Below are 57,671 nucleotides of genomic sequence, written 5' to 3' on the forward strand. Positions count from 1 at the left end.
ACATTATCTAGTTTTGAGGGAATAAAACCTCAAATCAAATAGTCTGGTAGCGATGGCGAGAAGGTCACACCCGTTCCCATACCGAACACGGAAGTTAAGCTTCTCAGCGCCGATGGTAGTTGGGGGTTTCCCCCTGTGAGAGTAGGACGCCGCCGGGCACACGAAAGAACAGCTGTAATGGCTGTTCTTTTTTTGCGTCTAGAAAAGGAGATTTTTTTCCGTCATCCTGAGCAACATAAATTGTTCTATTTTATCAAGTTGGTCGATATCTTTGCCAAAGTGGTCGATATATCTCTGGATTTGGTCGATATATTTGAAAATTCGCCGATATAATCAAAAATGTGGTCGATAAAACCAAAAAATCGCCAATAAAACGTCAAAATGGATGCTCGTGAACCACTCGCAGCTACTCTTTTAAGATAAATCTCCGCATCTAATGGAAATTTTTCAAGAAATATCACAAAACGTTGGTCTAAATCTTCAAACTAAGTCCTCCCGCTTACATTTTGATAAAGAATAAGAGATCCTTCCCGGTTTTAGCTTGAGAACGGCTTAATCAAATAATAAACCAACCTAAATTGTTATAAGACATACAAGGAAATCGAATGTCAATCATAAAATATAAAACAATTAAACTTTCTAAAATATTATTCGGAAAATTGTATACAAAATTGGGCTCCTGGCAACAATAGGTGTACGGAGGTGGAGAATTTGGGTTCGCTTTTAGCTAAGAATCAAATCGGGAAGACGTGTGTGATTTGCGAACAGACGAAAACAGCTGGCATACACCTGTATACATCATTTATTTGCACAGACTGTGAGAGCATCATGATCAAGACAGATACGAGTGATCCTCAATATAAATATTACGTGGAGAAATTAAGGAAAGTAACTAAACCAGGTATTTACAGTTAAAAGTCCATTTTGGGCTTTTATTTTTTTTGCCGTAAAACAGTGTTAGAATAGATAGGTGTGAAAATGACGATAAAGGTGAGAATATGGATCAATCGAAGACCCCCTTGTATTCCCGATTGGTGGGGCATGCTGAAAGGAAATCTTTGTCCTTCCATGTACCGGGCCATAAAAATGGGGCTGTTTTTCATGACAAGGGACAGAGTTTTTTTAATGATATTCTAAAACTGGATGGCACTGAAATAACGGGACTGGATGATTTTCATTCTCCCGAGGGAGTTATTTTAGAGGCTGAAGAGTTGCTCACAGACTTATATAAAACGGAAAAAAGCTTTTTTTTAATAAATGGATCGACTGTCGGGAACCTGGCAATGATCCTTGCTGCGGTTAATGAAGATGATGTTGTGCTGGTCCAGCGCAACTCCCATAAATCAATCATGAATGCGCTTAGACTCGCTAAAGCGAGGCCGGTGTTCATCAGCCCGGAGTTTAACCGGGAATACGGTGTTGCCGCAGGACTAAATTACTCGTCCGTAGAATCAGCAATCCAGCAGTATCCCGGGGCAAAGGCACTCATACTGACATACCCCAATTATTACGGATTAACGTATGACCTTAAAAGCCTCATTGACATGGCTCATCGTAATCATATTCCTGTATTGGTGGATGAGGCACATGGTGTGCATTTCATCGCGGGGGACTATTTTCCGAAGTCAGCAGTTGAGCTTGGTGCTGATCTTGTTGTGCAATCGGCACATAAGACTCTGCCGGCCATGACAATGGGGGCGTTCCTTCATTATCAGACCGAGCGGGTACCGATGAGCAAGCTGAAGTTTTACTTGCAGGCGCTGCAGTCAAGCAGTCCTTCCTATCCGTTGATGGCATCACTGGATTTGGCCCGGAGCTATTTGGGCAGCTATAATCAGGCAGACCTGTCTTATTTGAAAGCAGTATTGCAAAAATTCCAGGTAAGCCTCGAGCAGCTGGAATCGATTCGGGTTTTACCGGGAGATGACCCGCTTAAGTTAACCATTCGGTCATGGTCCGGCTTCGAGCTGCAAACTAGACTTGAAGCGAAAGGGATTTTTACAGAATTGGCTGACCCTTATAATGTGCTGCTCGTTCTGCCTTTACTTAAAAAGAATATGGCACATTACCTGCAGGAAGCAGCTGCTAATATTAAAGAGGTTGTCAGCACGATTCCCAAAATAGTCAATCAACCGGAATCGAAACTAACGGATAAAGGTATTTCCACACTGGCAGCGAGCTATAAAGAGATGGAGAATCAGCCCAGTGAGTATATACCACTGGAAGAGGCGGCTGGCAGGGTTTGCGCGGAACAGATCATTCCGTACCCTCCCGGAATACCCCTTTGCCTGCCAGGGGAATTCATCACTGAAGAAGATATTCACACAATCATCTATTTAATAGGAAAAGAAGCGAAAATCCAGGGCGGAGACTATTTGCATGCTGGTAAAATAAATGTGTTTCAGAGTTGGAGGATGTAGATGGACAAGGGTATATTTATTACAGTCGAGGGGCCGGACGGTTCAGGGAAAACGACCATCATTCAGATGCTGGCGGAGAAGCTAGAAAAAGAAGGATATGAGATCGTGGCGACACGTGAACCAGGTGGAATCGAGATCGCTGAACAAATCAGGCAAGTCATCCTCGATCCGGAAAATACAGCAATGGATCCGCGCACGGAAGCCCTTTTATATGCGGCAGCCAGAAGGCAGCATCTTGCCGAGAAGGTCAAGCCGGCGTTGGAAAAAGGGAAAATTGTTTTATGTGACCGATTTGTCGACAGTTCACTGGCTTACCAGGGCCATGCCCGCGGGTTGGGCATTGACGAGGTTTATTCAATTAACCAGTTTGCGATTGAAAGCATGATGCCAAAAATGACACTGTATTTTGATGTAGCACCAGAGGTTGGGCTTGAAAGGATAAATAAAAATAAGGGTCGTGAAGTGAATCGTCTCGATTTGGAGAAGCTGGAATTCCACCAGAAGGTAAGGAAAGGCTATATGATGCTTGCCGAGCGATTCCCGGACAGGATTGTCACAATTGACGCTTCCAAGGAATTAGATGCGGTTTTCGAACAAGCCGAAACAAAAATTAAAGAACTATTGAATAGCTAAAAACGGAAAAACAAGCCTTGGTTCGATCAGGCTTGTTTTTTATCTGGTGAAAATCGAGGAAATAGCAGCTGTGAAGAGGCAATAACTAGCAGATGGTTATTTCTATAGGTAATTTTTTTACAAATAAGCAGATTTCTTAGCTAAACTGCATACAAAACCTCCTATCGATGATTCTCCATGGATTAATTTCATCTGGAAGCGAATGGAATTTTACGTTTATATCATGTGTTGTCCCAGGAATCCTGTTATAATAAGGATACAACTGTTACGGAAGCAAATTTAATGCCAATAAAAAAACTAGGGGGTACATGAATGAAGTTAATTTTAGCTGTGGTCCAGGACCAGGATAGCAACCGCCTTTCAAATGCTTTGGTCGACCATAATTTCCGTGCAACGAAGATGGCCAGTACAGGTGGATTCCTGAAATCAGGGAATACCACGTTTATCATAGGAACAGAAGACATCAGAGTGGATAAGGCGTTGGAGGTCATCAGAGATAACTGTAAGTCTCGAGACCAGCTTGTGGCACCTGTCTCACCAATGGGAGGAAATGCGGACTCGTATGTTCCATACCCTGTCGAAGTCGAGGTTGGCGGAGCAACTGTCTTCGTATTGCCTGTCGAGAAGTTTCATCAATTTTAACGGGAAATGCCCGGAGGTTTTAGCACCAAATGAAAATTAATCAAGATATGCGCCTTAACATAGATAAAGTGCGCCAGGATCAGAAACAACAGCCTGGCGGCGGCATCAAGTTCAATGAACTGGTGGAGAAACAGGAACATAAATTGCAAATCGGTCAGCTTCAGCAATTAATGAAGGAAGTGGAATCTGCCGGCGAGAGGCTTGCACGGTCCAGGACTTTCAAGGATCTTGCCAAGTTCAAGACGCTGGTGAAGCAATTCGTTAAAGAAGCAGTCAATTTTGGAATGGAGCTCAAGCACTCGCATAGCTGGAATCAATATGGTGAAGGGCGATCTTTGAAGCTTGTGGAAACAATTGATGATAAGCTGGTCGAGTTGACGGATGAGCTGATGAAGAAAAAGGATGAACAGATCGATATCCTCGGCAAGATTGGGGAAGTCAAAGGCCTGTTGATCAATTTATATACGTAAGTGAGTGATCGCCTTGGCAAAGACGTGGGACGAGCTGGAGAGACTCCAGCCGAATGTTTTGAAGATGATAAAAAACAGCATCCTGAAAAATCGGGTCGCCCATGCCTATTTATTTGAGGGAATGAGGGGCACCGGCAAAAAGGAGATTAGTATACTCCTTGCCAAGAGCATCAATTGCCAGGCTCCGGTGGATGGCTATAAACCTTGCGAAAACTGTTTGAACTGCAAAAGGATCAACCATGGGAACCACCCGGATATCCATCTTGTCGAACCAGATGGCCTTTCGATCAAGAAAGGGCAGATCCAGCTGCTGCAGGAGGAGTTTTCGAAAACAGGGGTAGAGTCGAAGAACAAGCTTTACACGATTGTCCATGCTGACCGGATGACGACCAATGCGGCGAACAGTTTGCTGAAGTTCCTTGAGGAACCTCATGCAGGGACTGTAGCTGTGTTGATCACCGAACAGGCCCAGCAAATGCTTCCGACCATCTTATCCAGATGCCAAATGATCAATTTCACTCCATTATCTCCTAAAAATATGGCAGAACAATTGATAGCAAACGGGGTTCACCCGCATTTGGCCCCGCTGCTGGCACAGCTGACGAATAATTTGGAAGAAGCTTTAGAGATAAGTAGTGATGATTGGTTTGCACAAGCACAAAAAATAGTGTTAAAATTATATGAAGTGCTGAGGAAGAATTCGCTTGAAGCTATGGTCGCGCTTCAGGAGAACTGGTTCACGCACTTTAAAGAGAAAGAACAAATCGATCGTGGTTTGGATTTATTACTTCTTATTTTTAAGGATTTACTATACATTCAACTTGGCAAGAAGGACCAGGTTGTGTATCTAAACGAAAGCTCGCGTTTAGAACAATTTGCACTACAGACATCCGGACGGCGTCTTACCGAACAAATGGCAGCCATTCTGGAGGCGAAGAGGAAGCTGCATGCCAATATGAATCCCCAGCTGCTCATGGAAGAGCTGGTGTTAAAATTGCAGGAGGGATCTACACTTGTATGATGTAGTAGGTGTCCGCTTCAAGAAAGCGGGAAAGATTTATTATTTTGATCCCGGCGATCTCTCAATTCAAAAGGACGAATTCGTCATTGTCGAAACTGTAAGGGGCGTTGAGTACGGCAGAGTGGTCATTCCCCGAAAGCAAGTCGGCGAAAACGATGTGGTCCTGCCTCTGAAAAAGGTCGTCAGAATTGCAGATCAGAAGGATCGTCTTATTGTCGAGGAGAACAAAACAGCTGCAAAGGAAGCATACGATGTTTGCAGTGATAAAGTGAACGAACATCAGCTTGATATGAAGCTTGTTGATGTTGAATATACATTTGACCGCAACAAAGTCATTTTTTACTTTACGGCTGACGGCCGCGTTGATTTCCGGGAATTGGTCAAGGATCTGGCATCCATCTTCCGGACAAGGATCGAGCTTCGCCAGATTGGTGTCAGGGATGAAGCAAAAATGCTTGGCGGAATAGGGCCATGCGGCAGGATGCTTTGCTGCTCTACGTACCTGGGAGACTTTGAACCTGTTTCAATCAAGATGGCCAAGGATCAAAACCTCTCACTCAATCCAACAAAGATTTCCGGTCTTTGCGGCAGGCTGATGTGCTGTTTGAAATATGAGAACGACGAATATGAAACAGCGAAAGAGGAGCTGCCAGACCTTGGTGAAACAATCGTGACACCAGATGGACGCGGAAAAGTCGTCGGATTGAACATCCTGGAGCGAGTCATGCAAGTCGATATCCCGGGACAGGAACGCGTTCTGGAATATACACTTGAGGAAATACAGGAAGCAGGAGCTGTATCGTTGCAATCATCCACAGATTAATGAGGTGGAACAGGTGGATAAAAAAGATATCTTTGACTCAGTAAGTAATATGGAAGCGCAGATCGGTGATTTATACCGTCAGCTTGGTGAGTTAAAACAGCATTTGGCAGAGGTTCTGGAAGAGAATAATGCACTAAAGCTGGAAAATGAGCATATAAGACGCCGTCTGGATCAAACCATTGGTAAAAAAGATCCAAACATTAAGAAAAGCGGCAAGGAGAACAGCAATCAGGCACAGGCTGATAAAAACGTAGTCGACATCGGTGAAGGCTATGACAATCTTGCCCGCCTGTACCAGGAAGGCTTCCACATCTGCAACCTGCATTTTGGCAGCCCGCGGAAAGAAGATTGCTTGTTCTGCCTGTCCTTTCTTAATAAAAAGTAATTGGCAGCCTTCCTTTATAGGGAAGGCTATTTTTACGAGATAAAAAAGTGGAATTTTACTTCGAGAAATGTCCAGCTCCAGCGCCTAGCCCCTCGAGTCGACTGGCTAGCTGCGGCTCCTAACTCCTCGAGACGTTTCGGTCCTGCCAATGAAGTCAAAAAAACGACTTCACTGTCAGGCCCTCCAACGCTTGTCGGAGTTGAGCAGTCGCCTCCGCTTTTCGATTTCAGTCCTGCCAATGAAATCAAAGAACGACTTCACTGTCAGGCCCTCCAGCGCTTGTCGGGGCTGACCAAGGCGTTTGCGCTTTTCTAATAAGTTCTGTTTTTGGAGGAACGAAAATGGTAAACATACGAGAAGATGAACGACTGGATTATTTGCTCGCGGAGGATTTGCGGATCATCCAGAGCCCGAAAGTGTTTTCTTTTTCCCTGGATGCGGTCCTGCTTGCAAGGTTTGTCTGGGTGCCAATCCAAAAGGGGAAGATTGTGGATCTTTGCAGCGGGAATGGAGTGATTCCATTGTTTTTAAGTGCGAGGACGAAAGGGACAATCACCGGGGTCGAAATCCAGGAAAGGCTGTACGATATGGCCGTCCGCAGCATTGAATACAATCAATTAAACGACCGTCTCCACATGGTTCACGGGGACTTAAAGGATGCACCGAAACAGCTTGGCTTTGAAAAATACGATGTCGTAACCTGCAATCCGCCCTATTTTCCGACTCCATCTAAGGAAGAAATCAATATAAATGAACACTTGGCGATTGCACGCCATGAGATTCTTTGCACACTTGAGGATGCTATTCGGTCGGCAAGCCAGCTTGTTAAACAAGGTGGGAAGGTGGCGTTTGTCCACCGTCCGGGAAGGCTGATTGACATCATTGAGCTAATGCGGAAATACCGGCTTGAGCCCAAACGGATTCAATTTGTCTATCCAAAGGCAGGGAAGGAAGCGAATACGCTGCTGGTGGAAGCCATAAAGGATGGCAGCCCTGACCTTAAGATCCTTGAGCCATTGACAGTTTATGATGAAAATAATGAATATACCCCAGTGATAAAAGAGATGTTATATGGAAGCAAATAAGTAAAGGCTCTTTTCTGGAACTTTGTTGCCATTTGCTGCAAAATTGCATTGAAGGACCTAGGTAACTTCGCTAAATGGACGATTTAGACGAGAAAAGAGCTTGCAAACTATTTACACACCGGCAAAACGCCTTATAATACGTTAAGATCGGCTTTAGGATTTTAACAACAATCATTACGAAACAGCCTAAGTAAAAGAGGAACGGGTGGTTTGAATGCAGCAGCAAAAAAGTTTTGACCGTGAGAATGAAAAAGGAATCCTATATCTGGTGCCTACACCAATCGGAAACCTGGAGGACATGACCTTCAGGGCGATCAGGATCATGAAGGAAGCGGATTTGATTGCCGCGGAGGATACTAGAAATACTAAAAAGCTGTGCAATTACTTTGAGATTGAAACGCCCGTTACCAGCTATCATGAACATAATAAAGAAAGCAGTGGGCATAAGCTTGTCGAAAAATTGAAGGACGGAGCTAAAATTGCGCTGGTCAGCGATGCGGGAATGCCGACGATATCCGACCCCGGTATGGAACTTGTGGCCGAGGCGATTGCCGAGGGGCTTACTGTGGTCCCGCTGCCGGGAGCAAACGCAGCACTTACCGCATTGATCGCCTCAGGGATTGAGCCGCAGCCTTTCTATTATTATGGTTTCCTTCAGAGAGGCAAAAAGGATAAAAGGAAAGAACTCGAACAGCTGGCTAAACAGGCAGCCACCATCATCTTATATGAATCACCACACAGATTGAAGGAGACACTGTCATTGATGCTGGAGGGACTGGGTGACCGCAGGATTGTCCTGTGCCGGGAATTAACCAAGAAATATGAAGAGTTCCTGAGAGGGACTGTTTCCGAAGCACTTGCCTGGTCTGAATCGGAGGAAGTGCGCGGTGAATTTGTCCTGATTATTGAGGGGGCGTCTGGAGACAGCCTGGAACAAGAAGAAAATCAATGGTGGGAAAAACTTAGCTTGACTGAACATGTGGAGCATTATATCTCTAAGGAAAAAATGAATTCCAAGGACGCCATCAAGCAAACAGCAAAGGACCGGGGCCTGCAAAAACGGGAAGTTTACCAGGCTTATCATATAGAAGAATGAAAATGTAAAAAGGCCGTGGATGCGATCCGCGGCCTTGATTATCTTTTATATTAAGCTTTTACAGGTTCGAAGCTTCCCTGGATTTCTTTAAGAAGCTGTTCAGCGCCTTCACGGCTAAGGATCAGCTTGCCGCCAGCCAATGTGATGTTGTTATCAGATACTTCACCAGTGATGTGGCAAGTCATGTTTGGCTTGTACTTCTTCAGGATGATGCGGTCATCATCAACATAGATTTCCAAAGCATCCTTTTCTGCGATGCCAAGAGTCCTTCTTAATTCGATTGGAATAACCACACGGCCAAGCTCATCAACTTTACGTACGATACCAGTAGATTTCATTTTGTATAATCTCCTCTCATTTTCCCTTATATGAAGTTCGTCATTTTTCGACAATTTTCTCTTATTGGTTTTATAATACCAGCGATTCCAATAACCGTCAATTAAATTATTTTTCTTTTGTTAGAAAAATTTTACACATGCCATGAACCTTATTATATCAAGGTTTTCGAGGGTGCGATATTGAAGGAAGTGAAGAATGGCGCGGGTTTTAGTTAATAGATTGTGAGAAATAATACTATTCACTGTATAATAATCACTACAAAATTCGACAAAATTCTACATTTTCTTCGACAAAATGTCACAGGTTTGTCATATTTGAAAGAGAAGGAACATTATTTTGTCATCAGGTATAATCTATTCCTAAAATTGGTTATGATTTTATTAGTGAAATCTCTTATGAACAGCGCCTGCCAAAAACAACTGAGGCGGGCTTTTTACTTTTATAATGAGGGAATAAGCATTTTGGATTCCCTATTTACAAAATACGTAAACTTTATAAGGAGAATGTCCGTAGCAGTAAATCTTTTTACAAATTTCGAGTTAATTTCCATCTTTATCGCTGCAACTCCCCGTTCACTCCGGGATTAGTAATCTCGAACTCTTACGTTTGAAAGCAGCAAATTTCCTTTAAGTGCTTCGGTAAAGTGTTAGGAATCCCGTTGCAATAACTGGTATAATAACTACTATTAGAAATGAACTAGCAGTTTTAGTTAAGGAGGATCTTCATGGAAGAGAAACTGAAAACCTTTTATCTTACAACCCCGATTTATTATCCAAGCGGCAATTTGCATATTGGCCACGCTTATACGACAGTAGCAGGCGATGCAATGGCACGCTATAAGAGACTGCGCGGTTATGATGTCATGTATTTGACTGGAACGGATGAGCACGGCCAAAAGATCCAGCGCAATGCCGAGGCAAAGGGTGTTACCCCGCAGCAATATGTAGATGAAATCGTTGCCGGCATCCAGGAGCTTTGGGGCAAACTGGATATTTCCTATAATGATTTTATCCGTACGACCCAGGATCGCCATAAGCAGATTGTCGAAAAGATTTTCGCCCAGCTATTGGAGCAGGGGGACATCTATCTTGATCAATATGAAGGCTGGTATTGCACACCATGCGAATCCTTCTATACAGACAGACAGCTAGAAGACGGCAATTGCCCGGACTGCGGCCGACCTGTTGAAAAGGTGAAGGAAGAATCATATTTCTTCAAAATGAGCAATTATGCAGACAGGCTGCTTCAATACTATGAAGAGAACCCTGACTTCATCCAGCCAGAATCCCGCAAGAATGAAATGATCAATAACTTCATCAAACCTGGATTGGAAGACTTGGCTGTGTCCCGTACAACATTTGACTGGGGCGTCAAGGTTCCTGGTGATCCGAAGCATGTCATCTATGTGTGGATCGATGCGTTATCGAACTATATCACGGCCCTTGGCTATGGAACAGATGATGATTCCAAGTACTTGAACTACTGGCCGGCGGATGTCCATCTTGTTGGTAAAGAAATTGTGCGCTTCCATACTATATATTGGCCAATCATGCTGATGGCGCTCGACCTTCCGCTTCCTAAAAAGGTCTTTGCTCATGGCTGGCTTTTGATGAAGGATGGAAAAATGTCGAAATCCAAGGGAAATGTAGTGGACCCTGTCACATTGATTGACCGCTACGGACTTGATGCACTTCGTTACTACTTGCTTCGTGAAGTTCCATTCGGCTCTGATGGTGTATTCACACCTGAAGGCTTTGTTGAAAGAATCAACTTCGATCTTGCCAATGACCTTGGGAACCTGTTGAACAGAACAGTGGCGATGATCAATAAGTACTTCGATGGTGAGATTCCTGCTTACAATGCTTCAGAAGGGGAATTTGAAAAGCAGCTGCTTGAAGTGAACAAAGAGACGGTCCTTAAGTATGAAGAGGCAATGGAGAAGATGGAGTTTTCTGTGGCGCTTACGACTGTATGGCAGCTGATCAGCCGCTGCAATAAATTCATCGATGAAACACAGCCATGGGTGCTGGCGAAGGATGAAGAAAAGAAAGGTGCCCTGGCGGATGTCATGGTCCACCTGGCTGAATCCTTAAGAAGAGTAGCTGTACTTCTGAAGCCATTCCTGACAAGGACTCCGGATAGAATCTTCGCCCAGCTGAATGTTGCTTCCGAAGCGCTTCAGACATGGGAAAGCCTTGAAGAGTTCGGCCAGATTCCGGCTAAAACGAAGGTTGTCCAGGGTGAACCGATCTTCCCGCGTCTTGAACTGAAGGAAGAAGTGGAATTCATCAAGGAAAAAATGCAGGCATCTGCTCCTGCCGCAGCACCAGTGGAAGAAGAGAAGCCGGAACTGCAGGATGAAATCACGATTGATGATTTCCTGAAAGTTGAACTGCGCGTAGCTCAAGTCATCCATGCCGAGCCTGTCAAAAAGGCAGATAAGCTGCTGAAGCTTCAATTGGATCTTGGCTATGAAAAGCGCCAGGTTGTATCTGGCATCGCGAAATACTTCAAACCTGAAGACCTTGTCGGCAAAAAGGTGATTTGCGTGACCAACCTTAAGCCGGTCAAACTCCGCGGTGAGCTTTCTGAGGGAATGATCCTCGCAGGTGAAAAAGATGGCGTCATGTCATTGGCATCTGTTGATGATTCACTCGCTATCGGAGCGAAAATAAAATAATTTTAAAGAACCTGAAAATGTTTCATGTGTAACATTTTCAGGTTTTTTGTGTTAAAAAGGCAATTTTTTTAATAGCGTGATTTATGATAGAGAAGATAGCAGGTTAGCAAGCATTCCCGACACTTGTCGGGTTTTTATGAAACCGAATCCAAAAATTTGACCTGGACATTGGAAAAAAGTTATGATATCGACACAACTTTATCACAATAATAAGAACATAGCAGCGGGTCTATTCTTCCTAATTGGAGGATGGATTAGTACAAAGCTGCAGGCAATGCCAGTAAAGGAGTTAAATATGCTTTTTGATACACATGTACACTTAAACGCGGAACAATACAACGAAGATCTCCAGGAGGTCATTGACCGGGCGCTTGCTGAAGGAGTAACCAATATGGTGGTTGTCGGGTTTGATGAAGTGACAATCAAAAAAGCGATTGAGCTCGCGGAAAGCTATGACTTTCTTTATGCAAGTGTAGGATGGCATCCGGTCGATGCAATCGATATGACAGAGGAGCACCTGGCTTGGCTGAAAGAACTGGCGAGCCACCCTAAAGTGGTCGCTCTCGGGGAAATGGGTCTTGATTATCACTGGGACAAGTCACCGAAGGAGGTCCAGAAAGAGGTCTTCCGCAAACAAATCAGGCTGGCAAAAGAAGTGAATCTTCCTATCATCATACATAATCGTGACGCAACAGCAGACATAGTGGAAATTTTAAAGGAAGAGAACGCCGGGGAAGTTGGCGGAATCATGCACTGTTTCAGCGGCAGCGTGGAAACAGCACTTGAATGTGTTGAAATGAACTTCTATATTTCGCTTGGCGGACCGGTAACATTTAAAAACGCGAAGAAACCGAAGGAAGTGGCAGAGGCGATCCCGATGGAACACTTGTTGGTCGAAACAGATTGCCCTTACCTGACCCCGCATCCAAATCGCGGAAAACGAAATGAACCAGCTTATGTAAAATTAGTAGCAGAGCAAATTGCAGAATTGAAAGGGCTAACTCTCGAAGAAGTTGCAGGCGAAACAGCCAAAAATGCAAAAAAATTATTCGGCATAAAGTGATAGGGAATGTTGTCGATTTATCAGCAAGGTTGTCCAAAACTTTTCTGTTTCCAAAAAGTTCTACATGTCTCACTTGCGACATAGGATAACCGTGTCGATAACTCTTGCTTTTCTTTTTATGGAGCATCTTGCATAATAGGGACTACGTTTGGGCAAGGGTGTCTGGGTTGACAAGTCGGCAACAACATCTTTATAATCACTCCGAGAAGAGGAGGCGTTTTTCATCGTGATTAATAGTATGAAAAACCTGTTTTCCAAGACTTTGAGTAAGAAGAAACTGGTGCTTTTTTCTGCTAGTTTCCTAGTTTTTGCCGCTGCTCTTGGGATCTTCATGTATGAAGGGACCAAAAAGACAGTCGCATTGACGTTGGATGGCGAAGAAAGAGTCATTAAAACACATGCTAATACTATCCAGGATATATTTAATGATCTCGATATTTCATTGCGCTCAGAGGATTATTTATCGCTGGCGGCACACACCAAGGTGAAGGATAACCTATCAATTGTGTGGAAACCGGCCAAACAGGTAGAGGTATTACAGGACCAGGAGACCAAGAAGTATTGGACAGCAGCCGATACGGTCGAAGAGTTCCTGAAAGAACAGAAGATCGTTATAAATGAACACGACAAGTTAAGCCCAAACCCAGACGCTAAGTTAAAGCAAGATGTGAAGATTGCCATTCAAAGAGCTTTCCCGCTTAAACTCGTAGTAGGCGGAAAAGAGCAAGATGTATGGTCGACTTCGACTACGGTCGCTGACTTTTTATCACAGCAAGGAATCACACTGAACGATATGGACCGTGTTGAGCCTGCGTTAAAGCAAACAGTCACAAAAGATGCCGTGATTAATGTCACTCGAGTTGAAAAAGTCACCGATGTAGTGGAAGAACCAATTAGCTATGCTGTCGTCACGCAAAAGGACAGCAAACTGGAAAAAGGGAAACAAAAAGTTGTGACAGAAGGCCAGGAAGGCTTGCTTTCCAAGGAATATGAAGTCGTTCTTGAAAACGGCAAGGAAGTATCAAGAAAACTGGTCAGTGAAAAGACATTGAAAGAGAAAAAGGATAAAGTCGTGGCAATGGGAACGAAGGTCATCGTTGCTCAAGTTTCACGTGGCTCAAGTGAACCGGCAGGGAAAGAATTCTATGTTTCCTCCACAGCTTATACGGCTAACTGTAACGGCTGCTCAGGCTACACTGCTACAGGAATCAACCTGAGGGCGAACCCAAATGTCAGAGTCATTGCAGTAGATCCAAGCGTCATTCCATTGGGAACCAAAGTATATGTTGAAGGCTATGGTTATGCCATTGCTGCCGACAAGGGCTCAGCGATCAAAGGCAACAAGATCGATGTCTTTTTCGCATCAAAATCAGATGCCTACCGCTGGGGACGTAAGACAGTCAAAATCAAAGTCCTAAATTAATTCACGGATGCAGGGGAACCTTCCTCTGCATTTTTGTTTTTTCAAACAGTCTTTAAGGTATAATAAGAAAAGCATATCACCTTAAAAAACTTTACATCTATATAGACGATTATATTTCAAAAATGTTTCATTTATTTCAAAGAAAAATTTTTTCTTTTTAAAATTAAAAAGTCCAATGCTGGCTGAATAAAGCAGCGTAAGCAATATAGTAACGGAGGAAACATGAGATTAAAAGAAATCATCGTAGTCGAGGGCAAGGATGATACAACGGCGATCAGGCGTGCCATCGATGCGGACACAATTGAAACGAATGGTTCTGCCATCAACGCAGAAACAATCGAAAAAATCCGGAATGCCCATGAAAAAAGAGGGGTCATCATTTTTACCGACCCAGATTTTCCTGGTGAAAAAATCCGCAAGACTATTTCAGAGCAGGTTCCTGGCTGCAAGCATGCGTTCATTCCAAAGGAATTGGCCAAGCCTAAGTCCGGAAGAGGCCTTGGTGTTGAGCACGCCACTCCCGAAGTGATCCGTGAAGCACTCAAGGATGCACAGATCATGGACGCAGAGGCAGTCGAGGAGATCACTCAGGAGGATCTGCTTGTTGCCGGGCTGATTGGCGGCCCTGGTTCCAAGGAGAGGCGGGAAAAGCTTGGCAGGCTGTTGAAGATCGGATATACAAACGGCAAGCAGCTGCACAAGCGCCTGATGATGTTTCAGGTGAAAAGACAGGATTTCGCAGATGCTCTGGCCGAGATCCTCAAGGAGGAACAACAAAATGCATAAAGATATTGCAACCCCTGTGAGAACGAAAGAAATATTGGATAAATACGGCTTTTCTTTTAAAAAGAGCCTGGGACAAAACTTTCTGATCGATACCAATATCCTGAACCGAATCGTAGATCATGCAGAATTAACGGATGGAAGCGGGGCAATTGAAATTGGCCCGGGAATTGGCGCATTGACCGAGCAGCTCGCGAAAAGAGCGGAAAAGGTTGTCGCTTTTGAAATTGATCAGCGCCTGCTGCCGATATTGGAGGACACCCTGTCGCCATATTCCAATGTGAAAATCATCCATAGTGATGTCCTGAAAGCCGATGTGCATGCCGTCATGGAACAGGAATTTAACCAATTTAATGATGTCATGGTTGTTGCCAACCTGCCTTATTATGTGACGACGCCCATCCTTATGAAGCTGCTCGAGGAAAGGCTGCCGATCAGGGGGATCGTCTGCATGCTTCAGAAGGAAGTGGGAGACAGGATTTCGGCAAAACCGGGAACAAAAGAATACGGTTCGCTTTCGATTGCTGTCCAGTATTACACGAAGGCTGAGACTGTGATGATTGTACCGAAAACCGTGTTCATGCCACAGCCAAACGTCGACTCGGCGGTCATCCGGCTGACATTGCATGATGAGCCGCTTGTAAAAGTGAAGGATGAAGCTTTCTTCTTTCGTGTCACCAGGTCAAGTTTTGCGCAGCGCCGAAAGACCATCCTGAATAACCTGACCAGCCAGCTTCCGGATGGAAAGCTGAAGAAAGAAAGTATACAAGCAGCGCTTCAGCAGGCAGGAGTCGAAGAATCGCGCAGAGGAGAAACTCTAACGATTGAAGAATTCGCACAATTGAGCAATGCACTGTATCCATATTTTCATTAAAGCTACTTCGTTAGATTTGTGTTCGATAAGCAGTAATAAAGCTGTCAAAAAGGCCTGGAGACTCCAGGCCTTTTTGCTGTTTCGGAATAAAATAAGCATTAATGAATATAATCAATTTTTCAGGAAAAAACGCTGCGAGTCAGGAATATATCAAGAATTTAAGGGATATATCAGCAGAACTCAGGAATATGCTTCCTGGATGATACTCCAGATTGCCAAAAAGCACATGTCTATAGGTGTTTGCATATTTTATGAAAGAAAACCACTTAGCGCAGCCTGTGTGCGGGGCAATTGGAGTGAGGATGATGAATATTAACCTCATGGATATCGTCGGCAGGGTTTCGCATCAATGCGATATTATGTTCCGGGTAATCGATATCAGAGAGAATAATGGGAAGAAAATTGCGATATTATATGGTGAGGATTTCCGATTGATTGCAGATGCGCCCTATGAAGACCTGATCAAAATCGATCCGGGTATGCGTATGAGGCTGACAGAGGAATTCCGGTCACTTGAAGAACAATCATATAAGCTATTCCGGCAGGATGTTGATTTATTGCAGCAAAAACAAGAATATGAGACCACCGAGGGTTACAGCAAATCCTATAATTACTTTCAGATGCCAGGAAAAGTTCTTCATATTGATGGAGATCCAATTTATTTAAAAAAGTGCTTGACCTTATACGAAAAGGTCGGGGTACCGGTTTACGGGTTTCACTGCAATGAAAAAGAAATGCCGGATAAGGTCGGGATGCTGATTGATTATTATCGGCCGGATATACTGGTCATCACCGGACATGATGCCTATTCAAAGTCGAAAGGCTCTATGGATGATATCAATGCATACCGCCACTCCAAGCATTTTGTCCAGACGGTGAGAGAGGCACGAAAGAGAATTCCCCATCTTGACCAGCTTGTCATCTTTGCGGGTGCATGCCAGTCTCATTTCGAGTCGCTGATCCATGCTGGAGCGAATTTTGCGAGTTCGCCATCAAGAGTCAATATCCACGCTCTTGACCCGGTCTATATCGTCGCAAAAATCAGCTTTACCCCTTTCATGGAACGGATCAATGTATGGGATGTGCTGCGGAATACCCTGACGGGGGACAAAGGATTGGGCGGCATTGAAACAAAGGGAGTATTAAGGACAGGTATGCCATATAAAAAGAATTCGTCGGACTGATTTATATACGGTCCGGCGTTTTTTATTTGCCATACATATTTTACTGCATTAAAGGATACTCTAAAATTGTTGAATTTTAGAAGAAAAAGAAGACGAAAATATATTGACTTTTAAATTTAAGTACTGTTATAATTTATGTTTTTGTTTGACTAAAGGGTGTCAGCGTGTTATACTTTACATAGTGAGGTGGACCGAATGCCAAAAACATTATCGGATATCAAAAAAGCACTTGATTCAAACTTGGGAAAAAGACTTATGCTAAAGGCCAACGGCGGACGCAGAAAAACGATCGAACGTTCAGGTGTATTAGCGGAAACTTATCCTTCAGTTTTCGTCATTGAGCTTGACCAGGATGAAAATGCTTTTGAACGTGTTTCGTACAGCTACGCAGATGTATTAACTGAAACGGTTGAAATTACCTTCTTTGAAGATACAACAGGATCAATTGCTTTGAGCTAATCTATGCTCAAATGCAGTACAGGCAGTGAACTCTCGGGTTAGCTGCTTTTTATTTTGCCCATTTTTAAGAGGCAAAGGATAAATAAGGTGCACATGAAAAACACCTTTCTCCAAAATACTAAGAATGCCGTGATGGTGAAAAGGAGATGGTAGCATTGGGCAGAAGAAGAGGGATTATGTCTGACACGCTGAAGGAAGAGCTTGCGAAGGAGCTCGGCTTTTATGATGTCGTCCAGAATGAAGGATGGGGCGGAATCAGGGCAAGGGACGCAGGTAACATGGTAAAGCGGGCAATTGAGCTGGCTGAACAGCAGCTTGCGAACCAGAACCGCTGATTATAATAGACATTCTTTTTAAACTGCCGTAAAACTGTTCCTGACAGTGGCCAATATAATTCAGATCCATCACGGTGCCGGGGCTTTTGCTCCGGCTTTTTTGCGTTGAATTCCTGGAATCCTAATTCTTTGTGAAATGACTGTATTCGCAAATGAGCAAATGATAAAATAGAGGAATGTTTCTGTAGAGGAGTCTTACTTATTTTACTTTCAGAGGGTATTGTTTAAATTTGATCATTGTCCAGCTCCAGCGCCTAACTCCTCGAGTCGCTTGTCTAGCTGCGGCTCCTAACTCCTCGAGACGTTTCGGTCCTGCCAATGAAGTCAAAGAACGACTTCACTGTCAGGCCCTCCAACGCTTGTCGGAGTTGGGCAGTCGCCTCCGCTTTTCGAATTGTCTAGTGTTGTCTCCTAGAACTCCGAAACTTCAACTCCGCCCGCAGAAGCAAAGAGCGCTTCTTTGTCGGAGTCTCCAGTTTCTGCGTTTCTGGGCAGTCGGCTATACTTTTCGATTTCGGTCCTGCCAATGAAGTCAAAGAACGACTTCACTGTCAGGCCCTCCAGCGCTTGTCGGAGTTGATCAAGGCGCTTGCGCTTTTCTATTCTTTTTGTGGTAAAATAGGACAAAATGTGGAATTCGTGTAAAAGTAGGTGGAAGTTGTGAAGATTTTAGTGAAGGCGCCAGCAAAAATCAATTTGTCACTTGATGTTTTGCATAAACGTCCGGACGGTTACCATGAGGTGGAAATGGTAATGACGACGATTGATTTGGCTGACCGCATTGAACTTAGTTTATTAGAAGAAGACAGGATCATGATCCATTCCCATAATCGATTTGTTCCGGATGACCAGCGGAACCTTGCATACCAGGCAGCCATTCTGTTAAAAGAAAGGTTTCAGGTGAAAAAAGGTGTGATGATCGGGATTGAAAAAACCATCCCGGTAGCAGCTGGTCTTGCTGGCGGCAGCAGTGATGCAGCTGCGACCTTAAGGGGCTTGAACAAGCTGTGGAATCTTGGCTTGTCATTGGACGAGCTGGCGGTGCTGGGCGCAGAAATTGGTTCGGATGTTTCTTTCTGTGTATACGGAGGAACAGCGCTTGCCACAGGGCGAGGGGAAATAATTGAAGAGCTGCCTGCGCCGCCAACATGCTGGGTCGTTTTGGCGAAGCCTTTTATTGGTGTATCGACCGCTGAAGTATATCGCCGCCTCAATGTAGAAAAAATTCAGCATCCGCCTACAAAACAAATGATCACTTGTATTGAAGAAGGTGATTTTAAAGGGGTTTGCAACAATGTCGGCAATGTACTGGAGGATGTGACGCTATCCCTTTATCCCGAGGTCGCCCAAATAAAGGATCAAATGAAGCGTTTCGGTGCAGATGCCGTGTTGATGAGCGGAAGCGGCCCGACCGTTTTTAGCCTGGTGGCCCACGATTCGCGCATGCATCGTATTTATAACGGATTACGCGGTTTTTGTGACCAAGTATTCGCGGTAAGGATGCTGGGGGAACGCCATACCCTTGATTAAATCCGTATAATGGTGTTATATTAACCTTAAATATTCGGATTTTGGAGGTTCTGGAATGAAATTTCGACGCAGCGAGCGTTTGATCGATATGACAACCTATTTACTGGAACATCCCCGTCAACTGGTGCCGTTAACCTATTTTGCGGAGAAGTATGGTTCAGCGAAGTCCTCGATCAGCGAAGATCTCGGAATCATCAAAGAAACATTTGAACAACGGGGAATTGGTGTTCTTCAGACCGTGCCGGGGGCCGCTGGAGGAGTGAAATTCCACGTTCATGTAAGCGATGAAAAGGCAAGAGCAGTCATCGATGAACTGTGCACTATCATGGCTACCCCTGACAGACTGCTTCCAGGCGGGTATTTGTTCATGAATGATATCATTGGCAATCCAGCAATAGTCCAGGAGGTCGGGCGGCTGCTGGCATCCGCTTTTGCTGAAAAAGACATTGAAGTGGTCATGACGGTGGCGACGAAGGGAATCCCAATTGCATACGCAGTCGCAAGCCAACTTAATGTCCCGGTTGTGATTGTCAGAAGGGACAGCAAGGTGACAGAAGGTTCCACAGTCAGCATCAATTATGTCTCTGGCTCATCCAAAAGGATCCAGACGATGGTCTTATCGAAGCGGAGCCTTGCAGAAGGGTCAAAGGTTCTGATTGTCGATGACTTCATGAAAGCTGGCGGTACCGTCAACGGAATGATCAACCTGCTGGAGGAGTTTAATGCAGAATTGGCGGGAATCGCCGTTTTGGTGGAATCGGAAAACATCGAAGAAAGACTTGTCGATGAATATCTTTCACTCGTCCGGCTTTCTGACGTTGATGTAAAAGAAAGAAAAATTACTGTTAGTGAAGGAAATTACTTTGCCCGTAAAGAATAGTTGTTCAAACGAAAAAAATAATGGGGTGACAATATGAATATTGTACAAACTTCCAACGCGCCGGCCGCAATCGGACCCTACTCTCAGGGAGTAGTAGTGAACAATCTTTTCTACAGCTCAGGCCAGATTCCATTGACTCCTGAGGGTGTAATGGTCGAAGGTGATATCCAGGCCCAGACACATCAGGTATTTCAAAACCTGAAGGCTGTGCTTAAAGCTGCAGGAGCATCGCTTGAAACAGTCGTAAAGGCAACCGTGTTCATCAAGAATATGGATGAATTCGCCCAATTGAATGAAGTATATGCTGAGTATTTCAATGAACATAAACCAGCACGCTCCACAGTCGAAGTAGCAAGATTGCCAAAAGACGCCCTTGTGGAAATCGAAGTAGTAGCGCTCGTTAAATAACGGGCGTTTTTTTTATGCTTTTAAAAGTGAACAACTCGGAAAGTGTGTCTTTGAAGCGAGAAAAGCGACATGATGGTCACAAGAAGAGTCAACATGTGCCCGTGAAAAGCGGCCCGGCGGTCACAAGAAGCTCAAACATGTGCCCGTGAAGTGAGGAAAAGACGTTTGACGGTCACAAAAAAGGCAAACATATGCCCGTGAAATGAGGAAAAGGCGTTTGACGGTCACAAGAAAGGCAAACATGTGCCCGTGAAGCGAGGAAAAGACGTTTGACGGTCACAAAAAAGCAAACATATGCCCGTGAAATGAGGAAAAGGCGTTTGACGGTCACAAGAAAGGCAAACATGTGCCCGTGAAGTGAGGAAAAGACGTTTGACGGTCACAAGAAAGGCAAACATGTACCCGTGAAGCGAGGAAAAGTCGTTTGACGGTCACAAGAAAGGCAAATATGTGCCCGTGAAGAGAGGAAAATCGATTTGACGGTCACAAGAAAGGCAAACATGTGCCCGTGAAGCGAGGAAAAGTCGTTTGACGGTCACAAGAAAGGCAAATATGTGCCCGTGAAGAGAGGAAAATCGATTTGACAGTCACAAGAAGCTCAAACATGTACCCGTCGAGTAGGAAACAGCGATTCTACGGTCATAAGAAGTCAAGTATCCCCCTTAAGAAGGTAAAAAGCCGACGAAAAAAATTCTAATAAAAGTTTACTGCGCTCAGGAAAAGTTCTAGAACCATTAGCCAACTGTTTTCTGGATAGAAAATCGCACGTAATCATATAGAAGTTTTTAGCGTTTTTTTAACGGCGTCAATAGCCAAAAAAGCCTATTTTATAAGGGTTTTGGTAATTGTAAAGGCTTTCCCCATGAAAAAGTTCACAAATTTGCCCTATTTTTTCAAAAAAATTTTCTTGTAAAAGAAGGAGATTTGATTTCAACGTGGAATTATTTAACTAGAATTTTATCTATTTGTAAAGGTGGTGAACAGAATGGAAGTAACTGACGTAAGATTACGCCGCGTTAATACAGATGGACGGATGAGAGCGATCGCTTCCATCACGCTTGACAACGAGTTTGTTGTCCATGATATCAGGGTGATTGATGGAAACAACGGCCTATTTGTTGCAATGCCAAGTAAACGCACTCCTGATGGCGAGTTCCGTGATATCGCGCATCCGATCAACTCGGGTACACGCGGAAAGATTCAGGACGCTGTTTTGGCAGAGTACCACCGTTTAGGTGAATTGGAAGTTGAATTCGAAGAAGCTGGCGCTTCCTAGAATATATAAGTGCATAACATCAAGAGCCTGCTGCATAAGTAAGGCTCTTTTTAATTACCCTGATTGTCCCTCCGTTAAACCTCTTCACACGAAATATTCTCCATTTTCTTCATAAAATACCTTACCCCCTAAACTGACAAATAATTGTACTTGTTCTTCTATTCTTGAAATGGCCGGCTATTTAAGATATATTCGTAATGGATAAAAAGGTAAATTGGAGGCCTGCTAATGTCTAATCGTTATGCAATCATTTTAGCAGCCGGTCAGGGAACAAGAATGAAGTCCAAGTTGTATAAGGTACTTCACCCTGTATGCGGCAAGCCAATGGTACAGCATGTAATTGACCAGGTGAAAAGTCTTGATATAAACGAAATCGTGACCATTGTCGGTCATGGCGCCGAAAAGGTGAAAGAGCAGCTTGGCGAGGATAGCCAGTATGCCCTGCAGGCAGAACAGCTGGGAACCGCCCATGCTGTACAGCAAGCGAGTGAAATGCTTGCTGATAAGGAAGGGGTCACCATCGTTGTCTGTGGTGATACTCCGCTGATCAAGGGAGAAACAATGGAAGCTCTTTTCAAGCACCATGAAGAGACAAGCGCCAAAGCGACCATCCTGACTGCAAGAGCGGAAGACCCTACTGGCTACGGCCGTATCGTCCGGAATGCAGAAGGCTTTGTCGAAAAAATTGTCGAACACAAGGATGCAAATGAGCAGGAAAGAACCATCAATGAAATCAACACAGGTACATACTGCTTCGACAACAAGATGCTATTCGAAGCGATCCAGAATGTATCGAATGAGAACGTTCAGGGGGAATACTATCTTCCGGATGTCATCGAGATCCTGAAAAACCAGGGAGAAACTGTATCAGCATATGTTACGGATAATTTCGCTGAAACGCTTGGCGTAAATGACCGTGTTGCACTTGCTGAGGCAGAGCGCACGATGAAAAAGCGAATCAATGAGTTCCATATGCGCAACGGAGTGTCCATCATTGACCCTGATAACACGTATATCGGACCAGATGTAGCAATTGGACAGGACACAGTCATTTTCCCGGGAACAACACTTTCCGGCAGTACCGTCATTGGATCTGAATGCCAGGTTGGACCAAATACTGAAATTAGCAGCTGCGAGATTGGAAACAATACAGTTATCCGTCAATCAGCGGCTTTCGACAGCAAGATTGGCTCCGAAGTCAATATTGGGCCTTTTGCGCATATCAGGCCTGATTCTGATATTCATGATGAAGTGAAGATCGGCAATTTCGTCGAAATTAAAAAAGCCGTATTTGGCAAAGGAAGCAAGGCATCCCACCTTAGCTACATCGGTGATGCAGAAGTCGGTGCAGATGTGAACATCGGCTGCGGATCCATCACAGTGAATTATGATGGCAAAAACAAGTTCCTGACCAAGATTGAGGATGGCGTATTCATTGGCTGTAATTCAAATCTTGTTGCACCAGTGACGATTGGCAAAGGCGCATATGTTGCGGCCGGTTCGACGATCACTGAAGATGTCCCAGGTGAAGCACTTGCGCTTGCACGTGCCCGCCAAGTCAACAAAGAAGATTATGTAGGGAAAATGAACGTAAAGAAATAAGAGTCTTGGAGGTCCCCAATGTCAAACCAGTATCTTGATCCAAATTTGAAGGTTTTTTCACTTAACTCAAACGTAGAACTTGCCCAGGAAATCGCGAAAGTCATCGGAGTCGAGCTCGGAAAATGTTCTGTTTCCCAGTTCAGCGATGGAGAAATCCAGATCAATATCGAAGAAAGCATCCGCGGCTGTGATGTATATGTCATCCAGTCTACCAGCTCTCCGGTAAATGAGAACATCATGGAATTGCTGATCATGATTGATGCATTGAAGCGTGCATCAGCTAAAACAATCAATATTGTTATGCCTTACTATGGGTATGCACGCCAGGACCGCAAAGCGCGTGCTCGTGAGCCAATCACAGCTAAGCTTGTGGCGAACCTGCTTGAGACTGCAGGTGCTACCCGCGTGATCACGCTTGACCTTCACGCTCCGCAAATTCAGGGCTTCTTCGATATTCCAATCGATCACCTGATGGGTGTGCCGATTCTTTCGGAACACTTCAAAGGCAAGGATTTGAATGGCGATGTTGTTATTGTTTCTCCTGACCATGGCGGTGTTACTCGTGCAAGAAAGATGGCAGAAAGACTGAAAGCGCCGATTGCGATCATCGATAAGCGCCGTCCGAAGCCGAATGTTGCTGAAGTCATGAATATCGTTGGTAATATTGAAGGCAAAATTGCGATCTTGATTGATGATATCATCGATACTGCCGGCACCATCACATTAGCAGCAAATGCGCTGGTTGAGAACGGAGCGCTTGAAGTTTACGCTTGCTGTACGCACCCTGTATTGTCAGGTCCGGCGATTGAGCGTATTGAAAACTCTAGAATCAAAGAACTGGTTGTGACAAATACGATTGCGCTTCCGGAAGAAAAGCGCATTGAAAAGATCGATCAGCTGTCTGTTGCTCCACTGATCGGGGAAGCGATTATTCGCGTCCACGAAGAGCAATCCGTCAGCACATTGTTTGATTGATTTTAATAAGGGATAACAGGCTTGCCAATCGGCAAGCCTACTCTTGTTTCTGAATCCTTTAATAAACGGACGGGGCTAACCATGGCGCTTGAGCTTTTTCATGTATTTCCGTAGGAGAAGCGAAGCTGTTAATCTGACAGGTTTTAAGGATAAAGGTCCAAAGCTGTCAAGAAAGGCAGGTTATTGTGACAGGTTTTGAGGATACAGGACCAAAGTTGTCAAAAAAACCTCGTTATTCTGACAGGTTTTAAGGATAAAGGTCCAAAGCTGTCAAGAACTTGAAACCAATCCCTGCGGAAAGCAAAAGTGGCCTGGAGCGAGACTCAACAGCCGTGTTTATTAGAACGTTTAAAAAAAGTAAAACGTTTAGACCTTCCTTTTTTGGGGCATTTTTTATATAGACAAGTACTTACGAAAAAGGAAGGGGACAAAATCATGGGTGCAGTATTGAAAGCAAATGAACGCACAAATGCTCAACGTTCTGCCTTAAGGAAATTACGCGCGGAGGGCAATATTCCAGCCGTCGTATACGGAAGGAATACAGAAAATCAGTCGATTTATGTAGACGGTATCGAATTTATTAAAACGATTCGTGAAAATGGCAGAAATGGTGTTATATCGCTTGATGTCAATGGAAAACAGCAGGATGTCATGCTTACTGATTACCATCAGGACCATGTTAAAAATGAAATTTTGCATGCTGATTTTCTCGCAGTGGACAAGAGTTCGAAGGTACATGCAAGCGTCAGAGTCAACCTGGTTGGCGAGGCGGCAGGTGTGAAGGATGGCGGTGTCATTCAGCAGCCGATCCATGAGGTGAGCGTCACAGCGACTCCAAGCAATATTCCTCAGTCGATTGATGTGGATGTCACGAACCTGCAGGTCGGTGAAAACATGACACTGGCTGACGTTAAGTCAGGAAATTATGAAATAAATGATGATGAAAGCACGGTAGTCGTTTCAATCCTTCCTCCTAAGGTGGAAGAAGAAATCAACTCCGGTGAAGAACAAGAACCAGGAGAGCCTGAAAATGAAGAAGGAAGAGAAACGGCAGCGAGCGAAGAATAAAGATGCAATGGACGTAGCCTGAAAGGGTTACGTCTTTTGCGGTTTTCATGTACATTAGAAAAGGATGGTTTTTCTGGTAATCCCTGCAGCGAGGGGGAAGAGGAAAACCGTAAGCTTTTGGTTAGGGGTGTGGAAAGTTGAAATTATTCGTGGGGCTTGGGAATCCAGGAAGACAATATGACCAGACTAGGCATAATATCGGCTTTGAAGTCATTGATGAATTATCCAAACGGTGGAATATTCCTTTGGACCAGGCAAAACATAAAGGATTATTTGGAAAAGGATTTGTGGGCGGAGAAAAGGTCATCCTTTTGAAACCGTTAACCTATATGAATCTGTCGGGAGAATCAATCAGGGCTGTTATGGATTTTTATGATGTCGATATCGAAGACTTAGTAGTGATCTATGATGATTTGGATATGCCTACAGGCAGAATTCGTTTGCGTCAAAAGGGCAGCGCAGGGGGCCATAATGGAATAAAGTCCACCATCGCCCATACAGGAACACAGGAATTCAAAAGGATCAGGGTGGGCATCAGCCGTCCGACGAATGGAATGGCCATCACGGATTGGGTCCTTGGGCGTTTTACCGCAGAGGAGAAGGACCGGATGAACGAAGCTGTGCTAAAATCCGCCGATGCATGTGAAGCGTGGATCAAGAAGTCGTTCCTGGAAGTGATGAATACGTTTAACCAGTAAAATACAATCAGGGAAGTCAGCACAATAAACCATGCCAATCTCCTGATTAAGTAATATAATGTTAAAATAGAATCATACAATAGGCTAAGTGCATAAGTTCCTTACAACGAGTCAATAATGAATAATGACTTAAATTGGGAGGGACGGGCATGGCTATACATTATCACTGCCGTCATTGCGGCACGAATATCGGCTCATTGGACAGGTTGTCTGTCCACAGTGAAAGCTTAGGGTTGCACAAGCTGACAGAGGAAGAGCGGCAGGAGATGGTTTCTTACTCAGGTGATGGCGACATTCATATAAAATCGATTTGTGAAGATTGTCAGGAAGCCCTGGAACGCAACCCGGACTTCCACCAGCATGACTACCTGATTCACTGACAAGCTTTGGATTACACATCCAAAGCATTTTTCTGTTTTCAATATTCACTATCTTGAAGTGACCATAGGCTCTGATCAACCGGCATCTCTTAAGATCTGGAATGAAAATCAACAGCCTTGTTTAATAAAGCCAAGTTAAAAGATTAGGATTTTTAAAAAGAGAGGGAGAGGTTTGGATGCAGGGGCTGAAAGCTCTTTTTAGTCATCAGGATGATGTCCAATCTGTCATTTCCGGAATGGATGCGGGTCTCAGGGAACAGCTCGTCGCAGGCCTGTCCGGTTCGGCAAGGACGGTCTTTTTAGCGGCGATTTACGAACAGACGAAGCGCCCCGTCCTGATTGTGACACATAATTTATTGCAAGCTCAAAAGCTATATGATGACCTGGTGAATTTGGTAGGGGAAAATGACGTATATCTTTATCCAGCCAATGAACTGATTGCTGCCGAGATCAGCATTTCAAGTCCGGAGCTTAAGGCGCAGCGGATCGAAGCCTTGAATCATTGGAGCAAAAAGAAAACGGGGATTGTGATTGTTCCGATGGCAGGTTTAAGAAAGCTATTGCCGCCGAAGGAGCTTTGGTCAAAATTCCAGCTGTCATTCAAGCTTGGCGAAGAAATTGAACTGGAATCTCTATTGAACCGCTTTGTCAGCATGGGCTATGTAAGGGCGGACATGGTATCAGCGCCAGGCGAGTTCAGTGTTCGCGGCGGAATCATTGATATCTACCCGCTTACTTCTGCGGACCCAATCAGGATCGAGCTGTTTGACACGGAGGTAGATTCAATCCGGACGTTCTCGCTTGAGGATCAGCGGTCGAAGGAAAAAATGAAAGCTGTGGCGATCGGCCCTGCGACGGAAAACCCAATTGAGCATGAACAGCTGGACCGGATGGTTTCGGGCATCAAAGAAGGCCTGGCGAAAAGCCTGAAACAGCTCAAGGATGACAAAGCGAAAACGCTGATGTCACAGAATATCGGCTATGAACTGGAACAGCTCCGCAATGGCCAAAAGCCGGATCAAGTGTTCAAATACCTATCGATTGCTTATGAAAAGCCTCAAAGTTTACTAGATTACTTGCCGTCGAATGGTTTCCTGTTTGTTGATGAAATCAGCAGGGTCCAGGAGATGAACGAGTCGCTCAGCAAGGAGGAAGCGGAGTGGTATACAAGCCTCCTCGGCGAAGGGCAGATCATCCATGATTTGAAAATTTCGCACCATCTTCCTGACTTGATGAGTAAAACCCAAAAGCCGATTGTCTTTTTATCGCTGTTTTTACGGCATGTGCCAAACACGAGCCCGCAGAATATCATCAATATCTCATGCAAACAGATGCAGAGCTTCCACGGGCAGATGAATGTGCTGAAAGGGGAAGTCGATCGCTGGCGCAAAGGGAATTATGCCATCATTTTCGTCGGTCCTGATGCTGAAAGGGTGAAGAAGCTCGAGCGTGTCCTCGAAGACTATGAGATTGATGCGGTAAAAGTGGACAGCAAGCAGGAATTGCTGCCAGGGAAGGTGCAAATCATCCAGGGGAGCCTGAATACGGGCTTCGAATTCCCAATCCAGAAGATTGCCGTGATTACCGAAGAGGAGCTTTTCAACAAGAAAACAAAAAAGCCGGCAAGACGGCAGAAGCTTTCGAATGCAGAGCGGATCAAAAGCTATTCAGAATTGAAAATCGGCGACTATGTCGTCCATGTCAATCATGGAATCGGGAAATACCTTGGCATTGAAACGCTTGTCATTAATGGTGTCCATAAGGATTATCTCCACATCCGCTATCAAGGGACGGATAAGCTTTATGTCCCTGTCGAGCAGATTGACCTTGTTCAGAAGTATGTAGGCTCTGAAGGGAAAGAGCCAAAGGTCTACAAGCTGGGCGGAACCGACTGGAAGCGTGTCAAGAGCAAGGTGCAATCCTCCGTCCAGGATATTGCTGATGATTTGATCAAGCTATATGCAGAGCGTGAGGCGAGTGTCGGCCATGCTTATTCACCAGATGGCGAGATGCAGCGCGATTTCGAATCGTCCTTTCCTTATCAGGAAACAGAGGATCAAATCCGTTCCATCCATGAAATCAAGCGGGATATGGAGCGTGAACGTCCGATGGACCGCTTGCTGTGCGGTGATGTTGGCTACGGGAAAACAGAGGTGGCCATCAGGGCAGCATTTAAAGCCATTGCGGACGGCAAGCAGGTAGCGTTCCTCGTGCCGACGACCATCCTGGCGCAACAGCATTATGAAACACTTCGTGAACGGTTCCAGGACTTCCCGATCAATATTGGCCTCATGAGCAGGTTCCGCACACGCAAGCAGCAAACGGAGACCATCAAGGGTTTGAAAGCTGGAAGCGTCGATATTGTTGTCGGAACCCACAGGCTTTTATCAAAGGAAATCACTTACCGTGACTTGGGATTGCTGATCATCGACGAAGAACAGCGGTTCGGGGTTACCCATAAAGAGAAAATCAAGCAGCTGAAGACGAATGTCGACGTCCTGACTTTGACAGCCACTCCAATCCCGAGAACCCTGCATATGTCGATGCTCGGTGTCAGGGACCTGTCTGTCATCGAAACACCGCCAGAAAACCGCTTCCCTGTCCAGACCTATGTCATGGAATATAACGGCGGGCTCGTCCGTGAGGCGATTGAACGGGAACTGGCGAGGGACGGACAAGTATACTTCCTATATAACCGTGTCGAAGACATTGAACGGAAAGCCGAAGAAATTTCTATGCTCGTGCCGGATGCACGTGTTACGTTTGCCCACGGCCGGATGACTGAAAATGAGCTTGAATCGGTGATGCTTGGTTTCCTTGAGGGAGAGTATGATGTCCTCGTCAGCACGACGATCATCGAGACGGGTGTGGACATCCCGAATGTAAATACCTTGATTGTTTATGATGCGGATAAAATGGGTCTTTCCCAGCTTTACCAGCTGAGAGGAAGGGTTGGGCGCTCCAACAGGGTGGCCTACGCCTATTTCACCTACCGGAAAGACAAGATTCTTACAGAAGTGGCGGAAAAACGCCTGCAGGCTATCAAGGAATTCACCGAACTGGGCTCTGGGTTTAAAATTGCGATGCGTGACCTGTCGATCCGGGGTGCCGGAAATCTGCTTGGTGCGCAGCAGCATGGCTTCATCGATTCTGTCGGTTTTGATTTGTATTCGCAAATGCTCAAGGAAGCTATCGAAGAACGCAAGCCCGAAAAAGATCAGGTCCGCAAGCCTTCGATTGAAATCGACCTGGAGCTTGATGCTTATATTCCGGACACCTATATTTCCGATGGCCATCAAAAGATCGAGATGTATAAGCGTTTCCGAGGTATCGAGACATTGAAGGATATCGATGAATTGAAAGAGGAAATCACCGACCGGTTCGGGGATTATCCTCAGGAGGTGGAAACCTTATTAAAGGTGGCGGAGCTCAAGGTATATGCGATTACCGCAGGAGTGGAATCCATCAAACAGGCGAAACAGGATGTTACGATCCTTTTATCAGAGGATGGCAGCACCCGGATTGACGGACAGAAGGTGTTCAAGCTGAGCAGCCAGTACAGGAATGCGGTCGGGCTTGGCATGGAAGGCAACAAGTTAAAGATGGTTGTCCATACAAAGGCATTGAAGGACAATCGTTGGTTCGAGATCACTTTCGAGATGGTAAAGGGACTTCACGACTCCCAAAAGGAACAGGAAAATACAGTATCCTGACATGTGGAAATATTTTGTAATACAAATGTAAAACAAGAAGGTGTTTCAAAAAAGATAGACAAGGGTAATTTTTGTGTGTACGCAATAATTGACTGGAAGGTTTATCCGTTTTTGGCACCTTTATCACTTCAAAGAAAATAATGATGAGAAGTGTATAGAACTTTCCATATGAAAGATACTAAGTTCAAATCTTGGTAAGGATGATTAATTAAGCCATTATCGTTACCAAAAAAATAATCATCAGATGAAAGTGAGGCAACGTTGGATGAAAGCAACTGGTATTGTTCGTCGAATCGATGATTTAGGTCGTGTCGTTATTCCTAAAGAAATTAGAAGAACCCTTCGTATTCGTGAAGGAGATCCACTAGAGATTTTCGTGGACCGTGATGGTGAAGTAATCCTTAAGAAATATTCACCAATCAGCGAACTGAGCGATTTTGCGAAGGAGTATGCAGAAGCGCTGTATGACAGCCTTGGCAATCCGGTGCTGATTTGCGATCGAGATACTTATATCGCAGTGGCAGGCGGTTCCAAGAAGGACTACTTGAATAAAAACATCGGTGAACAAGTCGAGAAGACAATGGAAGACCGTACTTCCTCGCTTGTGAACCAGCAATCTAACTTCGCGCTTGTAGACGGTAATGAAGAGTCTATTTCTTCTTATACGATCGGGCCAATCATCGCTAACGGAGACCCAATAGGGGCTGTAATCATCTTCTCTAAAGAAGGATCACTGGGAGATGTTGAACAAAAGGCAGTGGAAACTGCTGCAGGCTTCCTTGCAAGACAGATGGAGCAATAATCGATTAACTGTATTTTCTATCCTACCTGAATGGGCAGCTGACAAAGCTGCCTCTTTTCATGTTCTCGTTTATTACGGCTATTTTACAATTGATAAAATGGCTTCGCGGCTTGGGGCTGTCATGTTCATGCTATGATATAATACGTTTGAAACTGAAATTGGAAGGAGATGGGCGATGAAGCCCGTTGCAGATTCAAACGAATTGATGAAGGGAGCCATGATCCTGACTGTGGCAGCCCTGGTTACAAAAATTTTAAGCGCTGTTTACCGTGTCCCGTTCCAGAATATTGTTGGAGACATTGGTTTTTATATTTATCAGCAGGTATATCCCTTTTTTGGCATTGTCATGGTTTTATCTACATATGGATTTCCTGTGATCATTTCTAAATTATACACAGAGGAGCAGGCCGCCGGTCATCATGGCAGGGCGGACAGGCTATTGGCCATCTCGCTTGTGTTTCTCGGCATGGTCGGGTTTTTGCTTTTCGCCTTCTTCTTTTTTGGTGCGTCATGGATTTCCGGAAAAATCGGAGACCCTGAATTAACGCCATTATTCAAGGTCGTATCGGTCCCATTTTTGCTCTTTCCGTTCATTTCTGTGTTCAGAGGCTACTTTCAGGGGAAGGGAAACATGGTTCCGACGGCGATTTCCCAGGTTTCAGAACAATTCATCCGTGTTGCGACCATCCTGATTTTATCAGCAGTCTTTGTACAACAAGGCTTCTCACTTTATGTAACAGGAGCTGGAGCTGTATTCGGATCCGTAACCGGGGGACTGATTTCCGTGCTGCTGCTTGGCTTTTATTTTTGGAAAAATAGAGGTGGAGACCCGTTCAAGCATTTTCAGGCGAAGGACCTGTTCGATGACGCAGCCTGGGCAGTAAAAGCCCTTGTCGTCCAGGGCCTTGCAATCAGCATCAGTGGCATGCTGTTGATCCTGTTCCAGCTAGCGGACTCATTGAACATGTATATTTCCTTGCTGGATACAGGGTTGACGACGGAGGAAGCAAAGTCGGCAAAAGGGATTTTTGACCGTGGACAGCCGCTGATCCAGCTAGGGGCTGTTGTTGCTACATCGATGTCATTGAGTCTTGTACCGGCGATTTCCGGTGACAAATCAAGTGATCGCCATGAGAGGATTCTCGCAAAAGTCAGGCTCGCGCTTCAGACAAGCCTGGTTTTTGGCGCGGCAGCTGCGGTGGGATTATCCAGCATCATGGTCCCGGTGAATATCATGCTGTTTAAGAATGCCGATGGATCAAATGTCCTGGCAGTGCTGAGCTTGATGATTTTATTTGCCTCTGTCATATTGACGATCATGAGCATCCTCCAGGGTCTTGATCATTCGTTATTTCCGGCAGCCGTCGTTCTTGCCGGGTTTGGCATGAAATATTTCATGAATCTTATCCTGATTCCGTCTTTCGGGACGATGGGTGCTGCCTGTGCCACCCTGATAGCTATGCTTTGCGTCATGATGGTCTTGATTGCAAAATTGCGGCGCGAGCTTGGCGGTCCAGTTTTATCAACCGTATTTATCGGAAAAATCCTGCTATCCTCGGCTGTGATGGCTGTTATTTTGCGATTGTTTTTGTTTATAACAGATTTCGGTTATGGATATATTGAACCTGACAGACTCGGAGCCATTTTCCAGGCATTAAGTTCAGTGGCTATTGGGGCACTTGTTTATTTTTTCGTGCTGGTCAAAACGAGGGCTTTGACTGAAGATGAGCTGGCGACACTGCCATTCGGAAGCCGGATTGTGCAGCTGTTCTCCAGGTAATGCCTTAACATTATAGAAGGAGGAAGCAGGAAATGAATAAAAAAATTCTCATCATCGGGCTGGGCGCTGGCGACCTTGACCAGCTGCCGCTTGGTGTATATAGAAAATTTCAGCAGGAGAAGAACCTGTTTTTACGGACAAAGGAGCATCCGGTGGTTGCTGAGCTTGAGAAGGAAGGCATGCAGTTTCAATCATTCGACGGTATCTATGAGAAGCATGACCAGTTTGCGGATGTATATGAGGAAATCACAGAATTCTTGCTGGCAGAAGCGGACAAGGCACCCGTCACTTATGCTGTTCCCGGACATCCTTTGATTGCGGAGCGGACCGTGCAGCTATTGCTTGAACGAGGCCCGGAACGGGAAACGGAAATTGAGATCGGCGGCGGCCAAAGCTTCCTTGATGCGATGTTCCAAGCGCTGGAAATTGATCCGATCGATGGGTTCCAGCTGCTTGACGGCACCGCTCTTGTAAAAGAAGACCTGCTGCTGAAGAGCCATACAATCATCGGCCAGGTGTATGATGCGTTTGTAGCCTCTGACGTGAAGCTGACGCTGATGGAAAAATTGCCGGATGAGTACGAGGTATACATCGTCACGGCAGCAGGAAGCAGTGAGGAAGTGATTAAAAAAGTTCCATTATATGAACTGGACCGGGAGATGGAACTGAGCAATCTGACATCGGTATATGTTCCGCCTGTTGAAGATGAACAGATTTTGTACAAGGATTTCCGGAAGCTGCGTGGAATTATATTAGAACTGCGAGGTCCAAACGGTTGCCCTTGGGATAAAAAACAAACCCATCAGTCCTTGAAGAAATATTTGATTGAAGAATCATACGAGCTGATCGAAGCCATCGACAATGACGATATTGACCATATGATAGAGGAACTGGGAGACGTGCTGCTGCAGGTCATGCTCCATGCCCAGATTGGCGAGGATGAAGGATATTTCTCCATTGATGATGTGATCGAAGGGTTATCATCAAAGATGGTTCGCAGGCACCCCCATGTTTTTGGCGACAAGACAGCAGAAAACGAAGAGGACGTCATGCGCAACTGGCAGGAAATCAAGGAGCAGGAAAAAGGCGGCCCTGTTAAATCACTTCTCGAGGGAGCCGGCAAAGGGCTGCCAAACCTCTTGAAGGCTTATGAACTGCAAAAAGAAGCAGCAAAAGTCGGCTTTGACTGGAAGACAGTTGCCCCGATCCTTGATAAAGTTAAGGAAGAAATTGAGGAGCTGTCAGCTGAAATAAGCGGGAACGGCCGGTTTGATGATATTCAGCTGGAATACGGAGACATGCTGTTTGCACTCGTGAACTTTGCGAGGCATTACGATATTAATCCGGAAGAGGCGTTATACAAAACAAATCTGAAATTCATGCGGCGTTTTGCTTTCATCGAACAGAAGGCAGCCGAAAATGGCCGGAAGCTCGAGGATCATTCCCTTGAGGAGCTGGACGCTTATTGGGACGAAGCCAAGAAACAAGGATTGTAAGGTAAATCAAACCATTTTTTTAAAAGGGGTTTAAATGCGATGAGGCTGGATAAATTTTTAAAAGTGTCAAGATTGATCAAAAGAAGAACATTGGCAAAGGAAGTATCGGATCAGGGAAGGATTTCAGTCAACGGTGTTCCGGCAAAAGCGAGTACCAATGTAAAAGCAGGCGATGAACTGGCGATCCGTTTCGGACAGAAGGTTGTTTCTGTCAAAATTGAGCGGATTCAGGAAAATTCCCGTAAGGAAGAAGCGGCTGAAATGTATACGATCCTTGGGGAAGAGCGAATCCCGGGGGACGACGAAGAGTAAACCTGGCTTCGTCGGAAGGCTTGTTCTATTCTGCCTTAATCAATCATAAACATGTACAAAAGTGCATTATGATTGTGAGGGGTTAAGATGAGCCAATATTATGAAACGAACCAGACAAAGAGCAACTTGCCGGATCACGACTTAGTGATGAGAGGCAGAAGGACATTGGAAATCACGGGAGTAAAGCAGGTTGAAAGCTTCGACAACGAAGAGTTCCTGCTGGAGACAGTCATGGGATTCCTGGCGATCAAAGGCCAGAATCTACAGATGAAGAATCTGGATGTCGACAAGGGTATCGTCTCGATCAAGGGGAAAATCTTCGATCTGGTCTATCTCGATGACCAGCATGGGGAGAAAGCTAAAGGATTCTTTAGCAAGTTATTCCGATGACGCTGTCGACCCAATTTTTGACGATGCTCGCCATGATTGGGATGGGCAGCTTATTCGGCGCTTCACTTGATACGCATAACCGATTCCTGAAAAGATCGAAGCGGAAATCCTGGATTGTCTTCATCAATGACATCCTGTTCTGGGTATTCCAGGGTTTGTCGATTTTTTATGTGTTATTTTCTGTAAATATGGGAGAGTTGCGCTTTTATATCTTCCTGGCATTATTATGCGGCTTCGCTGCCTATCAAAGCCTTTTCAAGAAAATGTACCTGAAGCTGCTCGAGCACACGATCTCGATCACTATCAATGTCTATTTGTTCTTCGTGAAGGCTGTCAGGCTGCTCATAGTCAGGCCGCTGCAAGTGCTGGCTGCTACTGCTCTATCTCTCGTGCTCCTTACGGGGAGAGGCCTTTATGGATTGTTGAAATGGCTTCTTTCCGTTTTACTATGGCTGCTGAAATACATCATTTGGAAGCCGGTTAAGATGATATTCCTACTTTTTTGGAAACTTTTGCCGAAAACAGTTAAAAAAAGCGTCGAGAAGTTATATAATAAATTGGCAGGATTTCTAATTATAGTAAAGAATTATTCTATTAAGCCGATAAAATGGATAAAGAAATTTAAAAAGTAGACTATTTTACACAATCGAAAATAAATGTAAGGAGGACTGCGGGGAATGAGTGTCATCAGGAAAAAGAACATAGCCAGGATTGAAAATCAATATGTACAGCAGCGTGAAAAAGCAGGTATAGCTGAAACCAGGAAGCGGAAACTGCTATTCAGGCGCCTCGCAGTCTTTGCTTTATTCGCATCCGTCATCTCCTATTTGATGATCTCAACCTTCATTTCCCAGACGGCAGCACTGGAAAAGAAGCAGGCGGACAAAGCTCAACTTGAGCAAAAGCTGGCAAACCTCCAGAAAAAGCAGGAAATCTTGGATGAGGAAATTGTCAAATTGAACGATGACGAATACATAGCGAAGCTTGCCCGCAAGGAATACTTCCTATCCGAAAAGAACGAAATCATCTTCAACCTTCCTAAAGAGAAAAAGGACTCCCAAGATTCGCCTTATTGACACTCTTTTTTTATATTCTGTATAATATAGAGTAAGTATGATTTTTTTATATCTTTAAGGAGGCAAAACTTTTTTATGTCAATCGAAGTAGGCAGCAAGCTACAGGGAAAGGTAACAGGAATTACAAATTTCGGGGCGTTCGTGGAACTGCCGGGCGGTTCAACCGGACTCGTTCATATCAGTGAGGTTGCTGATAACTATGTCAAGGATATCAATGACCACCTCAAAGTAGGCGACCAGGTTGAAGTGAAGGTAATCAATGTTGAGAAAGACGGTAAAATTGGTTTATCAATCAAAAAAGCTGTTGACCGACCAGAACGACCAGAGCGACCTGCAAGACCAGAAAGATCTGATCGACCATACTCCCAGCGTCCACGTGGCGGCGGAAGAGGAAATGACAACCGAAATGCCCGTCCGGAAAATTTCGAGTCAAAAATGGCGAAATTCCTGAAGGACAGTGAAGACCGTTTGTCAACTCTAAAACGTGCTACCGAATCCAAGCGCGGTGGAAGAGGAGCCAGAAGAGGGTAACTTGCTGCTAAGTGAATATATAAAATAGCAGGTATTATGCTATACCAAGACAAGTCGATCGCTGGCTTGTCTTTTTGTTTTTTATAATAGTGCTCATCGTACAATAAAAAAACCTCGCTCCTTTAAAAGGAACGAGGTTTTTTGCAGTGCTGTATGACCCCTACGGGATTCGAACCCGTGTTACCGCCGTGAAAGGGCGGTGTCTTAACCGCTTGACCAAGGGGCCGTATAAAGTTTTTAGATGTCCAGCTTCGGCTCCTAGCTAGTTTTCATCTATGAGTTAGCTTCCTGGAGTATCTTGTGAGAAGCGTTAGCTTTGAGCAGCTCGAGTCGCTTCAGTCCGTCCGATGAAGTCAAAGAACGACTTCACCTGCCGGCCCTCCAGCGCTTGTCGGAGCTAAGCAGTCGCCTGCGCTTTTCTAAGTAGCGGCGGAGGGGATCGAACCCCCGACCTTACGGGTATGAACCGTACGCTCTAGCCAGCTGAGCTACACCGCCATATTGGTATTGTTTTGAGGCACAAGAAATATAATACATAGATATTAAAATAGTGTCAATGGATTTTTAAAAAGAAAGATAAAAAAATAGGAGGTAATTTTTAGCGGCTCCACAAAATTTCAACATGGTGCAAAAATAATCCGTGGTATTTCGAGTAATTGCTTTATTTACGGGGAAATGCGTCGAACGAAACTTTGATGCTTGTCCTTGTTTTTGACAAACTTCTGGATTGCTCCCTTTTATAATAATCAGCAACGATAAAAAAGTGGGGAGTGTATTTAATGCAAAAGGTAGAAAGGAACATGATGGAACCGATCGGTGAAGTTCATCTCGAGGAATCACGATTCAGATTGGCAAAAGGCATGTCGAAGCTGCAATCCAAGATCGAAACCCTTTTCCTGAAAAAAGGCTATATATTCTTGATCATTGGATTCTTGCTTGGCCGTGCCTTGATACTGGCACAATTGACCCCTTTTAGCCTTCCATTTTTTGCGGCCGTTTACCTCATCCGTAAAGACCGTGCCCCAATTGCACTGTTTGGTCTGGTTGCTGGAGCTGCGACCCTGTCATTTACAGATGCCGTTTTCACCTTCGGCTCGGTATTCTTGTTCCTGCTTCTATACAAACTGACAAAAAAGTGGATCAAGAATAATCTGAAAGTGCTGCCATTCTATATATTTTTCACTATTTTAATAGCCAAAATGTTGAAAGCTCTTATTTTGTCAGGAAATATCACCATGTATGAAGGGATGATGACAGGAGTCGAAGCAGGCCTGGGATTGGTGTTGACGTTCATTTTCCTGCAAAGCATACCATTGATGACCTCTAGCCTGCGCAAGCAATCTTTGAAAACAGAGGAAATTGTCTGTTTGATCATCATGCTCGCTTCCGTGATGACAGGAACCATCGGCTGGACAATTTATGACTTATCAGTCGAACATGTCATGTCCCGTTACTTGATCCTCATTTTTTCATTTGTTGCCGGAGCCACCGTGGGTTCTACAGTCGGTGTCGTAACAGGCTTGATATTCAGTCTTGCGAATGTGTCGAGTTTTTACCATATGAGCCTGCTGGCATTTTCAGGTCTGCTCGGCGGCTTGCTGAAAGAGGGAAAGAAGCCGGGGGTAGCACTTGGATTGTTCATCGCCACGCTTTTGATTGGCATGTATGGCGAGGGCGGAGGTGCCCTTAGCCAGACATTGACCGAGTCGGCAGCGGCTGTCCTGCTCTTTTTCCTGACACCTCAATCGCTTACGTCACGGATCGCCAAACATATTCCGGGAACAGCGGAGTACTCAGCAGAGCAGCAGCAATACATGAGAAAAATGAGGGATGTAACAGCACAGCGTGTCGTCCAGTTTTCGAATGTATTTGAAGCATTGTCGAAAAGCTTTTCGACTTTGCAGGTCCAGGATGAAACGGTTGAAACGGATCGCGATATGGATTACTTCCTGAGCAATGTCACGGAAAAGACTTGCCAGACCTGTTTTAAGAAAGACCATTGCTGGACAAGGAACTTTAATACAACCTATGACTATATGAGCGAAATTATGCAGGAGATGGATCATAATTCCGGTGCGGTGCCTCAGAAGCTATCCCGGGACTGGGACAAGCATTGCACGAGGTCGAAGAAAGTCCTAGAAATCATGCAGCAGCAGCTGACCTATTACCAGGCCAACCGTAAGCTGAAAAAGCAGGTCCAGGAAAGCAGGCGGCTTGTTGCCGATCAATTGCTGGGTGTTTCCGAAGTCATGGGTGATTTCGCCAAGGAAATCCAGCGTGAGCGCGAGAACCACTCAAAGCAGGAGGAGCTGATTCTTGAATCTCTGCAGGATTTTGGCATTCATATCGAGCATGTGGAAATTTACAGCCTTGAACAGGGCAATGTGGATATCGATATGACCATTCCATATTGCCAGGGACATGGGGAATGCGAAAAGCTGATCGCGCCAATGCTGTCCGATATCCTCAAGGAAAACATCGTCGTCAATTCGGAAGAATGCTCAACCTTCCCGAACGGTTTTTGCCATGTGACATTCCGTTCTGCCAAAGCCTTTGTCGTATCGACTGGTGTAGCGCATGCGGCCAAAGATGGAGACCTTGTTTCCGGGGATAGCTATTCGACCATTGAACTGAGCGGTGGTAAATTTGCAATTGCCATCAGTGATGGAATGGGCAATGGCGAAAGAGCCCATTCAGAGAGCAGGGATACACTGTTATTGCTGCAGCAAATCCTTCAATCAGGAATTGAAGAAAAAGTGGCAATCAAGTCAGTGAACTCCATTTTATCATTAAGGACAACGGATGAAATATTCTCAACCCTGGACCTCGCTATGATCGATCTGCAAAATGCATCGACAAGATTCCTGAAAATCGGTTCGACCCCGAGCTTCATCAAACGAGGCTCCAAGGTTATGAAGGTCCAGGCGAGCAACCTGCCGATGGGGATTTTACAGGAATTCGAAGTAGATGTCGTCGGCGAGCAGCTGAAGGCCGGTGACCTGCTGATCATGATGAGCGATGGTGTTTTTGAAGGACCGAAGCATGTCGAGAATTACGATCTATGGATGAAGCGGAAAATCAATGAGCTCCAGACCGAAGATCCACAGGCCATCGCCGATTTGATCATGGAGGAAGTCATCCGTTCCCGCGGAGGATCCATTGAGGATGACATGACCGTCGTTGTCGCGAAAATCGATCACAATATCCCGAAATGGGCATCGATTCCGATGGGTAATTATCAAAAAAGAGCCTAACCGGTTAATTTGAGCAATATGCGATTCATTTATGTACGAGGAAGTAAAATTTTCACTTCGAGAAATGTCTAGCTCCAGCGCCTAGCCCCTCGAGACGCTTCGGTCCGCCCAATGAAGTCAAAGAACGACTTCACTGGTCGGCCCTCCAGCGCTTGTCGGGGCTGATCAAGGCGCTTCCGCTTTTCTTATGTATATTTCCCCTCTACTTCGTCGAAAATGGTAACAAATTTATTATAGGCTTCTTTCTTTTACTAGATTGTAAAAGTCGGGCCTGGAAGTGAGGGGATTGCATGAAAACAGGAACGATCAGGCAAATATTGCTCATTACAGATGGATGCTCGAATCAGGGTGAAGATCCGATCGCAATGGCTGCGCTGGCCAAGGAGCAGGGGATTACGGTGAATGTCATTGGTGTGATGGAACAGGATGTGATAGATGAACAGGGCATGAAAGAAATCGAGGGCATTGCGATGTCTGGCGGAGGTGTCAGCCAGATTGTGTATGCGCAGCAGCTTTCACAGACTGTCCAGATGGTAACGAGGAAAGCGATGACCCAGACTCTTCAGGGAGTGGTCAATAAGGAGTTGCAGCAAATTCTTGGCGGCGGCAGGACGGTAGAAGATCTTCCTCCAGAACAGCGCGGGGAGGTCATGGAGGTTGTGGACGAGCTTGGGGAGACGGTTGAACTGGATGTGTTGATTCTTGTCGACACAAGCGCGAGCATGAAGCATAAGCTGCCGACTGTAAAAGAAGCCTTGCTGGACTTGAGTTTGAGCCTGAATGCCCGTTCCGGCGATAATCGTTTTTCGGTGTTTGTATTTCCCGGGAAACGAAATGATGTCGAAAAATTGCTGGATTGGACACCAAAGCTTGAATCGCTGACAAGCATTTTTGCCAAGCTGACAACTGGCGGAATTACGCCGACAGGCCCGGCGATTCGTGAAGCCCTTTCTTATTTCAATAAAAAACGATCTCTAAGGAGCCTTCTGTCCCGTGATGATGAATCCTTCTTTGAAGAATCTGTGTAAGGTCATTCCCGGCACCATCATTGAAGGGAAATGGCATCACAATCGTTATACCATCATTAAAGAACTTGGTTTTGGAGCAAATGGGATTGTGTATTTAGCAAGACATGACAATAAACAGGTAGCATTGAAAATGAGCGACAATGGAATGTCGGTCACTTCTGAGGTCAATGTATTGAAAGCTTTTGCCAAGGTCCAGGGATCTGCCCTCGGGCCTTCTTTGCTGGATGTAGATGATTGGGAACGCCCAGGAAAGAAAGTCAGTTTCTATGTCATGGAATTCATAAAAGGACCGGATTTTCTCGCTTTCCTTGAGCAAAAAGGGCCGGATTGGACTGGAGTGATGATCCTCCAGCTGCTGGCGGATTTACAGCAACTGCATGACAATGGCTGGGTTTTTGGCGACTTAAAACCGGAAAATTTGATTGTGACAGGACCACCGGCAAGGATCCGCTGCATCGATGTTGGCGGAACGACGATGCAGGGTAGGTCGATCAAAGAGTTCACGGAATTCTTTGACCGGGGTTACTGGGGGCTTGGAAGCAGAAAGGCAGAGCCAGGGTACGATTTGTTTGCTGTCGCCATGATCATGGTCAACACAGCCTATCCGAAAAGGTTTACGAAGAAATCAGGCGGAATCAGCGAAATCATGGAAAAGGTGAAGCAAAGCCCAGAGTTGAGGAGATACGAAAAGGTCATTTACAACGCGCTGTCTGGGAAGTACCGGTCCGCAAAAGAAATGAGGACAGATTTACTCCAGGTCCATCAGCCGGATTCCTCATCAAGAAACAATCGCCAGCAAAAGCCTGCTCCACAAAAGCAACATCAGCCGAGTCCGGCTCGCAGCACTGTGAAAAGGGCATCATCTTCAGCATCAGGACAAACGAGAAAGCGATATAACAAGAGCAGGAAGAAATCCTCAACTCTTGAAACCGCCACCATCATCCTGATTATCTCATTGTTATATTTTTTCTATATTTATAGCCAGATTACCTGATATTTTTGAAACCTTTTACGGGCTCATCCGTAGATAAGGGAGTAAAGCCCTGATTTTTGATAAAGTACAATGGAAAGTGTTAAGCTGAAAGATAATAAACCTATTTAGAAGATTAATGGATTGCCGGCGTGGGTATAGAGTTAAACCGGCAATGCGGTAAGGAAGATCGTGATGATCGATATGAAGGTGAATGCCTTTCTTGAAAGGCATGGTTTTCAGCTGAATAACAAGTCAATCGCAGTCGGTGTTTCCGGTGGACCGGATTCGCTTGCTTTGCTTCACTATTTATCTGAGCAGCGGGAACGGAAATCCCTGAAGATTATTGCTGTCCACGTTGACCATATGTTCCGTGGTGATGAATCTTATCAAGATGCTCTGTTTGTAAAAGATTTTTGCGAAAAACGGGGCCTTCCCTTTGAGATGAAAAGGGTCGATGTGCCAGCTTATATGGAGAAGACAGGTTTAAGCTCCCAACAAGCCGCCCGCGAATGCCGATTTGCCTTTTTCGATAAAGTGATGGAGAAGCATCAACTTGAATACCTTGCATTAGGGCATCATGGGGACGACCAGGTCGAAACGATATTGATGAGGCTTACCAGGGGCAGTTCCGGAGCAGCAAGGGCAGGCATTCCTTTTTCCCGTAAAATGGGTCCGTTCACGGTTTTCAGGCCATTTTTATGTCTGACCAAAAGGGAACTGCAAGAGTATTGCGCCGAAAATTCGCTCGAACCCAGAATCGATCCAAGCAATGAGAAGGCATACTATAGCAGGAACCGATTCAGGAAAACCGTCCTGCCTTTTTTAAAAGAAGAGAATCCGGGAGTCCATGAACATTTCCAGCGTTTCAGCGAAGAATTGCAGATGGATGAAAAGTATCTTCTTGAATTAACAAGGAAAGAATTGAATAAAGTAATGGAGAAAGAGGACAGAGGGATCTCGATCACTATTAGTTCTTTTCGAGAAATGCCAATGCCTTTACAAAGAAGAGCGATTAAACTAATATTAAATTATCTTTACAATGATCGACCTGCTTCTCTTTCCGCTATACATATTGAAAAGATTTTTTCAATAATTCGCAACCCCCATCCGTCAGGAACACTTGATTTCCCCAGCGGTTTAAGAATCATACGATCGTATGGAAATTGCCAATTCACATTGAACCCGCCAGAAAGGCAAAGCTACCGTTTTGAAATGACAGGACCAAAGCAGCTGATCTTGCCGAATGGTGATCGCATTGATGCCCAATTGCTCAATGATGTTCATGTCACGGATATTTCCAATCATCGTTTCATCGTCGACCTGGAGGAAACAGGCACTCCCTTATACATCCGCACCAGAAGGAATGGTGACAGGATGTCTTTGAAGGGAATGAAGGGGTCAAAGAAGCTGAAAGATATTTTCATCGATATGAAAGTCCCGTTAGAACAAAGGGATGAATGGCCGGTCGTCACAGACCGGGAAGACAGGATCCTTTGGCTTCCAGGCCTGAAAAAATCGAATCACGAAGCAAGTGAACAAGGAAACAGGTTATTACTATTAACTTATATAAAGCATTGATATCTTCCAGGGGGCACAATGATCATGATGAAAAATGATATTGAAAAAGTACTGTTTACAGAAGAAGAGATTCAGGAAAAAACAAAACAGCTGGCGGCGCAGTTAACTGAAGAATATCAGGACCGTTTCCCGCTGGCAATCGGAGTCCTGAAGGGCGCAATGCCTTTCATGGGTGACTTGCTGAAGCGCGTGGATGCTTACCTTGAAATGGACTTCATGGATGTTTCAAGCTATGGAAATGCGATGGTGTCATCCGGTGAAGTTAAAATCCTTAAGGACCTTGATACTTCCGTTGAAGGAAGAGACATCCTGATCATCGAGGACATCATCGACAGCGGCTTGACTCTCAGCTATTTGGTTGAGTTGTTCAGATACCGCAAGGCTAAGTCCATCAAAATTGTCACGCTGCTTGATAAACCAACCGGAAGAAAGGCTGATATCAAAGCAGATTATGTCGGGTTTATCGTTCCTGATGAGTTCGTTGTCGGCTATGGTCTTGATTACGCGGAAAAATACCGTAACCTGCCTTATATCGGAATTTTGAAGCCGGAAGTATACACAAAATAAATAACGGTTACGATTTAGTGAATGAAATTTAACATTTCACATAACAACCAAATATTCTGAATGTTAATTTCTTGTATTAGCATAATTTGCTATGATACTATTTAGTATAGTTTGTCTACCGTGGGAGGAGGTAAGGGATGAATCGGATCTTCCGTAATACCATCTTTTATTTATTGATATTTTTAGTCATTATCGGAGTAGTGAGCTTCTTTAATGGAAATAACCAGCCAACTGAACAAATCTCTTACGATAAATTCATGCAGGAACTTGAGGCAGGCAATGTTTCAGGAACTCTGACGCTGCAGCCTGAACGAGGTGTGTATGAAGTAAGGGGCCAGATGAAGGGCCAGGAAGAGGGCAAGGGCTTCATTACTTATGTATGGAGCAACCCGGATACATTAAACCGCATTGAACAGACAGCTGCTGATGCAGATGTCGATATTAAGCCTGCAAAAGAAACAAGCGGATGGGTAACGTTCTTTACATCCATCATTCCGTTCATCATCATTTTCATTCTGTTCTTCTTCTTGCTTAACCAGGCTCAGGGCGGCGGCAGCCGTGTCATGAACTTCGGTAAGAGCAAAGCGAAGCTGTATAACGAAGAAAAGAAGAAAGTGCGCTTCAAGGATGTTGCGGGCGCAGATGAAGAAAAACAAGAGCTTGTCGAGGTTGTTGAATTCCTTAAGGACCCTCGTAAATTCGCTGAGCTTGGAGCGCGTATACCAAAAGGGATCCTCTTGGTAGGACCTCCGGGAACCGGTAAAACACTGCTTGCACGTGCTGTTGCCGGGGAAGCGGGAGTACCGTTCTTCTCGATCAGTGGTTCCGACTTCGTAGAAATGTTTGTCGGTGTCGGTGCGTCACGTGTGCGTGATTTATTTGAAACAGCTAAAAAGAATGCTCCATGTATTATCTTCATCGATGAAATCGATGCTGTCGGCCGCCAGCGTGGTGCTGGTCTTGGTGGAGGGCACGATGAGCGTGAACAGACGCTCAACCAGTTGCTTGTTGAAATGGATGGATTTGGTGCCAACGAGGGAATCATCATCGTAGCGGCTACTAACCGCCCTGATATCCTTGATCCGGCATTGCTGCGTCCAGGCCGTTTCGACCGCCAGATCACAGTTGACCGTCCGGATGTCACTGGCCGTGAAGCTGTATTGAAGGTGCATGCGAGAAATAAACCACTTGATGAATCTGTTAACTTAAAGAGTATTGCGGCTCGTACTCCAGGTTTCTCTGGAGCGGACCTTGAAAACTTGCTGAATGAAGCAGCGCTTGTTGCTGCCAGAAGAAATAAGAAGAAGATCGACATGTTGGATCTGGATGAAGCAACAGACCGTGTCATTGCCGGTCCTGCCAAAAAGACACGTGTCATCTCCAAGAAGGAAAGAAATATTGTTGCCTTCCATGAAGCCGGCCATACCGTTATCGGGGTTGTCCTTGATGAAGCGGAAATGGTCCATAAGGTAACGATTGTCCCTCGCGGACAGGCTGGCGGTTATGCTGTCATGCTTCCTAAGGAAGATCGTTACTTCATGACGAAGCCTGAACTTCTTGATAAAATCACCGGCCTCCTTGGCGGGCGTGTAGCGGAAGAAGTCGTTTTTGGCGAAGTGAGCACAGGTGCCCACAACGACTTCCAGCGTGCGACAGGCATTGCGAGAAGAATGGTTACTGAATTCGGGATGAGTGATAAGCTCGGACCATTGCAGTTCGGCCAGGCGCAAGGTCAGGTATTCCTTGGACGTGACCTGAACAATGAGCAGAACTATTCAGATAAGATTGCTTATGAAATTGATGTGGAGATCCAAACCATCATCAAGGAATGTTATGCCAGAGCGAAGAACCTTCTTACAGAGCACCGTGATAAGCTTGATATTATCGCAAATACGCTTCTTGAAGTCGAAACGCTCGATGCAGAACAGATCAAGCATCTGATCGACCATGGACGTCTTCCGGAGCGAAGTGTAAGCCTGGATAATGACGACATGAAAGTGAACATCAACACGAAAAAGGATGAACTGCCTGCAATCGAAGAGACTGATAAGAAAGTTGACTCAGTCATCGAGGATCCAAAGGCAATCGACGAGAATCCAAAAGAATAAAATTCATGAAGCAGGTGTCCTGTAACGGGGCACCTGCTTATTTTTCTGGAGACTGTTCAATACAGGGCAGGGACATTCAGATTCGGTTGACTTTATTTAGTGAATTCCCGGCGATTATGGTATGATATTTGCAGAATTGATTCAGAAAACTACTGATAAGTTGGTGAATAGCTTGATTTTTGTTTTTGACGTCGGGAATACAAATATCGTGTTGGGTGTTTATGAGCAGGAAGAGTTGAAACACCACTGGAGAATTGAAACAAACCGCCATAGAACAGAAGATGAGTTTGGGATGATCGTCAAAAATCTTTTTGACCATGTCAATCTCTCTTTTTCTGATATAGATGGGATCATCATATCGTCCGTTGTACCGCCAATCATGTTCTCACTTGAGAGGATGTGCCAGAAGTACTTCCACCTTAAACCATTAGTCGTTGGGCCTGGCATCAAGACTGGTCTTGACATTAAATACGAAAATCCGAGGGAAGTTGGTGCAGACCGAATCGTGAATGCGGTCGCGGCCATCCATGAATATGGCAGCCCGCTGATCATTGTCGACTTCGGCACTGCGACAACCTATTGTTATATCAATGACCATAATCAGTATATGGGCGGAGCGATTGCCCCTGGAATCGGCATCTCTACCGAAGCTCTTTATTCGCGTGCTGCCAAACTTCCAAGGATTGAAATCAGCCGACCTGATGACGTGATTGGCAAGAACACGGTGTCAGCTATGCAAGCGGGTATCCTCTATGGATATGTTGGGCAAGTAGAGGGAATAGTTAAACGGATGAAAGATAAGAGTGCGGTCACCACTAAAGTGATTGCCACTGGCGGATTGGCGAATTTAATCGCCCAGGAATCAACCGTCATTGACGTTGTCGATCCGTTTTTGACTTTAAAAGGACTGCAGCTTATCTATAAGCGCAATATGGATAAAAACAGCTAAGCTTCCTTGATGGGAGGACGCATTAAATTTTACAGCATGAAGGGAGTAGAACAATGAGCGATTATTTAGTAAAGGCACTTGCTTTTGATGGACAGGTCAGGGCGTATGCAGCAAAAACGACTGAAACTGTTGGAGAGGCACAGCGCCGCCATTATACCTGGCCTGTGGCATCGGCTGCACTGGGCCGCACGATGACTGCTGGTGTGATGATGGGTGCGATGATGAAAGGCGAGGATAAATTAACGGTGAAAATCGAAGGCGGCGGTCCGCTTGGACTTATTCTCGTTGACAGCAATGCTAAAGGGGAGGTCAGAGGGTATGTGTCGAATCCGCATGTCCACTTTGACCTGAATGAACACGGCAAGCTGGATGTAAGACAGGGTGTCGGTACAGACGGAACGCTTACTGTCGTGAAAGACCTTGGCTTGCGTGACTATTTTACAGGACAAGTGCCGATTGTTTCAGGTGAACTTGGAGAAGATTTCACCTATTACTTCGCGACATCCGAACAGGTTAATTCTTCTGTTGGTGTCGGCGTGCTCGTCAATCCGGACAACTCAATCAAGGCAGCAGGCGGCTTCATCATTCAATTGATGCCTGGAACGACGGAAGAAACCATTTCAGCCATCGAACAAAGACTAGAGTCCATCCCGCCGGTCTCGAAATTGATTGAAAAAGGGCTGTCTCCTGAGGAGCTCCTTGAAGAGCTGCTTGGCAAAGACAATGTCAAATTCCTTGAGACGATGCCGGTTTCATTCGTGTGCAACTGCTCAAAAGAGCGATTCAGCAATGCACTGGTCAGTCTCGGAGCAGAAGAAATCCGTGATATGATCGAGACAGAAGGACAGGCTGAAACGCATTGTCATTTTTGCAACGAAAAATATGTGTTTACAAAAGAAGAACTGGAAGAGATAGAGAAAGAAGCAAAATAAGCTAGTGCTGGGGGAAGAGAAGTGGAAAAAAAGCATCTTTGGTACATTATTGCCGGGTTAGCCATATTGAATGCAATCACTCTTATAATGCTTCTTGCCAAGCCTGCTATCCTTGAAGGAAAAAAGGAGACAGTAGCGGAGGTTGGCAAGGCGTCGATCACCCGCCAGCAATGGCTCACCGAGCTGGAAGAACGGTACGGACAAGAAACGCTCAGGGACATGATCGACCAGGAAGTAGTCATGCAGATGGCTGACGAATACGGGATCGAATTATCCGACAAAGCAGTCGAACGGGAACTGACCATTTATAAGGCGATGTATTCGTCGCCAGGGAACGAACCAAAAAGCGAAGAAAAATGGAAGCAGCAGATCAAATACAGTTTGCTGCTCGAAGAACTGCTGACGAAGGATGTAAAAGTATCGGATGAGGATATGAAAACCTTCTATGAGCAAAACAAGAGTCTCTTTGATATCCCTGCCTCTTACCATCTATCTCAAATCATTGTTGAAACGAAACAAGAAGCAGAATCAGCGGTTAAGGAGCTAAAGGATGGCTCAAGCTTTGCCGCACTGGCGATGGAGCGTTCAATCGATGAATTTTCTGCTAATGAGGGCGGGGACATCGGCTTTGTGACCGAAGAAGATGAACTCATTTCCCCGGAAGTGATTTCAGCGGCAAAGTCCCTTAAATCTAAGGAGTGGACCGGACCTATAAAAGTAGAAAATGGCTACGCGATTGTTTATCTTCACGAAAAGCTGGCAGGCAAGAAATATAGCTTCAGTGAGGTGAAGAACCAGATTCGCAGACAGATTGCCCTCGAACAGATGGACATTCCTGTCTCTGCCCGTGCATTCTGGAATGATGCTGAAGTCAGCTGGTTCTATGGCGAGACCAGCAAAAAATAAGAATGGGAAGCACCGGTTTCAATTGACCGGTGCTTCTTTCTATCATTCGCTTTTCGGTGTGTTTTTATTGTTTAGTACGAGTAATAATAGGATAGTTTAAAAAGGATGGGCAGAAGTCTGATATCTGTTTTTGTCGAAGCATACTGATTGACATAGACTAAAAGTACTGGTAAATTTTAATAAAACCAATTAAAATACTCGGATTAAGAGGTGGATAATATGGTACGTATTGCGAACTCGATTAATGAGCTGATTGGCCAAACACCAATTGTGAAACTGAACAGGCTGGTTGATGACCAAAGTGCGGATGTGTATCTGAAGCTTGAGTACATGAACCCGGGAAGCAGCGTCAAGGATCGTATCGCACTTGCTATGATTGAGGATGCTGAAGCAAAGGGTGTCCTTAAGCAGGGAGATACAATCATCGAACCAACAAGCGGCAATACCGGAATCGGTCTTGCAATGGTGGCTGCTGCTAAGGGATACAAAGCCATTCTCGTTATGCCAGAAACGATGAGCATGGAGCGCCGTAACCTGCTGCGGGCATATGGTGCAGACCTCGTGTTGACTCCTGGTCCTGAAGGGATGGGCGGAGCGATCCGCAAGGCAGAGGAGCTGGCTAAGGAAAATGGCTACTTCATGCCTCAGCAATTCGAGAATGAAGCCAACCCTAGCATCCATGAAAGAACGACTGGTCCGGAAATCGTTGAACAGATGGGTGACCAGCTTGATGCGTTTATTGCGGGCATCGGTACAGGCGGCACCATCACCGGTGCAGGAAAGGTTCTTCGTCAGAAGTATAAGGATATCAAAATTGTTGCCGTTGAACCGACAGACTCTCCCGTTTTATCAGGAGGAAAGCCAGGACCCCACAAAATTCAGGGGATTGGCGCAGGTTTCGTGCCTGGTGTCCTTGACACCGATGTATATGATGAAATTATCAAGGTAGAAAATGAACAGGCATTCGACTTTGCCCGCCGTGCGGCAAAAGAAGAAGGCATCCTTGGCGGAATCTCTTCTGGCGCTGCAATCTATGCAGCACTTGAAACTGCGAAAAAACTAGGCAAAGGCAAGAAGGTACTTGCAATCATCCCAAGCAACGGGGAACGCTATCTGAGCACACCGCTTTATCAATTCGAAAACTAATATTTAACGGGAGGCAGGCCGACAAAGCTTGCCTCTTTTTGCTGTCTTCGAGAATATCGACCAAAAAAACTGCTCCTTTTTCTCCAAAATCCATCATTTTAAAAATGAAAGCGCGCGTTTCATCATGTATGATGGATAAAGAGAAAAAAATAGGGGTGACGAGCTTGCCGCACTACAGCATTCATACACAAAGTATTCCTTATACGGCTTCACGTTTTTTTCATCAATACGACCATATTGCCCAACAATATAAAGAGCATGTCATCCTCGAAAGCGGACGGGGCGGGCGTTACAGCATCGCTGCTTTCCAACCGGAAGTTATTTTTTCAGGAAAAGACCATAAATTAACGATCAGCAAGAACGGAATGACAACAACGCTTGAGGGAAATCCGCTTGAGTTAATGAAGCAGGAAATGGAAGCATACAAGGTCCCGGAAGTGGGTGGCCTGCCAGATTTCCAGGGCGGGGCGATCGGCTATATCAGCTATGATTATGCCCGCTACATCGAAAAGCTTCCGCAAATGGCAAAGGATGACTCCGGCATACCAGAGGTTTATTTTCAGGTGTACATGGAGTGGTTCGTGTTTAACCATCAAACAGAAACTCTATGGATCATGGCCCTGAGTGAACCGGGCCAGGAAGAGCGCACAAAAGAAAAGCTGACAGAGTGGCAAAAACGCTGGGAGGCTGAGGCGCTAGTCATGCATGCTGAAAAGGCGGACAAGCCAGGCTATGATGTGTTGCATGTTTCGATGGATGAAGATACCTTCATCGACGCAGTGGAACGTGTCCAGCAATACATTTCGCAGGGAGATGTCTTCCAGGTTAATCTGTCTGTCAGGCAATCAAAGCCGGTTGAAACAGAAGCAATCGAAGTGTATCGCCAGCTGCGCCAGTTGAATCCATCTCCATATATGGGCTATTTGCATACGGCGGATTTCCAGCTCGTCAGCGGCTCACCCGAACTCTTGGCAAAAGTAAACGGTACGGAGGTCAGCACAAGGCCGATTGCCGGCACGAGGTCGAGAGGCAGGACAGATCAGGAAGATTTGCAGCTTGCCAATGAACTCATCAACAATGAAAAGGAACGTGCCGAGCACGTCATGCTTGTTGACCTGGAAAGGAACGATCTCGGGAGGGTATGCAGATACGGTACGGTCGAAGTCGATGAATTTATGGTCATTGAAAAGTACTCGCATGTCATGCATATTGTCTCTAATGTCAGGGGCGAGCTAGCAGAAGGTGAAACATGGTTCGATGTCGTAAATGCGACCTTCCCGGGCGGAACGATTACAGGTGCGCCAAAGGTCAGGACGATGGAAATCATTGAAGAGCTTGAGCCGGTGAGACGAGGGCCATATACAGGTTCACTAGGCTGGATCGGTTTTAACGGCAATATGGAACTGAACATCATCATCCGCACGATGCTCGTCAAGGATGGGATGGCACATGTCCAGGCGGGAGCAGGCGTCGTCATTGACTCCATCCCGGCAAATGAGTACAAGGAATCGTTAAAGAAAGCCATCGCGCTTTGGAAGGCAAAAGAGCTTGCGGAGGGAAACGCATGATTTTGATGATCGATAATTATGATTCTTTCACATATAATCTTGTTCAATATCTGGGCGAAATGGGGGAGGAATTGAAGGTCATCCGCAATGACCAGACATCCATTCAGGGAATCGCAGAGCTGGATCCAAAGTTTTTGATGATCTCCCCGGGGCCATGCAGTCCGAATGAAGCAGGCATCAGTTTGGATGCCATCAAGAATTTCGCCGGCAAGACACCGATTTTTGGCGTCTGCCTCGGCCATCAGTCCATCGCCCAGGTATTTGGCGGGGACGTTGTTCGTGCGGAGCGGCTCATGCACGGGAAAACATCAATGGTCTACCACGACGGAAAGACGATTTTTGAAGGTGTGGAAAACCCATTCCCTGCAGCACGCTATCATTCTCTCATTGTCAAAAAAGAAACCCTTCCAGACTGTCTTGAGGTCTCAGCCTGTACAGAAGAAGGGGAAATCATGGCCATTCGCCATAAAACTCTGCCTGTGGAGGGCGTCCAGTTCCATCCGGAATCGATATTGACAACTCCGGGAAAGCAGCTGCTGCGGAATTTCATTGCGCATTACAATTTTACAAAGGAAGTAAGCTTGAAATGAAGCTCTATATAAATGGCCGGTTCATGGATAATAATGAGGCAGCGATTTCCCCTTTTGACCATGGATTTTTATATGGTCTGGGTGTCTTTGAAACCTTCAGGATCTACAATGGCCACCCATTTTTGCTGGATGACCATCTGGAGCGGCTGAATGCGAGTCTGCGAATTCTGGACATTAAAGCTGAATTCACCAGAGATGAAGCGATCAAGATTCTTGATGGCCTTTTAGCTGAAAACTCTCTCAGGGATGCATATATCCGCTTTAATGTCTCCGCAGGCAATGGTGAAATCGGCTTGCAGACGGAAAGCTATAATGAGCCGAATGTGATTGTTTTTGCCAAAATTTTGCCACCGGCAGGCGGTATGAATGAGAAACAGGCCGTACTGCTAGAGGTAAGGCGCAACACTCCAGAGGGCAGTGCCCGATTAAAATCGCATCACTATCTCAATAACGTGCTGGCCAAGCGTGAGGCGGGCCCTGCAATGGATACAGAAGGCATTTTTTTGAATGACGAAGGTTTCCTGGCAGAAGGAATTGTTTCGAATCTATTTTGGTACAGGGATGGGATCTTGTTCACTCCGGCGGTCAAGACCGGTATTTTAGATGGAGTGACGCGAAGGTTCGTCATCGAGATGGCCCGTACAGCAGGCACTGAGGTACGCGAAGGCTTTTACAAAAAGGAGGAAGCGGAAGCAGCCGACGAAATGTTCCTGACGAACTCAATCCAGGAAATCGTCCCGGTCACTTCTTTTTCAGGTAAAAGTTTTCCTGGGAAATCTGGCGAGATGGTCAGAAGACTATTTGGGCGATATGAAGCACAGCGGGAAACGCTATGGAGCAGAACACAATTGGATGGAGGACTCGCAAAATGAAACCTGTAATAAAAGCTGGTCCATATACATTGGACTACAGCAGCCAAACATTGGTCATGGGAATTTTGAATGTAACGCCCGATTCGTTTTCGGATGGCGGCAAGTATAATCAACTTGAAAATTCTGTGGTGCGTGCAAAGCAAATGATGGAAGACGGGGCGCAGATCCTCGATATCGGCGGTGAATCGACCAGGCCTGGTTATGAACGGATTTCGGATGAAGAGGAAATCAGCAGGGTTGTGCCTGCAATCGAGGCGATCACAAAGGAACTGCAGGTCCCGCTCTCCATCGATACCTATAAATCAAAGGTCGCTAAAAGTGCGATTGACGCCGGAGCAGTGATTATCAATGATATCTGGGGAGCGAAGGAAGACCCGGAGATTGCCGATGTCGCAGCTGAAACGGGCGTGCCAATCATCCTGATGCATAATCGCAACGATCGAAATTATACTCATTTCATCCGGGACGTATTGAATGATCTATATGAAAGCATCACAATTGCCAAGAAAGCCGGCGTCAGTGATGAGCAAATCATCCTGGACCCGGGTATTGGCTTTGCAAAAGACCTGGCAGAGAACCTGGAGATGATGCGCCATCTGGATACTCTTGTGTCACTAGGTTATCCAGTTCTGCTGGGCACCTCAAAAAAATCGATGATTGGCGGCGTGCTCGGCCTTCCTGTTTCTGAACGGACGGAAGGAACAGGAGCATCGGTATGCTACGGAATCCAGAAGGGCTGCCAGATTGTCAGGATCCATGATGTGAAAGAAATGTCGCGCATGGCAAAAATGATGGACGCGATGATGGGAAAGGGTGAGTTCAGTGGATAAAATACATGTTAATCAGATGGAGTTTTACGGCTACCATGGTGTGTTTCCTGAAGAAACAAAGCTTGGACAGCGGTTTGCAGTGGACTTGACGGTGGAACTGGACCTTTCAAGAGCTGGAAAAAGTGATGAACTTCAGCATTCCATCAACTACGCGGACTTATATCAAGTATGCAAGGACATCGCGGAAGGCAAACCATATAAGCTTGTGGAAGCCATTGCAGAGAAGATCGCCTCGACAATTCTAGAGAAGTTTTCGCTTGTTGAAGCATGCCATGTAAAGGTCATCAAGCCGGACCCGCCAATACCGGGACACTATAAATCCGTCGCAGTCGAAATCACGAGGAGTAGATGACAGTGGAAAACAAAGCATATATTGCGCTAGGGTCCAATATGGGTGACCGGTTTGGGTATTTGACACAGGCCATCATCCTCCTTGAGGGCCATGAGGAAATCTCGGTGGTAAATACTTCTTCCATCTATGAGACGGACCCGGTAGGCTATACCGACCAGGATCAATTTTTAAATATGGCAATCGAGGTGGAGACAAGTCTGTCTCCTGTTGAACTCCTCGATACATGCCTGGAGATCGAATTGAAGCTTGGGAGAAAAAGGGAAATAAAATGGGGTCCCAGAACTTTAGACCTTGACATCTTGCTGTATAATCACGAAAATGTTGAAACAGAGAAGCTTACAATTCCGCACCCTCGGATGAGCGAACGCGCATTTGTAATCCTTCCATTGCTTGAAATGGATCCACATATCACGCTCCCAAACACCAGGGAGCCGCTGGCAAACGATTTACAAAGTATACCGGATAGAGAAGGAGTACGAATATGGAAGCAGAAAAATGGGGAAGACGTATTCGCGCTTATCGAAAGCTGAAGGGTTACACACAGGAAGGCTTCGCAAAAGAGCTTGGCATTTCGGTTTCAGTCCTCGGAGAAATCGAACGGGGAAACAGGATGCCTGATGAAAAATTGATTGCCAGAATCGCAGAGTTTCTGGATGTCGGATTGGATGAGTTAACCCCGCAATAGGGTTAAATGATCCCTTACCATCAGGATTGTGGTTTTCCGCTTCGAGCGGAATTCGACAGGACGAAAAGAAGGAGGAAGGATATGCTTAAGATTGGCGATATTGAGATGAAGAACCAGGTCGTGCTTGCGCCAATGGCTGGCGTCTGCAACTCTGCGTTCCGTCTGACGGTAAAAGAATTCGGCGCAGGGCTTGTATGTGCGGAAATGGTCAGCGACAAAGGAATTGTTCTGCAAAACGACCGGACACTCGATATGTTATATATAGATGAACGTGAAAAGCCGCTCAGCCTGCAGATTTTTGGCGGCGAAAAAGAAACGCTTGTCCAGGCGGCCAAATACGTGGACAAAAATACGAATGCCGATATCATTGATATCAATATGGGCTGTCCTGTACCGAAGATCACAAAATGTGATGCAGGTGCGAAATGGCTTCTTGACCCAAACAAAATCTATGAAATGGTATCAGCTGTTGTAGATGCCGTCGATAAGCCGGTAACGGTGAAAATGCGCATGGGCTGGGATGACGAACATATTTTCGCCATAGAGAATGCCCGTGCTGTAGAACGAGCTGGCGGTCAGGCAATCGCCCTCCACGGCCGTACGCGTGTCCAAATGTATGAAGGACAAGCGAACTGGGACATCATCCGTGACGTCAAGCAGGCAGTAACCATTCCTGTGATCGGCAATGGAGATGTCCAGACACCTCAGGATGCAAAGAGAATGCTTGATGAAACAGGTGTGGACGGAGTAATGATCGGCCGCGCTGCTCTCGGTAATCCGTGGATGATTTACCGCACGGTTAAATACCTGGAAACAGGCGAATTGATGGGCGAACCGACTGCACGCGAGAAAATCGATGTCAGCATCCTTCACCTCGACCGACTGATTGCGCTCAAAAATGAACACATCGCTGTCCGCGAAATGCGCAAACATGCTGCATGGTATATGAAAGGCATTCGCGGCAACGCAAGGATCCGCAATGGTATCAACGAGTGCACAACAAGAGACCAATATGCCCGCTTAGTGACAAACTTCGCTGATGAAGTGGAAGCAGAAGAGCAAAATGCCCACCGAGTTGGATAAAAATTGACATTAACCATTACATTTCCTATAATACTTTTATCCTTAAATGTAACTGCCAGTGGTCAAACTGGCAGTTTTTATTCTATTTAAGAGATTTTTAATGTCTGAATACGTTTGTTTGTGTAAAATAATAAAAGTATCCACCAAACATAATCAGGATTACATACTAAATTTAATTATATATTGGAGTGAAAGCGACATGAGTCATGAAGAATTAAACGACCAGCTCAGAGTCAGAAGGGAAAAAATGAGTGCATTGCGTGAAAAGGGCATGGACCCATTCGGCAAAAGATTTGAACGCACCCATCTTACTGAAGACCTGATCAGCGAATATGGTGAATTGGAAAAAGAAGAAATCGAGACAAAGAATGTCGCGGTGAAGATTGCTGGACGGATAATGACAAAACGCGGAAAAGGAAAAGCTGGCTTTGCGCACATCCAGGACCTAGCTGGCCAAATCCAGATTTATGTCCGCCAGGATGCAGTCGGCGAAGAGCAATACGAAGTTTTTGACTCCGCTGACCTTGGTGATATTGTCGGTGTTGAGGGAACGCTTTTCAAAACCAAAGTTGGCGAACTTTCCATTAAAGCTCAAAACTTTGTGTTCCTGTCAAAGGCACTGCGCCCGCTTCCGGAAAAATTCCACGGGCTTAAAGATGTCGAGCAGCGTTATCGCCAGCGTTATCTTGACTTGATCACCAGCAACGAAAGCAAGACGACCTTCATCAACCGCAGCCGCATCATCCAGTCAATGCGCCGTTATCTGGATGGACAAGGATACCTTGAAGTGGAAACGCCATTGATGCACTCTATTGCAGGCGGAGCGTCTGCACGTCCGTTCATTACTCATCATAACGCTCTCGATATGCAGCTTTACATGCGAATCGCAATCGAGCTACACTTGAAGCGTCTGATTGTCGGCGGCCTGGAAAAGGTATATGAAATCGGCCGAGTATTCCGTAATGAAGGTGTTTCGACAAGACATAATCCGGAATTCACGATGCTTGAGCTTTATGAGGCATATGCGGACTGGAGAGACATCATGTCCCTTACAGAGAACATGGTTGCGTACATCGCTCAGGATGTTCTCGGAACCACGACTATCCAGTATGGCGAATATGAAATCGACCTTAAGCCAGAGTGGAAGAGAGTTCACATGGTTGATGCAATTAAGGAACATACAGGTGTAGACTTCTGGCCGCAAATGAGCACTGATGATGCACGTGCACTTGCGAAGGAACACGGAGTGGAAATCACTGAACATATGCAGTACGGTCACATCGTCAATGAGTTCTTCGAGCAAAAAGTAGAAGAGCACCTGATCCAGCCTACATTCATTTACGGCCATCCGGTTGACATTTCTCCTTTGGCGAAAAAGAATGATGAGGACTCGCGTTTCACTGATCGCTTCGAATTGTTCATCGTTGCGAGGGAGCATGCGAACGCGTTCACTGAGCTGAATGACCCGATTGATCAAAGAGAACGCTTTGAAGCACAACTAAAAGAAAAAGAGCAAGGAAATGATGAAGCGCACGAAATGGATGAAGACTTCATCGAAGCATTGGAATATGGAATGCCACCAACAGGCGGACTCGGAATCGGAATCGACCGACTTGTT

Annotated in this window: 57 protein-coding genes, 2 tRNA genes and 1 rRNA gene (1 of these 60 running past the window's edge); 56 read left to right on the forward strand and 4 right to left on the reverse strand. The window is 45.4% G+C overall.

Annotated features, from left to right (window positions below; all coding sequences use genetic code 11):
- Positions 1 to 42 precede the first annotated feature (42 nt).
- From rrf to rsmI, 11 genes are all read left to right on the forward strand, one after another.
- Positions 43 to 158 (forward strand): 5S ribosomal RNA (gene rrf, locus J7E38_RS09120).
- A 544-nt stretch (positions 159 to 702) separates the two neighbouring features.
- Positions 703 to 915: a sigma factor G inhibitor Gin gene (locus J7E38_RS09125; RefSeq protein WP_483297166.1), complete on the forward strand. Its 213-nt coding sequence runs from the start codon at positions 703 to 705 to the stop codon at positions 913 to 915.
- A gap of 83 nt (positions 916 to 998) precedes the next feature.
- Complete coding sequence (locus J7E38_RS09130; RefSeq protein ID WP_214705897.1) at positions 999 to 2,420, forward strand: aminotransferase class I/II-fold pyridoxal phosphate-dependent enzyme; 1,422 nt, start codon at positions 999 to 1,001, stop codon at positions 2,418 to 2,420.
- On the forward strand, positions 2,421 to 3,053 hold the full coding sequence (gene tmk, locus J7E38_RS09135; protein ID WP_214705898.1) for a dTMP kinase: 633 nt from the start codon (positions 2,421 to 2,423) through the stop codon (positions 3,051 to 3,053).
- A 312-nt stretch (positions 3,054 to 3,365) separates the two neighbouring features.
- Positions 3,366 to 3,695 carry a cyclic-di-AMP receptor gene (locus tag J7E38_RS09140; RefSeq protein ID WP_214705899.1) on the forward strand — a complete coding sequence of 110 codons (330 nt, stop codon included), beginning with the start codon at positions 3,366 to 3,368 and terminating at the stop codon, positions 3,693 to 3,695.
- 29 nt (positions 3,696 to 3,724) lie between these two features.
- A complete protein-coding gene (locus tag J7E38_RS09145; RefSeq protein ID WP_214705900.1) occupies positions 3,725 to 4,165 on the forward strand; it encodes a YaaR family protein in 441 nt (146 codons plus the stop codon).
- Positions 4,166 to 4,178: 13 nt separating this feature from the next.
- Complete coding sequence (gene holB / locus J7E38_RS09150; protein WP_214705901.1) at positions 4,179 to 5,186, forward strand: DNA polymerase III subunit delta'; 1,008 nt, start codon at positions 4,179 to 4,181, stop codon at positions 5,184 to 5,186.
- Positions 5,179 to 6,009, forward strand: a complete 831-nt coding sequence (locus tag J7E38_RS09155) for a PSP1 domain-containing protein (protein ID WP_214705902.1) — start codon at positions 5,179 to 5,181, stop codon at positions 6,007 to 6,009. Before holB ends, J7E38_RS09155 begins: the two co-directional genes overlap by 8 nt.
- Positions 6,010 to 6,022: 13 nt before the next feature.
- Positions 6,023 to 6,394, forward strand: a complete 372-nt coding sequence (gene yabA / locus J7E38_RS09160) for a DNA replication initiation control protein YabA (protein WP_214705903.1) — start codon at positions 6,023 to 6,025, stop codon at positions 6,392 to 6,394.
- Positions 6,395 to 6,735: 341 nt separating this feature from the next.
- Complete coding sequence (locus J7E38_RS09165; protein WP_215038388.1) at positions 6,736 to 7,479, forward strand: tRNA1(Val) (adenine(37)-N6)-methyltransferase; 744 nt, start codon at positions 6,736 to 6,738, stop codon at positions 7,477 to 7,479.
- Positions 7,480 to 7,693: 214 nt separating this feature from the next.
- A complete protein-coding gene (gene rsmI / locus J7E38_RS09170) occupies positions 7,694 to 8,575 on the forward strand; it encodes a 16S rRNA (cytidine(1402)-2'-O)-methyltransferase (RefSeq protein ID WP_215038390.1) in 882 nt (293 codons plus the stop codon).
- Between the two features lie 50 nt (positions 8,576 to 8,625).
- Here the strand turns inward: rsmI and J7E38_RS09175 are convergent, their stop codons facing one another.
- Positions 8,626 to 8,913 carry a transition state genes transcriptional regulator AbrB gene (locus J7E38_RS09175; RefSeq protein ID WP_079504177.1) on the reverse strand — a complete coding sequence of 96 codons (288 nt, stop codon included), beginning with the start codon at positions 8,911 to 8,913 and terminating at the stop codon, positions 8,626 to 8,628.
- A gap of 725 nt (positions 8,914 to 9,638) precedes the next feature.
- Here J7E38_RS09175 and metG point away from each other — a divergent pair.
- From metG to J7E38_RS09215, 8 genes are all read left to right on the forward strand, one after another.
- Positions 9,639 to 11,594, forward strand: a complete 1,956-nt coding sequence (metG, locus tag J7E38_RS09180) for a methionine--tRNA ligase (protein WP_215038392.1) — start codon at positions 9,639 to 9,641, stop codon at positions 11,592 to 11,594.
- A gap of 295 nt (positions 11,595 to 11,889) precedes the next feature.
- Complete coding sequence (locus tag J7E38_RS09185) at positions 11,890 to 12,657, forward strand: TatD family hydrolase (RefSeq protein WP_215038394.1); 768 nt, start codon at positions 11,890 to 11,892, stop codon at positions 12,655 to 12,657.
- Positions 12,658 to 12,895: 238 nt separating this feature from the next.
- Positions 12,896 to 14,080, forward strand: coding sequence for a resuscitation-promoting factor (locus J7E38_RS09190; protein WP_215038410.1), 1,185 nt, complete (start codon positions 12,896 to 12,898; stop codon positions 14,078 to 14,080).
- 222 nt (positions 14,081 to 14,302) lie between these two features.
- Positions 14,303 to 14,866: a ribonuclease M5 gene (gene rnmV / locus J7E38_RS09195; protein WP_215038396.1), complete on the forward strand. Its 564-nt coding sequence runs from the start codon at positions 14,303 to 14,305 to the stop codon at positions 14,864 to 14,866.
- Positions 14,859 to 15,737: a 16S rRNA (adenine(1518)-N(6)/adenine(1519)-N(6))-dimethyltransferase RsmA gene (gene rsmA / locus J7E38_RS09200; RefSeq protein WP_215038399.1), complete on the forward strand. Its 879-nt coding sequence runs from the start codon at positions 14,859 to 14,861 to the stop codon at positions 15,735 to 15,737. Before rnmV ends, rsmA begins: the two co-directional genes overlap by 8 nt.
- A gap of 305 nt (positions 15,738 to 16,042) precedes the next feature.
- Positions 16,043 to 16,921, forward strand: a complete 879-nt coding sequence (gene yabG / locus J7E38_RS09205; protein ID WP_215038401.1) for a sporulation peptidase YabG — start codon at positions 16,043 to 16,045, stop codon at positions 16,919 to 16,921.
- Positions 16,922 to 17,116: 195 nt separating this feature from the next.
- Entirely contained in the window at positions 17,117 to 17,380 is a 264-nt protein-coding gene (veg, locus tag J7E38_RS09210) for a biofilm formation stimulator Veg (RefSeq protein ID WP_023613322.1), read from the forward strand.
- Between the two features lie 155 nt (positions 17,381 to 17,535).
- Positions 17,536 to 17,715 carry a small, acid-soluble spore protein, alpha/beta type gene (locus J7E38_RS09215; protein WP_215038403.1) on the forward strand — a complete coding sequence of 60 codons (180 nt, stop codon included), beginning with the start codon at positions 17,536 to 17,538 and terminating at the stop codon, positions 17,713 to 17,715.
- 411 nt (positions 17,716 to 18,126) lie between these two features.
- On the opposite strand, the gene J7E38_RS09220 is transcribed toward J7E38_RS09215, so the two are convergent.
- The gene (locus J7E38_RS09220; protein WP_214710333.1) at positions 18,127 to 18,264 is read right to left on the reverse strand and encodes a hypothetical protein; all 138 of its coding nucleotides are present in this window, start codon (positions 18,262 to 18,264) and stop codon (positions 18,127 to 18,129) included.
- Positions 18,265 to 18,375: 111 nt separating this feature from the next.
- Between J7E38_RS09220 and ispE the strand changes: the two genes are divergently transcribed.
- The 18 genes from ispE (at position 18,376) to J7E38_RS09310 (ending at position 36,632) form a co-directional block, all read left to right on the forward strand.
- Positions 18,376 to 19,245, forward strand: coding sequence for a 4-(cytidine 5'-diphospho)-2-C-methyl-D-erythritol kinase (gene ispE / locus J7E38_RS09225; protein WP_214710334.1), 870 nt, complete (start codon positions 18,376 to 18,378; stop codon positions 19,243 to 19,245).
- A 55-nt stretch (positions 19,246 to 19,300) separates the two neighbouring features.
- The gene (gene purR / locus J7E38_RS09230) at positions 19,301 to 20,125 is read left to right on the forward strand and encodes a pur operon repressor (protein WP_214710335.1); all 825 of its coding nucleotides are present in this window, start codon (positions 19,301 to 19,303) and stop codon (positions 20,123 to 20,125) included.
- Positions 20,126 to 20,158: 33 nt separating this feature from the next.
- On the forward strand, positions 20,159 to 20,533 hold the full coding sequence (locus tag J7E38_RS09235; protein ID WP_214710336.1) for a RidA family protein: 375 nt from the start codon (positions 20,159 to 20,161) through the stop codon (positions 20,531 to 20,533).
- A gap of 985 nt (positions 20,534 to 21,518) precedes the next feature.
- Complete coding sequence (gene spoVG, locus J7E38_RS09240; protein ID WP_023613316.1) at positions 21,519 to 21,809, forward strand: septation regulator SpoVG; 291 nt, start codon at positions 21,519 to 21,521, stop codon at positions 21,807 to 21,809.
- 228 nt (positions 21,810 to 22,037) lie between these two features.
- On the forward strand, positions 22,038 to 23,411 hold the full coding sequence (gene glmU, locus J7E38_RS09245; RefSeq protein ID WP_214710337.1) for a bifunctional UDP-N-acetylglucosamine diphosphorylase/glucosamine-1-phosphate N-acetyltransferase GlmU: 1,374 nt from the start codon (positions 22,038 to 22,040) through the stop codon (positions 23,409 to 23,411).
- Between the two features lie 18 nt (positions 23,412 to 23,429).
- Entirely contained in the window at positions 23,430 to 24,386 is a 957-nt protein-coding gene (locus J7E38_RS09250) for a ribose-phosphate diphosphokinase (protein WP_214710338.1), read from the forward strand.
- A gap of 435 nt (positions 24,387 to 24,821) precedes the next feature.
- A complete protein-coding gene (locus tag J7E38_RS09255; RefSeq protein WP_214710339.1) occupies positions 24,822 to 25,454 on the forward strand; it encodes a 50S ribosomal protein L25/general stress protein Ctc in 633 nt (210 codons plus the stop codon).
- A 137-nt stretch (positions 25,455 to 25,591) separates the two neighbouring features.
- Complete coding sequence (gene pth / locus J7E38_RS09260) at positions 25,592 to 26,152, forward strand: aminoacyl-tRNA hydrolase (RefSeq protein WP_214710340.1); 561 nt, start codon at positions 25,592 to 25,594, stop codon at positions 26,150 to 26,152.
- 149 nt (positions 26,153 to 26,301) lie between these two features.
- Positions 26,302 to 26,532 carry an anti-sigma-F factor Fin gene (gene fin, locus J7E38_RS09265; RefSeq protein ID WP_144481348.1) on the forward strand — a complete coding sequence of 77 codons (231 nt, stop codon included), beginning with the start codon at positions 26,302 to 26,304 and terminating at the stop codon, positions 26,530 to 26,532.
- Between the two features lie 176 nt (positions 26,533 to 26,708).
- Positions 26,709 to 30,245 (forward strand): transcription-repair coupling factor, encoded by a 3,537-nt coding sequence (gene mfd / locus J7E38_RS09270; RefSeq protein ID WP_214710341.1) that lies wholly within the window; start codon positions 26,709 to 26,711, stop codon positions 30,243 to 30,245.
- Between the two features lie 265 nt (positions 30,246 to 30,510).
- A complete protein-coding gene (spoVT, locus tag J7E38_RS09275) occupies positions 30,511 to 31,047 on the forward strand; it encodes a stage V sporulation protein T (RefSeq protein ID WP_214710342.1) in 537 nt (178 codons plus the stop codon).
- A 175-nt stretch (positions 31,048 to 31,222) separates the two neighbouring features.
- On the forward strand, positions 31,223 to 32,827 hold the full coding sequence (locus tag J7E38_RS09280; protein ID WP_214710343.1) for a putative polysaccharide biosynthesis protein: 1,605 nt from the start codon (positions 31,223 to 31,225) through the stop codon (positions 32,825 to 32,827).
- A 32-nt stretch (positions 32,828 to 32,859) separates the two neighbouring features.
- A complete protein-coding gene (gene yabN / locus J7E38_RS09285) occupies positions 32,860 to 34,323 on the forward strand; it encodes a bifunctional methyltransferase/pyrophosphohydrolase YabN (RefSeq protein ID WP_214710344.1) in 1,464 nt (487 codons plus the stop codon).
- Positions 34,324 to 34,362: 39 nt separating this feature from the next.
- Positions 34,363 to 34,635: an RNA-binding S4 domain-containing protein gene (locus tag J7E38_RS09290; RefSeq protein WP_214710345.1), complete on the forward strand. Its 273-nt coding sequence runs from the start codon at positions 34,363 to 34,365 to the stop codon at positions 34,633 to 34,635.
- A gap of 87 nt (positions 34,636 to 34,722) precedes the next feature.
- The gene (yabP, locus tag J7E38_RS09295; RefSeq protein ID WP_214710346.1) at positions 34,723 to 35,025 is read left to right on the forward strand and encodes a sporulation protein YabP; all 303 of its coding nucleotides are present in this window, start codon (positions 34,723 to 34,725) and stop codon (positions 35,023 to 35,025) included.
- Complete coding sequence (gene yabQ, locus J7E38_RS09300) at positions 35,022 to 35,657, forward strand: spore cortex biosynthesis protein YabQ (RefSeq protein ID WP_214710347.1); 636 nt, start codon at positions 35,022 to 35,024, stop codon at positions 35,655 to 35,657. Before yabP ends, yabQ begins: the two co-directional genes overlap by 4 nt.
- A 45-nt stretch (positions 35,658 to 35,702) precedes the next feature.
- A complete protein-coding gene (locus tag J7E38_RS09305; RefSeq protein ID WP_214710348.1) occupies positions 35,703 to 36,101 on the forward strand; it encodes an FtsB family cell division protein in 399 nt (132 codons plus the stop codon).
- A 75-nt stretch (positions 36,102 to 36,176) separates the two neighbouring features.
- On the forward strand, positions 36,177 to 36,632 hold the full coding sequence (locus tag J7E38_RS09310; protein ID WP_214710349.1) for a S1 domain-containing RNA-binding protein: 456 nt from the start codon (positions 36,177 to 36,179) through the stop codon (positions 36,630 to 36,632).
- Positions 36,633 to 36,786: 154 nt separating this feature from the next.
- Here J7E38_RS09310 and J7E38_RS09315 read toward each other — a convergent pair.
- Both J7E38_RS09315 and J7E38_RS09320 read right to left on the reverse strand, forming a co-directional pair.
- Positions 36,787 to 36,858 (reverse strand) — tRNA-Glu (locus J7E38_RS09315).
- A gap of 198 nt (positions 36,859 to 37,056) precedes the next feature.
- A tRNA-Met gene (locus J7E38_RS09320) sits at positions 37,057 to 37,130 on the reverse strand.
- A 281-nt stretch (positions 37,131 to 37,411) separates the two neighbouring features.
- Between J7E38_RS09320 and spoIIE the strand changes: the two genes are divergently transcribed.
- From spoIIE to lysS, 19 genes are all read left to right on the forward strand, one after another.
- A complete protein-coding gene (gene spoIIE / locus J7E38_RS09325) occupies positions 37,412 to 39,886 on the forward strand; it encodes a stage II sporulation protein E (protein ID WP_214710350.1) in 2,475 nt (824 codons plus the stop codon).
- Between the two features lie 290 nt (positions 39,887 to 40,176).
- The gene (locus J7E38_RS09330; protein WP_214710351.1) at positions 40,177 to 40,914 is read left to right on the forward strand and encodes a vWA domain-containing protein; all 738 of its coding nucleotides are present in this window, start codon (positions 40,177 to 40,179) and stop codon (positions 40,912 to 40,914) included.
- Positions 40,883 to 41,908 carry a protein kinase domain-containing protein gene (locus J7E38_RS09335; RefSeq protein ID WP_214710352.1) on the forward strand — a complete coding sequence of 342 codons (1,026 nt, stop codon included), beginning with the start codon at positions 40,883 to 40,885 and terminating at the stop codon, positions 41,906 to 41,908. Before J7E38_RS09330 ends, J7E38_RS09335 begins: the two co-directional genes overlap by 32 nt.
- A 171-nt stretch (positions 41,909 to 42,079) precedes the next feature.
- Positions 42,080 to 43,465: a tRNA lysidine(34) synthetase TilS gene (tilS, locus tag J7E38_RS09340; RefSeq protein ID WP_214710353.1), complete on the forward strand. Its 1,386-nt coding sequence runs from the start codon at positions 42,080 to 42,082 to the stop codon at positions 43,463 to 43,465.
- A 24-nt stretch (positions 43,466 to 43,489) separates the two neighbouring features.
- A complete protein-coding gene (gene hpt / locus J7E38_RS09345) occupies positions 43,490 to 44,032 on the forward strand; it encodes a hypoxanthine phosphoribosyltransferase (RefSeq protein ID WP_214710354.1) in 543 nt (180 codons plus the stop codon).
- A gap of 137 nt (positions 44,033 to 44,169) precedes the next feature.
- Positions 44,170 to 46,140: an ATP-dependent zinc metalloprotease FtsH gene (gene ftsH, locus J7E38_RS09350; RefSeq protein ID WP_214710355.1), complete on the forward strand. Its 1,971-nt coding sequence runs from the start codon at positions 44,170 to 44,172 to the stop codon at positions 46,138 to 46,140.
- A 172-nt stretch (positions 46,141 to 46,312) separates the two neighbouring features.
- The gene (locus J7E38_RS09355) at positions 46,313 to 47,089 is read left to right on the forward strand and encodes a type III pantothenate kinase (RefSeq protein ID WP_214710367.1); all 777 of its coding nucleotides are present in this window, start codon (positions 46,313 to 46,315) and stop codon (positions 47,087 to 47,089) included.
- Positions 47,090 to 47,142: 53 nt separating this feature from the next.
- Positions 47,143 to 48,021 carry an Hsp33 family molecular chaperone HslO gene (hslO, locus tag J7E38_RS09360; RefSeq protein ID WP_214710356.1) on the forward strand — a complete coding sequence of 293 codons (879 nt, stop codon included), beginning with the start codon at positions 47,143 to 47,145 and terminating at the stop codon, positions 48,019 to 48,021.
- A gap of 21 nt (positions 48,022 to 48,042) precedes the next feature.
- Positions 48,043 to 48,927: a peptidyl-prolyl cis-trans isomerase gene (locus J7E38_RS09365; protein WP_214710357.1), complete on the forward strand. Its 885-nt coding sequence runs from the start codon at positions 48,043 to 48,045 to the stop codon at positions 48,925 to 48,927.
- A 219-nt stretch (positions 48,928 to 49,146) separates the two neighbouring features.
- Entirely contained in the window at positions 49,147 to 50,073 is a 927-nt protein-coding gene (gene cysK, locus J7E38_RS09370; RefSeq protein ID WP_214710358.1) for a cysteine synthase A, read from the forward strand.
- A 131-nt stretch (positions 50,074 to 50,204) separates the two neighbouring features.
- Positions 50,205 to 51,641, forward strand: coding sequence for an aminodeoxychorismate synthase, component I (gene pabB, locus J7E38_RS09375; RefSeq protein WP_214710368.1), 1,437 nt, complete (start codon positions 50,205 to 50,207; stop codon positions 51,639 to 51,641).
- A complete protein-coding gene (gene pabA / locus J7E38_RS09380; protein ID WP_214710359.1) occupies positions 51,638 to 52,231 on the forward strand; it encodes an aminodeoxychorismate/anthranilate synthase component II in 594 nt (197 codons plus the stop codon). Before pabB ends, pabA begins: the two co-directional genes overlap by 4 nt.
- Positions 52,228 to 53,103 carry an aminodeoxychorismate lyase gene (gene pabC, locus J7E38_RS09385; protein WP_214710360.1) on the forward strand — a complete coding sequence of 292 codons (876 nt, stop codon included), beginning with the start codon at positions 52,228 to 52,230 and terminating at the stop codon, positions 53,101 to 53,103. Before pabA ends, pabC begins: the two co-directional genes overlap by 4 nt.
- On the forward strand, positions 53,100 to 53,933 hold the full coding sequence (folP, locus tag J7E38_RS09390) for a dihydropteroate synthase (protein ID WP_214710361.1): 834 nt from the start codon (positions 53,100 to 53,102) through the stop codon (positions 53,931 to 53,933). Before pabC ends, folP begins: the two co-directional genes overlap by 4 nt.
- Positions 53,926 to 54,285: a dihydroneopterin aldolase gene (folB, locus tag J7E38_RS09395; RefSeq protein ID WP_214710362.1), complete on the forward strand. Its 360-nt coding sequence runs from the start codon at positions 53,926 to 53,928 to the stop codon at positions 54,283 to 54,285. Before folP ends, folB begins: the two co-directional genes overlap by 8 nt.
- 2 nt (positions 54,286 to 54,287) lie before the next feature.
- Positions 54,288 to 54,815, forward strand: coding sequence for a 2-amino-4-hydroxy-6-hydroxymethyldihydropteridine diphosphokinase (gene folK / locus J7E38_RS09400; protein ID WP_214710363.1), 528 nt, complete (start codon positions 54,288 to 54,290; stop codon positions 54,813 to 54,815).
- Entirely contained in the window at positions 54,767 to 54,970 is a 204-nt protein-coding gene (locus tag J7E38_RS09405) for a helix-turn-helix domain-containing protein (protein WP_214710364.1), read from the forward strand. The genes folK and J7E38_RS09405 overlap by 49 nt, the downstream gene beginning before the upstream one ends.
- Before the next feature lie 81 nt (positions 54,971 to 55,051).
- The gene (dusB, locus tag J7E38_RS09410; RefSeq protein WP_214710365.1) at positions 55,052 to 56,053 is read left to right on the forward strand and encodes a tRNA dihydrouridine synthase DusB; all 1,002 of its coding nucleotides are present in this window, start codon (positions 55,052 to 55,054) and stop codon (positions 56,051 to 56,053) included.
- 199 nt (positions 56,054 to 56,252) lie between these two features.
- A protein-coding gene (gene lysS, locus J7E38_RS09415; RefSeq protein WP_214710366.1) for a lysine--tRNA ligase crosses the window boundary here: on the forward strand, positions 56,253 to 57,671 show its 5' portion. It continues 66 nt past the right edge of the window; only the first 1,419 of its 1,485 coding nucleotides appear in the window; it begins with the start codon at positions 56,253 to 56,255; its stop codon lies beyond the right edge, outside the window.

The sequence above is a fragment of the Bacillus sp. ISL-35 genome (assembly GCF_018613355.1).
GTDB lineage: Bacteria > Bacillota > Bacilli > Bacillales > Cytobacillaceae > Mesobacillus.

Coding starts and splice junctions, on each gene's coding strand:
- dusB (WP_214710365.1), top strand. CDS start 55,052: ATGCTTAAGATTGGCGATATTGAGATGAAGAACCAGGTCGTGCTTGCG.
- ftsH (WP_214710355.1), top strand. CDS start 44,170: ATGAATCGGATCTTCCGTAATACCATCTTTTATTTATTGATATTTTTA.
- J7E38_RS09165 (WP_215038388.1), top strand. CDS start 6,736: ATGGTAAACATACGAGAAGATGAACGACTGGATTATTTGCTCGCGGAG.
- J7E38_RS09145 (WP_214705900.1), top strand. CDS start 3,725: ATGAAAATTAATCAAGATATGCGCCTTAACATAGATAAAGTGCGCCAG.
- folP (WP_214710361.1), top strand. CDS start 53,100: ATGAAACCTGTAATAAAAGCTGGTCCATATACATTGGACTACAGCAGC.
- yabN (WP_214710344.1), top strand. CDS start 32,860: ATGAATAAAAAAATTCTCATCATCGGGCTGGGCGCTGGCGACCTTGAC.
- tilS (WP_214710353.1), top strand. CDS start 42,080: ATGATCGATATGAAGGTGAATGCCTTTCTTGAAAGGCATGGTTTTCAG.
- yabQ (WP_214710347.1), top strand. CDS start 35,022: ATGACGCTGTCGACCCAATTTTTGACGATGCTCGCCATGATTGGGATG.
- J7E38_RS09175 (WP_079504177.1), bottom strand. CDS start 8,913: ATGAAATCTACTGGTATCGTACGTAAAGTTGATGAGCTTGGCCGTGTG.
- rsmA (WP_215038399.1), top strand. CDS start 14,859: ATGCATAAAGATATTGCAACCCCTGTGAGAACGAAAGAAATATTGGAT.
- pabA (WP_214710359.1), top strand. CDS start 51,638: ATGATTTTGATGATCGATAATTATGATTCTTTCACATATAATCTTGTT.
- hpt (WP_214710354.1), top strand. CDS start 43,490: ATGATGAAAAATGATATTGAAAAAGTACTGTTTACAGAAGAAGAGATT.
- glmU (WP_214710337.1), top strand. CDS start 22,038: ATGTCTAATCGTTATGCAATCATTTTAGCAGCCGGTCAGGGAACAAGA.
- veg (WP_023613322.1), top strand. CDS start 17,117: ATGCCAAAAACATTATCGGATATCAAAAAAGCACTTGATTCAAACTTG.
- J7E38_RS09250 (WP_214710338.1), top strand. CDS start 23,430: ATGTCAAACCAGTATCTTGATCCAAATTTGAAGGTTTTTTCACTTAAC.
- J7E38_RS09255 (WP_214710339.1), top strand. CDS start 24,822: ATGGGTGCAGTATTGAAAGCAAATGAACGCACAAATGCTCAACGTTCT.
- tmk (WP_214705898.1), top strand. CDS start 2,421: ATGGACAAGGGTATATTTATTACAGTCGAGGGGCCGGACGGTTCAGGG.
- J7E38_RS09140 (WP_214705899.1), top strand. CDS start 3,366: ATGAAGTTAATTTTAGCTGTGGTCCAGGACCAGGATAGCAACCGCCTT.
- mfd (WP_214710341.1), top strand. CDS start 26,709: ATGCAGGGGCTGAAAGCTCTTTTTAGTCATCAGGATGATGTCCAATCT.
- rnmV (WP_215038396.1), top strand. CDS start 14,303: ATGAGATTAAAAGAAATCATCGTAGTCGAGGGCAAGGATGATACAACG.
- J7E38_RS09335 (WP_214710352.1), top strand. CDS start 40,883: ATGATGAATCCTTCTTTGAAGAATCTGTGTAAGGTCATTCCCGGCACC.
- pabB (WP_214710368.1), top strand. CDS start 50,205: ATGGATAAAGAGAAAAAAATAGGGGTGACGAGCTTGCCGCACTACAGC.
- spoIIE (WP_214710350.1), top strand. CDS start 37,412: ATGCAAAAGGTAGAAAGGAACATGATGGAACCGATCGGTGAAGTTCAT.
- spoVG (WP_023613316.1), top strand. CDS start 21,519: ATGGAAGTAACTGACGTAAGATTACGCCGCGTTAATACAGATGGACGG.
- J7E38_RS09310 (WP_214710349.1), top strand. CDS start 36,177: ATGTCAATCGAAGTAGGCAGCAAGCTACAGGGAAAGGTAACAGGAATT.
- fin (WP_144481348.1), top strand. CDS start 26,302: ATGGCTATACATTATCACTGCCGTCATTGCGGCACGAATATCGGCTCA.
- cysK (WP_214710358.1), top strand. CDS start 49,147: ATGGTACGTATTGCGAACTCGATTAATGAGCTGATTGGCCAAACACCA.
- spoVT (WP_214710342.1), top strand. CDS start 30,511: ATGAAAGCAACTGGTATTGTTCGTCGAATCGATGATTTAGGTCGTGTC.
- hslO (WP_214710356.1), top strand. CDS start 47,143: ATGAGCGATTATTTAGTAAAGGCACTTGCTTTTGATGGACAGGTCAGG.
- J7E38_RS09235 (WP_214710336.1), top strand. CDS start 20,159: ATGAATATTGTACAAACTTCCAACGCGCCGGCCGCAATCGGACCCTAC.
- yabP (WP_214710346.1), top strand. CDS start 34,723: ATGAGCCAATATTATGAAACGAACCAGACAAAGAGCAACTTGCCGGAT.
- J7E38_RS09190 (WP_215038410.1), top strand. CDS start 12,896: ATGAAAAACCTGTTTTCCAAGACTTTGAGTAAGAAGAAACTGGTGCTT.
- metG (WP_215038392.1), top strand. CDS start 9,639: ATGGAAGAGAAACTGAAAACCTTTTATCTTACAACCCCGATTTATTAT.
- J7E38_RS09405 (WP_214710364.1), top strand. CDS start 54,767: ATGGAAGCAGAAAAATGGGGAAGACGTATTCGCGCTTATCGAAAGCTG.
- J7E38_RS09185 (WP_215038394.1), top strand. CDS start 11,890: ATGCTTTTTGATACACATGTACACTTAAACGCGGAACAATACAACGAA.
- J7E38_RS09130 (WP_214705897.1), top strand. CDS start 999: ATGGATCAATCGAAGACCCCCTTGTATTCCCGATTGGTGGGGCATGCT.
- J7E38_RS09290 (WP_214710345.1), top strand. CDS start 34,363: ATGAGGCTGGATAAATTTTTAAAAGTGTCAAGATTGATCAAAAGAAGA.
- pabC (WP_214710360.1), top strand. CDS start 52,228: ATGAAGCTCTATATAAATGGCCGGTTCATGGATAATAATGAGGCAGCG.
- purR (WP_214710335.1), top strand. CDS start 19,301: ATGAAATTTCGACGCAGCGAGCGTTTGATCGATATGACAACCTATTTA.
- J7E38_RS09280 (WP_214710343.1), top strand. CDS start 31,223: ATGAAGCCCGTTGCAGATTCAAACGAATTGATGAAGGGAGCCATGATC.
- rsmI (WP_215038390.1), top strand. CDS start 7,694: ATGCAGCAGCAAAAAAGTTTTGACCGTGAGAATGAAAAAGGAATCCTA.
- yabG (WP_215038401.1), top strand. CDS start 16,043: ATGAATATTAACCTCATGGATATCGTCGGCAGGGTTTCGCATCAATGC.
- J7E38_RS09305 (WP_214710348.1), top strand. CDS start 35,703: ATGAGTGTCATCAGGAAAAAGAACATAGCCAGGATTGAAAATCAATAT.
- J7E38_RS09330 (WP_214710351.1), top strand. CDS start 40,177: ATGAAAACAGGAACGATCAGGCAAATATTGCTCATTACAGATGGATGC.